The sequence below is a fragment of the Mesorhizobium sp. BR1-1-4 genome (genome assembly GCF_020165375.1).
In the GTDB taxonomy this organism is placed as follows: Bacteria; Pseudomonadota; Alphaproteobacteria; order Rhizobiales; family Rhizobiaceae; genus Mesorhizobium; species Mesorhizobium australicum.
The window spans coordinates 459,865-517,535 of record NZ_JAIUIB010000003.1 but is presented as its reverse complement, the minus strand read 5'-3'; the positions used below and the strand labels follow the sequence as shown (position 1 = coordinate 517,535).

Annotated in this window: 49 protein-coding genes and 1 tRNA gene (1 of these 50 running past the window's edge); 29 read left to right on the top strand and 21 right to left on the bottom strand. The window is 63.1% G+C overall.

The features are described from left to right. Positions 1–88, top strand: partial view of a hypothetical protein gene (locus tag LB571_RS08685; protein WP_224593722.1) — the final stretch only. 125 nt of this gene lie to the left of the window's left edge; only the last 88 of its 213 coding nucleotides appear in the window; its start codon lies off the left edge, out of view; it ends in the stop codon at positions 86–88. 159 nt (positions 89–247) lie between these two features. Here LB571_RS08685 and LB571_RS08680 read toward each other — a convergent pair whose 3' ends face one another. The 3 genes from LB571_RS08680 to LB571_RS08670 form a co-directional block, all read right to left on the bottom strand. Further along, a complete protein-coding gene (locus LB571_RS08680; protein WP_224593719.1) occupies positions 248–883 on the bottom strand; it encodes a recombinase family protein in 636 nt (211 codons plus the stop codon). A 612-nt stretch (positions 884–1,495) separates the two neighbouring features. Further along, on the bottom strand, positions 1,496–2,338 hold the full coding sequence (locus LB571_RS08675; RefSeq protein WP_224593716.1) for a hypothetical protein: 843 nt from the start codon (positions 2,336–2,338) through the stop codon (positions 1,496–1,498). Then, positions 2,331–3,716, bottom strand: coding sequence for an AAA family ATPase (locus LB571_RS08670; protein WP_224593714.1), 1,386 nt, complete (start codon positions 3,714–3,716; stop codon positions 2,331–2,333). Before LB571_RS08670 ends, LB571_RS08675 begins: the two co-directional genes overlap by 8 nt. An 802-nt stretch (positions 3,717–4,518) precedes the next feature. Between LB571_RS08670 and LB571_RS08665 the strand changes: the two genes are divergently transcribed. Further along, on the top strand, positions 4,519–4,953 hold the full coding sequence (locus LB571_RS08665; RefSeq protein ID WP_015319225.1) for a hypothetical protein: 435 nt from the start codon (positions 4,519–4,521) through the stop codon (positions 4,951–4,953). Positions 4,954–4,962: 9 nt separating this feature from the next. Here LB571_RS08665 and LB571_RS08660 read toward each other — a convergent pair whose 3' ends face one another. From LB571_RS08660 to LB571_RS08650, 3 genes are read right to left on the bottom strand one after another with little or no spacing between them, the layout of a single operon-like run. Then, positions 4,963–5,823 carry an alpha/beta hydrolase gene (locus tag LB571_RS08660; RefSeq protein WP_140787222.1) on the bottom strand — a complete coding sequence of 287 codons (861 nt, stop codon included), beginning with the start codon at positions 5,821–5,823 and terminating at the stop codon, positions 4,963–4,965. Between the two features lie 28 nt (positions 5,824–5,851). Next, the gene (gene fhuB / locus LB571_RS08655) at positions 5,852–7,900 is read right to left on the bottom strand and encodes a Fe(3+)-hydroxamate ABC transporter permease FhuB (RefSeq protein ID WP_224593711.1); all 2,049 of its coding nucleotides are present in this window, start codon (positions 7,898–7,900) and stop codon (positions 5,852–5,854) included. Next, positions 7,893–8,819, bottom strand: a complete 927-nt coding sequence (locus LB571_RS08650) for an ABC transporter substrate-binding protein (protein WP_224593708.1) — start codon at positions 8,817–8,819, stop codon at positions 7,893–7,895. The genes fhuB and LB571_RS08650 overlap by 8 nt, the downstream gene beginning before the upstream one ends. Positions 8,820–9,090: 271 nt before the next feature. On the opposite strand from LB571_RS08650, the gene LB571_RS08645 reads away from it, so the two are divergent. Further along, positions 9,091–9,432: a hypothetical protein gene (locus LB571_RS08645; protein ID WP_015319229.1), complete on the top strand. Its 342-nt coding sequence runs from the start codon at positions 9,091–9,093 to the stop codon at positions 9,430–9,432. Between the two features lie 81 nt (positions 9,433–9,513). On the opposite strand, the gene ggt is transcribed toward LB571_RS08645, so the two are convergent. The 3 genes from ggt to LB571_RS08630 form a co-directional block, all read right to left on the bottom strand. Beyond that, the gene (ggt, locus tag LB571_RS08640; protein ID WP_224593704.1) at positions 9,514–11,247 is read right to left on the bottom strand and encodes a gamma-glutamyltransferase; all 1,734 of its coding nucleotides are present in this window, start codon (positions 11,245–11,247) and stop codon (positions 9,514–9,516) included. 215 nt (positions 11,248–11,462) lie between these two features. Further along, positions 11,463–12,755 (bottom strand): L-rhamnose catabolism isomerase, encoded by a 1,293-nt coding sequence (rhaI, locus tag LB571_RS08635; protein WP_224593701.1) that lies wholly within the window; start codon positions 12,753–12,755, stop codon positions 11,463–11,465. Positions 12,756–12,866: 111 nt separating this feature from the next. Next, the gene (locus LB571_RS08630; RefSeq protein WP_224593698.1) at positions 12,867–14,969 is read right to left on the bottom strand and encodes a bifunctional rhamnulose-1-phosphate aldolase/short-chain dehydrogenase; all 2,103 of its coding nucleotides are present in this window, start codon (positions 14,967–14,969) and stop codon (positions 12,867–12,869) included. A 188-nt stretch (positions 14,970–15,157) separates the two neighbouring features. Here LB571_RS08630 and LB571_RS08625 point away from each other — a divergent pair, with 188 nt between their 5' ends. From LB571_RS08625 to LB571_RS08595, 7 genes are all read left to right on the top strand, one after another. Continuing rightward, on the top strand, positions 15,158–15,961 hold the full coding sequence (locus LB571_RS08625) for a DeoR/GlpR family DNA-binding transcription regulator (protein ID WP_140713945.1): 804 nt from the start codon (positions 15,158–15,160) through the stop codon (positions 15,959–15,961). Between the two features lie 54 nt (positions 15,962–16,015). Then, positions 16,016–17,011 carry a rhamnose ABC transporter substrate-binding protein gene (gene rhaS, locus LB571_RS08620; protein WP_015319234.1) on the top strand — a complete coding sequence of 332 codons (996 nt, stop codon included), beginning with the start codon at positions 16,016–16,018 and terminating at the stop codon, positions 17,009–17,011. Between the two features lie 83 nt (positions 17,012–17,094). Further along, positions 17,095–18,636, top strand: coding sequence for a sugar ABC transporter ATP-binding protein (locus tag LB571_RS08615; protein WP_015319235.1), 1,542 nt, complete (start codon positions 17,095–17,097; stop codon positions 18,634–18,636). Beyond that, positions 18,633–19,613: an ABC transporter permease gene (locus tag LB571_RS08610; RefSeq protein WP_015319236.1), complete on the top strand. Its 981-nt coding sequence runs from the start codon at positions 18,633–18,635 to the stop codon at positions 19,611–19,613. The genes LB571_RS08615 and LB571_RS08610 overlap by 4 nt, the downstream gene beginning before the upstream one ends. Then, a complete protein-coding gene (locus LB571_RS08605; protein WP_224593686.1) occupies positions 19,610–20,611 on the top strand; it encodes an ABC transporter permease in 1,002 nt (333 codons plus the stop codon). Before LB571_RS08610 ends, LB571_RS08605 begins: the two co-directional genes overlap by 4 nt. Beyond that, a complete protein-coding gene (gene rhaM, locus LB571_RS08600; protein ID WP_140660704.1) occupies positions 20,611–20,928 on the top strand; it encodes an L-rhamnose mutarotase in 318 nt (105 codons plus the stop codon). Before LB571_RS08605 ends, rhaM begins: the two co-directional genes overlap by 1 nt. Next, positions 20,925–22,301 carry an FGGY-family carbohydrate kinase gene (locus tag LB571_RS08595; RefSeq protein ID WP_140660703.1) on the top strand — a complete coding sequence of 459 codons (1,377 nt, stop codon included), beginning with the start codon at positions 20,925–20,927 and terminating at the stop codon, positions 22,299–22,301. The genes rhaM and LB571_RS08595 overlap by 4 nt, the downstream gene beginning before the upstream one ends. On the opposite strand, the gene LB571_RS08590 is transcribed toward LB571_RS08595, so the two are convergent. The 3 genes from LB571_RS08590 to galE all read right to left on the bottom strand — a co-directional run bounded on the left by LB571_RS08590 (position 22,302) and on the right by galE (position 26,494). Beyond that, positions 22,302–24,128 carry an alanine racemase gene (locus LB571_RS08590; RefSeq protein WP_224593683.1) on the bottom strand — a complete coding sequence of 609 codons (1,827 nt, stop codon included), beginning with the start codon at positions 24,126–24,128 and terminating at the stop codon, positions 22,302–22,304. 1 nt (position 24,129) lies between these two features. Beyond that, a complete protein-coding gene (locus LB571_RS08585) occupies positions 24,130–25,380 on the bottom strand; it encodes a D-amino acid dehydrogenase (protein WP_224524594.1) in 1,251 nt (416 codons plus the stop codon). Between the two features lie 118 nt (positions 25,381–25,498). Further along, positions 25,499–26,494, bottom strand: coding sequence for a UDP-glucose 4-epimerase GalE (galE, locus tag LB571_RS08580; RefSeq protein ID WP_140614724.1), 996 nt, complete (start codon positions 26,492–26,494; stop codon positions 25,499–25,501). Positions 26,495–26,773: 279 nt separating this feature from the next. Between galE and hemA the strand changes: the two genes are divergently transcribed. Continuing rightward, on the top strand, positions 26,774–28,051 hold the full coding sequence (hemA, locus tag LB571_RS08575) for a 5-aminolevulinate synthase (protein WP_224588059.1): 1,278 nt from the start codon (positions 26,774–26,776) through the stop codon (positions 28,049–28,051). A 65-nt stretch (positions 28,052–28,116) separates the two neighbouring features. Here the strand turns inward: hemA and LB571_RS08570 are convergent, their stop codons facing one another. Both LB571_RS08570 and mscL read right to left on the bottom strand, forming a co-directional pair. Beyond that, complete coding sequence (locus tag LB571_RS08570; RefSeq protein ID WP_141906087.1) at positions 28,117–29,283, bottom strand: pyridoxal phosphate-dependent aminotransferase; 1,167 nt, start codon at positions 29,281–29,283, stop codon at positions 28,117–28,119. A gap of 109 nt (positions 29,284–29,392) precedes the next feature. Beyond that, positions 29,393–29,815 carry a large conductance mechanosensitive channel protein MscL gene (gene mscL, locus LB571_RS08565; RefSeq protein WP_015319245.1) on the bottom strand — a complete coding sequence of 141 codons (423 nt, stop codon included), beginning with the start codon at positions 29,813–29,815 and terminating at the stop codon, positions 29,393–29,395. Between the two features lie 241 nt (positions 29,816–30,056). On the opposite strand from mscL, the gene LB571_RS08560 reads away from it, so the two are divergent. Next, positions 30,057–33,566: a NahK/ErcS family hybrid sensor histidine kinase/response regulator gene (locus LB571_RS08560; protein WP_224593679.1), complete on the top strand. Its 3,510-nt coding sequence runs from the start codon at positions 30,057–30,059 to the stop codon at positions 33,564–33,566. 133 nt (positions 33,567–33,699) lie between these two features. Here LB571_RS08560 and LB571_RS08555 read toward each other — a convergent pair whose 3' ends face one another. Beyond that, positions 33,700–34,359, bottom strand: coding sequence for a response regulator transcription factor (locus LB571_RS08555; RefSeq protein ID WP_224593676.1), 660 nt, complete (start codon positions 34,357–34,359; stop codon positions 33,700–33,702). A gap of 122 nt (positions 34,360–34,481) precedes the next feature. Then, the gene (locus tag LB571_RS08550) at positions 34,482–34,916 is read right to left on the bottom strand and encodes a hypothetical protein (RefSeq protein WP_015319249.1); all 435 of its coding nucleotides are present in this window, start codon (positions 34,914–34,916) and stop codon (positions 34,482–34,484) included. A gap of 107 nt (positions 34,917–35,023) precedes the next feature. Between LB571_RS08550 and LB571_RS08545 the strand changes: the two genes are divergently transcribed. Together LB571_RS08545 and LB571_RS08540 are read left to right on the top strand one after the other, a co-directional pair. Beyond that, positions 35,024–35,374 carry a DUF952 domain-containing protein gene (locus LB571_RS08545; RefSeq protein ID WP_224593672.1) on the top strand — a complete coding sequence of 117 codons (351 nt, stop codon included), beginning with the start codon at positions 35,024–35,026 and terminating at the stop codon, positions 35,372–35,374. Further along, positions 35,371–36,450 (top strand): quinone-dependent dihydroorotate dehydrogenase, encoded by a 1,080-nt coding sequence (locus LB571_RS08540; RefSeq protein WP_224593668.1) that lies wholly within the window; start codon positions 35,371–35,373, stop codon positions 36,448–36,450. Before LB571_RS08545 ends, LB571_RS08540 begins: the two co-directional genes overlap by 4 nt. On the opposite strand, the gene LB571_RS08535 is transcribed toward LB571_RS08540, so the two are convergent. Further along, positions 36,443–37,783 (bottom strand): MATE family efflux transporter, encoded by a 1,341-nt coding sequence (locus LB571_RS08535; RefSeq protein ID WP_224593666.1) that lies wholly within the window; start codon positions 37,781–37,783, stop codon positions 36,443–36,445. The two genes, LB571_RS08540 and LB571_RS08535, sit on opposite strands and share 8 nt — an antisense overlap. A gap of 132 nt (positions 37,784–37,915) precedes the next feature. Between LB571_RS08535 and LB571_RS08530 the strand changes: the two genes are divergently transcribed. Next, on the top strand, positions 37,916–38,818 hold the full coding sequence (locus LB571_RS08530; protein WP_224593661.1) for a histone deacetylase: 903 nt from the start codon (positions 37,916–37,918) through the stop codon (positions 38,816–38,818). A gap of 3 nt (positions 38,819–38,821) precedes the next feature. Here the strand turns inward: LB571_RS08530 and LB571_RS08525 are convergent, their stop codons facing one another. Then, complete coding sequence (locus LB571_RS08525; protein ID WP_140614732.1) at positions 38,822–39,085, bottom strand: DUF6460 domain-containing protein; 264 nt, start codon at positions 39,083–39,085, stop codon at positions 38,822–38,824. A 475-nt stretch (positions 39,086–39,560) separates the two neighbouring features. Here LB571_RS08525 and LB571_RS08520 point away from each other — a divergent pair, with 475 nt between their 5' ends. The 9 genes from LB571_RS08520 to LB571_RS08480 all read left to right on the top strand — a co-directional run bounded on the left by LB571_RS08520 (position 39,561) and on the right by LB571_RS08480 (position 48,257). Next, entirely contained in the window at positions 39,561–40,178 is a 618-nt protein-coding gene (locus LB571_RS08520; RefSeq protein ID WP_224593657.1) for an outer membrane protein, read from the top strand. Positions 40,179–40,340: 162 nt separating this feature from the next. Next, positions 40,341–40,724 (top strand): hypothetical protein, encoded by a 384-nt coding sequence (locus tag LB571_RS08515; RefSeq protein ID WP_224593654.1) that lies wholly within the window; start codon positions 40,341–40,343, stop codon positions 40,722–40,724. Positions 40,725–40,770: 46 nt separating this feature from the next. After that, a complete protein-coding gene (locus LB571_RS08510) occupies positions 40,771–41,445 on the top strand; it encodes a response regulator transcription factor (protein WP_224593653.1) in 675 nt (224 codons plus the stop codon). Beyond that, positions 41,442–42,872: an ATP-binding protein gene (locus LB571_RS08505; RefSeq protein ID WP_224593650.1), complete on the top strand. Its 1,431-nt coding sequence runs from the start codon at positions 41,442–41,444 to the stop codon at positions 42,870–42,872. Before LB571_RS08510 ends, LB571_RS08505 begins: the two co-directional genes overlap by 4 nt. A gap of 113 nt (positions 42,873–42,985) precedes the next feature. Then, complete coding sequence (locus LB571_RS08500) at positions 42,986–44,014, top strand: glycosyltransferase family 2 protein (protein WP_224593647.1); 1,029 nt, start codon at positions 42,986–42,988, stop codon at positions 44,012–44,014. A gap of 32 nt (positions 44,015–44,046) precedes the next feature. After that, positions 44,047–44,505 (top strand): GtrA family protein, encoded by a 459-nt coding sequence (locus LB571_RS08495; protein WP_224593644.1) that lies wholly within the window; start codon positions 44,047–44,049, stop codon positions 44,503–44,505. After that, positions 44,502–45,992, top strand: coding sequence for a hypothetical protein (locus LB571_RS08490; RefSeq protein ID WP_224524566.1), 1,491 nt, complete (start codon positions 44,502–44,504; stop codon positions 45,990–45,992). The genes LB571_RS08495 and LB571_RS08490 overlap by 4 nt, the downstream gene beginning before the upstream one ends. A gap of 207 nt (positions 45,993–46,199) precedes the next feature. Then, positions 46,200–48,131 carry an acyltransferase family protein gene (locus tag LB571_RS08485; RefSeq protein ID WP_140660689.1) on the top strand — a complete coding sequence of 644 codons (1,932 nt, stop codon included), beginning with the start codon at positions 46,200–46,202 and terminating at the stop codon, positions 48,129–48,131. 52 nt (positions 48,132–48,183) lie between these two features. Further along, positions 48,184–48,257 (top strand) — tRNA-Gly (locus LB571_RS08480). A 67-nt stretch (positions 48,258–48,324) separates the two neighbouring features. Here LB571_RS08480 and LB571_RS08475 read toward each other — a convergent pair. After that, positions 48,325–49,086 (bottom strand): Stf0 family sulfotransferase, encoded by a 762-nt coding sequence (locus tag LB571_RS08475; protein WP_140614736.1) that lies wholly within the window; start codon positions 49,084–49,086, stop codon positions 48,325–48,327. A gap of 364 nt (positions 49,087–49,450) precedes the next feature. Here LB571_RS08475 and LB571_RS08470 point away from each other — a divergent pair, with 364 nt between their 5' ends. Continuing rightward, complete coding sequence (locus tag LB571_RS08470; protein ID WP_181171003.1) at positions 49,451–49,717, top strand: hypothetical protein; 267 nt, start codon at positions 49,451–49,453, stop codon at positions 49,715–49,717. 85 nt (positions 49,718–49,802) lie between these two features. Here LB571_RS08470 and LB571_RS08465 read toward each other — a convergent pair whose 3' ends face one another. Further along, positions 49,803–50,792: a LysR family transcriptional regulator gene (locus LB571_RS08465; RefSeq protein ID WP_140722844.1), complete on the bottom strand. Its 990-nt coding sequence runs from the start codon at positions 50,790–50,792 to the stop codon at positions 49,803–49,805. 291 nt (positions 50,793–51,083) lie between these two features. Here LB571_RS08465 and chvE point away from each other — a divergent pair, with 291 nt between their 5' ends. From chvE to araD1, 4 genes are all read left to right on the top strand, one after another. Then, entirely contained in the window at positions 51,084–52,154 is a 1,071-nt protein-coding gene (gene chvE, locus LB571_RS08460; RefSeq protein WP_015319282.1) for a multiple monosaccharide ABC transporter substrate-binding protein, read from the top strand. 162 nt (positions 52,155–52,316) lie between these two features. Beyond that, a complete protein-coding gene (gene mmsA, locus LB571_RS08455; RefSeq protein ID WP_140660687.1) occupies positions 52,317–53,849 on the top strand; it encodes a multiple monosaccharide ABC transporter ATP-binding protein in 1,533 nt (510 codons plus the stop codon). Then, entirely contained in the window at positions 53,846–55,138 is a 1,293-nt protein-coding gene (gene mmsB / locus LB571_RS08450) for a multiple monosaccharide ABC transporter permease (RefSeq protein ID WP_015319284.1), read from the top strand. Before mmsA ends, mmsB begins: the two co-directional genes overlap by 4 nt. A gap of 203 nt (positions 55,139–55,341) precedes the next feature. Continuing rightward, complete coding sequence (gene araD1 / locus LB571_RS08445) at positions 55,342–56,334, top strand: AraD1 family protein (RefSeq protein ID WP_015319285.1); 993 nt, start codon at positions 55,342–55,344, stop codon at positions 56,332–56,334. A 209-nt stretch (positions 56,335–56,543) separates the two neighbouring features. Here araD1 and LB571_RS08440 read toward each other — a convergent pair whose 3' ends face one another. After that, a complete protein-coding gene (locus LB571_RS08440) occupies positions 56,544–57,638 on the bottom strand; it encodes a 2'-deoxycytidine 5'-triphosphate deaminase (RefSeq protein WP_140713983.1) in 1,095 nt (364 codons plus the stop codon). Positions 57,639–57,671: the final 33 nt, after the last annotated feature.

Sequence of the window (57,671 nt, the reverse complement as noted above, 5' to 3'; positions counted from 1 at the left end):
CACTTGGGCGATTGCCTATTGGCCTGTTACATTAATTGTGCTCGGCTTAGGATTTTGGGCGTCAGACTGGTGGTTGAGGCAGCGGTAGCGGTGCCCAAATCAGCCGACGGGGAGCGTCTTGGAGCCAGCCAAACGAAGCAGTCCGCCTAGCGCCCCGTAATCTTCCGTCCGACCGCCACCGCTCCGCACACAGCATATAGGACCATGAAGCTCATCGCGAGCCAGTAAACCATTTCCGTGTCTCCTCTCACATGCCCCAAGCCGCGAGCGCTTTCTCGGCCGCCGCAGGGTCTTCCTTGATCCGCAGCACAGTCTGGCGTGTGAGCCCTGACGCTTTTGCAACGGCAGACGTGCCTTGCCCCTGCGCAAGCAGGTCAGCGACGGCGCGGAGCGCGGCCCTGTCATAGCTCGGCTTGCGCCCCCTGTAGCGGTCCTCCTGTGCCCTAGCGGCCTCGATGCCGGCCCGCTGGGCCTCTTTCGTGGCTTCGGCCTGTGCTTGGGCAGTTGCTGCCATAAACGCTATGAGCGCGTCCCGAACGGCCTGCTGCATGGGGTCTTTGGTAGCTCCGTCGAAGGTCATGTTGTTAATGACGGTCCGAACCACCACGCCCCTCCGCATGAACTCCCGTATGGTGTCGCAAACGTCTTGGTAGTTACGGCCGAGCCGGTCCACCCAGCGCACCACCAGCGTATCCCCTCTCCGCAGCATGTCCCGAAGCCTTCGACCCTCCGGCCGCTCGGCAAGCATGGTGCTCACTCCGGAGACGCCGTGGTCGGCCACTACGTCGTCAATGGTGAACCCAGCCGCCTCCGCATGGGTCCGCTGGTGGTCGAGCGTCTGGTCAACGGTTGAGACGCGGGCGTAGAAAATGGTCTTGGACATAGGGTTCCTCGGTGTCCGTTAGCGTGATGTACGCTGACTAGACTGTCCGTTGATGGAAGTCAACCCTAGCGGACACCATTGCAGACAGCGGCCCGCCTGTACGCTGGGCTATACCCTTTCGGACGGCTGTCCTTGCAGATGAGAAGCCGCCCAATGGATGGGAAGAATTATCGTCATCTCGCGGTGGAGCCGCTGGCGTGCCTCTTTGGGTGGTGCTCGGCGCGGGTTTGATGTTCGCTCGGTATCTGTATGAGGAACTTGCCTTGCGCTCGCCGAAAGACAACAGCGTCGCGTTCTGCTCCGTTGTAGATACCGAGAAGGTTGATGACCACAAAGCATAGCCGAAGCACCGCCCGGGGGGGTATCGCGCTGCCACAACTGTCAAGTTCGACCCCTCGGATTTTTCGGTGAGTTTGAGACGGCTCCATTTGACGCCTGCCTGCATGACAGCGGGAATATAGGTGGAGCGCCAGATGCCCGTCGCGACAAAAAGCTTTGGAGGCGGACGGGACAGGCCGGCTACCTCACGACAACACCTAATAATAGTGGCAGGGCGCCGCTGAACTGACAGCACGGCATTGGCACAATACGTGGGCCGTGAGAGCCCATTCTTCAGGCGCCCCACGCGGCGAGAGCAGCGAAAATTGCGTCGTCAGCAAGCTCATTTGGGTCTGCCGCCGCGTAGAGAACGGCCTCGACATGCTCGTGGCGGAAGGCTGCGGGCAGCACCCCAGACAGCCGCAGTAGGTAAGTGAACATCGCAATAAAATCATGAAAATTGATATATTTTCTAGGATCACCCGTCATACCCGCCCGGATATTCAAAACTTCGTGCAATAGCTGTTCGGCAGATCGCCCCACATCGTGGCCGTTCTTCATTTTGAACTTCAAAGCAAATTCTTCCCTGCTGATCGTAACCGCACCGGCTTTCCGTATCAGCAGAGCCGAAGCATCTATCGGTTTCGCCGCCGGATATAGACGATACCGCATTACCCTGAACGCCGCAGCAAAAAGGCACGCCTCGGTCAGCAAGTCCCAGTCGAAAGAATCGGCCGGTGCATTGAGCGCCCGCCTCGCCACGTCCTCGATCAATTCCTGCCGAACGTACCCCGCATGGGCGCTGGCATAGGTAGTTAGGTAAAGGGGCGCTACCTTAGTCACGAATGGGTGGACCGGCTCACAATCAGCATCTATCAGGCAGGCAGCGTACTGATCGGCGGGCACAGCCCCGCTAAGAACGCTGGAAAAGGCAACCGCCCGCGCACGATTGCCGCCACAAAACGGAGAGCTCTCTATCCGTCGTCCCGCGAAGTCGATCTCGGAGATCTCGCGCACTACTAGGCGGGGGGCGCGGCGACGAAAGAAGCTCTCTAGCAGCGCCTGATCCCTTGTTCCCTCAACAAAAAGGGTCCGGACCTCCGGGTCGAGTTCTATCAGCGTGACCCATTCACTCACCAGTCGGCGCGGTAGAGCCACGAGCGTCCAACCCTATTGCCGAGCCCCGATGGCGAGACAAAATCTCTATCGAATGAGTAGCCATTACAAACTGCGTTCGGGCGCCGCGGACCAAATTCGACATCGACCCAACAAGATTTCGCTGCCACTTGGAATTTAGCGACAACTCTGGCTCATCCACCAAGAATAGACTGTTGGTCCCTCTAGACAATACCGCAGCACAGAATAGGAAAACTAGCTGACGCTCGCCGGACGACAAACTGTCCAGTTCCAAGTCCCTTTTCCCATCCGAGAATCGAACCCCTTCGAGCACGTTCACGAACACTTGCTTGTCCCGGAGGTAGCTATTCATCTCCGTCTCAAAAGTGGAGATGACGCTGTGTACTTCACGGAGTGCATGCATGCGCGTTTCAACGGAAGACAGAAATGGGCCCAATACGCTAGAAATTGCCAGAAACTTTCCGCGAGGGGCATTGAGGACCAACTCTCGGATTTCAGCAAAAGGATACTCCGTCATTAGCCCATGAGACATGTAACTTGTGGTTTGCTTTTCTAGCGCGGCAATTGTGGAGAGCACGTCCTCTTGTCTTGGCGCTTCCAGGCTTCCTTTTGGGGTGCCCAACGTCCGCATCAACTGCAGAAGTGCAAGGGACACATCCGATTCGCCGCTGGACCCCTGTCGTGCAGCCCTGTCACGGAGCCATTCATACATCGTAGCAACAATGTACTCTATGGGGAGCGCAGCATCGGGGCGTTTATACTGGAGCGTGGGATCCCCTACTGTGCGAGAGGCGTACCACATTTCCTCATCATATTCGTTGGGCCAGAGCCGGGATTGCTGGAGAAAGCCGCTGGTCGTTTGAACACGGCGGCTATCGTGCAAAAACAACATGTCCAGGCCGACCTTCGAAAGTACTTCGGTTATCAGGCTAACATTTGGATTTTGATCGAGTCTGACGGCCAGGTCGGGGCCGGCAATGACACTCAGGAACATCTCGTGCGGCCCGCTCACGCGAAAGTCGTAATCGCCAATCAGCCCATTTTTCTTCTGAATGTCGATGATCGTATTGTCGCGCAGGTGACACGTGAACCGCCTGAAAGGAGTTGCCGATAGGAGGGACCGTAGGCCCGCATCGTCCTCCGGCGAAAGGGCCGCATAGATTAACTTTAAGAGAGTCGTCTTGCCAGTCCCGTTGCCTCCATAGAACAGCGCAATATCTCGATCCTGCGGCGACTGATTGGAGAGGTCTAGGCTGGGATAGCTGTAGCGCCCGAACAGGCCATCTATGGAGATATTGTCGATAGCTGGCCACGGCCTAAGGGCCGGAGGCGGCCGCCGCCTTAGTCGAAGGCGCAGGGGAGAAGAGGTTTCGGTCATCTAGGTCTCCGTGCTCGGTGGCAACGTTTTACACTAAACGCCTTTGGCAGCCTATCGTGATGTTTTGTAGGAGCGGGCTGCGCCTGTTGGGTCATTTAAAATACCCTGCTGGAGTGGAGCCTGCTCCCGAAGCAATTGGTGGTGCGGGTCCACGGTCACTTGGCAACACGTATTCTCTATTCTATCGTGAATTTCGCGGTACGCGTTTAAACCGCTAGAGGTCCACAACGATGGAATTTGGCCGCAACGCAGGTTCGGGCTAAGTGACTGTAGAATATAAGAGAAATCAGGCTTCGCCTTCGGTTCGATTTTGATCTTCCAAGCCGCCTCTGGGCACCATCATTTTAAAAATCCAAGCGCTTATGGCGTGACCACCTGATCGCTATCAATCGCATGCGCCTGTTGCAGGCGCGTTCGCGTGTCGTCGCTTAGGTTTTCTTGTCGCCATCGGGATTTGGTGCCGGTGCCTCTCGCACGTCTCGTGGTGGCGGATCGACATGCTCAGGCTCTGGCGGTGCTTCCTTGTCCGGCCGACGGACGGGTGGCTGCGGGCCGGGCTTCGGCCGTGGTTCTTGGATCTTGGCTGGCATATCCAGTTAACCGCAACCACAGGCTCTTGTTCCCTTGTGTCTTAAAGAACCGGGAGGCCGAAGCCTTCTGTCGGCTTGGTGCGGGTGCCCGCCCTGTCACAAAGATCGATGGACGGAACGACTTTGCCTTCGCCGGGCTTGTGGAGGATTCAATTTGCTTGGTGATCCCACAACCCTAGGGCAAACTCCCTGCCGGGGCTGCAGGAGGTGAAATGAGAGCACGCGCAGCAACGCTTGGGGATCTCGAGGATGTCTTCCATGGCCTGTCGAAGCGGATGTCGGACGAGTACGCGGCGGCCGGCAAGGACAGCAAGATCGCCTACGACAATCTGATGATGAATTTGAAGGAAGGCCGCGCGCACGCGCTTGTCGAGGGCGAGAAGGCCGTGGCGATCATTGCCTGGCATGAAAACAGCGACGCCGCCGATACGCTGTTCGCCGCGCGGGAGGATTTCTTCCGCGGCTCGACCGTCCGTTTCTGCAAGCGGCATATCAGGCATATCCAGGCGCTTGCCGGCAACCTTCCAATCCACTCGCGCAGTTGGCTCCAAGGGCCCGACGTCGCCAGGTGGTTCGGCATTATCGGCTATGTCGAGCGCGGCCAGGAAAACGGCGCAAAACTGTTCGAACTGCCGCCTGCGCGCTGAATAGAAATTCTACCGCACCGCGAACGCCGCCTGCACCGCCCGGTTGACCGTCACCGGCAGGATCGACATGTGGTTTTCGCCGGCATGGAGTTCGAAGCTTGCCCGCAGGCCCGGGAGCGCGTCGAGGCGTTCCGCCATCGCCCTGGCGAATCCGTCGGTAAGGATGAGCTTTTTCTGCGCCAGGCGCTTTTCCTCGTCTTCCGCGCCGACCTGGAACGGCGCCAGCTTTTCGGTCTCATACTCTCCGGCCGACAGGATTACGTCGGCTTTCAGGCCGTCGGGAACAGCGGCTTCGAACCTTTCGAGAAAGCGGTCGATAACGCGATCTTCCCAATAGATGGCAGGGCTGGCCGCAATGAAGGTGCTGAATGAGAGCGGGCGGGTGAACAGGGCGTAGAGCGCGAACAGGCCACCGAAAGAGTGGCCGTACAGTGCCTGGCGGCTCTCATCGATCCTGGTCCGGCTGGCGACCCACGGCTTCAGCTCGGCTTCGATGAAGGCCAGAAAATCCCCCGCCCCGCCGGTCCTGACTTCCGGCGTGCCCTCGTGGAAGGGCGGATAGGTCCTGCCCGGCGGGGGCCCCAGATCCCATGAGCGGCGCAGCGAGTCATAGGCGCCCTCGACGGGGTAGCCGATGGCGACGATGACGCCCCAGCCGACATTGGTGCCGGCGGGATAGAGGGCCTGCGCGCGCATCGCGTCGACCGCCGTGCCGATAACGGCGTTGCCGTCGGTCATGTAGAGCACCGGCCAGCCGGCCTCGGGCATTGGCCCCGACGGCACATGGATGAAGACCCGCCAGGGATCGCCTCCGCTTTTGCCAACGAAGTCGTGGACGGTGGTGTCGGCAATCAAGGCTGGCGTCGCCATCGGCTTGGATATCTCCACGGGACAAGGCTCAGCGGCGGCGCAAGAGCCACATCAGGACGGGGCCGCCGATCAGCGTCGCGACGAGGCCGGCCGGAATCTGGCGCGGGAAGATGGCGGTGCGGCCGATCCAGTCGGCGCAGACCATGATCAGCGCGCCGGCAAGCATCGCGCCGATCGCTTGCGACAGCGCACGCGACAGGCCAAGGCGCCACGCCAGGTGCGGCGCCATAAGGCCGATGAAGGTCAGCGGCCCGACGACCAGGGTCGAGGCGGCGGTGAGCGCTGCCACCATCAAAAGCACCAGCAGCCGTGTTGCCTTGAGGTTGACTCCGAGGCTTTGCACCGCGGCGGAGCCGAGCGGCAGCATGTCCAGCCAGCGCAGGAAGAACGGTGCGAGCAGGAACAGGCAAAAGGCAAACGTCGAGGTCAGAAGTGCCGAGCCGGCGTCGACGCCGTAGGTCGAGCCGGTGAGCCAATTGAGCAAAAGCATGGCGCGCGGATCGCCCGTGGCGGTGAGCACCAGGATCAGCGCGTCGAACAGGGCCGTCAAGGCGACACCGGCAAGCAGCAGCCGCTCTGGCGCATAGGCGGTACGGCGGCCGATCGCCAGCGTCACCAGAAGGGCGGCGAAGGCGCCGATCGTGGCGGCCAGGGTCTGTACCGGGCGGCTGGCATCGGCGAGCGCGAACAGCGCCACCATCATGCCGAGCACAGCACCGGCGCTGATGCCGAGCACTTCGGGGCTGGCCATCGGATTGCCGGTCAGCCGCTGCATCATCAGCCCGGCCAGCGCCAGCATGGCGCCGGCGGCAAGTGCCGCGGACACTCGAGGCAGCCGCCAGGCCAGCAAGGGCCGCAGCTGATCGCCGGACGCGAATGTCCAACCATCGGTGCCCGGCGCGTAGAGCAGCGCCAGCACGAGCAGCAAAAGCAGGAGGCCGCCGATCGCCGCCAGCACAAGGCCGGGCCTTTTCGTTCTGGGCAAGCGCTCGGCGGCGAGTGCCGGTGCTTCCGCGCCAAGCGCGAGGCGCGGCAGAAGCCAAAGAAGCAGAGGCGCGCCGAGAAGCGCCGTCATCGCGCCGGTCGGCAGCAGGTCGCCCTGTGGCCCGGTCGCGACCTGCACTCCCTGGTCCGCCGCCCACAGCAGTGCCGCGCCGATCAGCGGCGCCATCACCAGTTGCTGGCCGAGCCGGCGGGCGCCGCCGATGCGCGCGAGCGTGGCGGCGGCAAGGCCGACGAAGCCGATGACGCCGACGGCGGCAACGACGAAGGCGATCAGGGCGACCGCCGCCGCCAGTCCGGCGAAGCGATAGGCACCGAGCGGGACGCCGAGGCTGCGCGCGCCTTCGTCGTCGAGGCCAAGCAGGGTCAGCGGCCGCACCATGAGGCCGATCGCCAGCGCGGCACCGCCAAGGCGCGGCAAGAGCCACCGCGTCACCGACCAGTCCTGCTGGCCGAGCGAACCGGCGCCCCAGAGGAACAGGCTGGCCAGCCATTCATGCCGAAGCACCACAAACGCAGCACCGATGGCGCCGGCATAAAGGCTGACGACCAGCCCGGCCAACACGACCGAAAGCGGCGACAGGCCCTTGTGCCAGGAGAGCGCCAGGACCGCCGCAAGGGCAGTGAAGGCGCCGGCAAGCGCCACCCATTCGCGGCCGAAGGCAAGCAGCGACGGCGCCAGAAGCGTCGCCAGCGCCAGCGCCAGATAGGCGCCGGCCGAGACGCCGACGGTTTCGGGCGAGGCGAGCGGATTGCGCAAAACCTGCTGCAGCACCGTCCCGGCCAGTCCGAGGGCCGCACCGCAGAGAAGGCTGACGGCGAGCCGGGGCAGGAAGGCGTAGTGGACGAGCACCTGCCTGATATCCTCGATATCGGGGCTTGCGAGCGCCCCCAGCCAGAGTGCCGGCGGCAATTGCACGCTCATGTTGGAGAGGGTCGCGGCGCCGGCCGCGCAGAGAAGCACGACGCAAAGCAGGATCGCGCCCAGGGGATATCCGCCTGGTATGCGAGGCGACGGGGTGCGACCGCGGACGAGGACGGCATTGTCGGGCAAGATCGCTTCCTGCTCAACCACGGGCGGTCTCCGCCGTCAGCGCCGCGGCCAGCAGGCGGGCAAAACGGCTCGCCGAGGGCAGCGTGCCGAACATCAGCACCGCAGGCAGGCGCATAATCGAGCGCTTGCGCACGAACGGCATGGCATTCCAGACCGGGCTCTCGGTCAGCGTTCCGCCCGCCCCTTCGGGCAAGGGTTCGAGATAGGCAAGGCGCGCATCATCAGACGTTGCCAGCCCGTCGATGCCGACGGTTGCAAATCCCCAGTAATTAGTCTCTCCGGCCCAGGCGTTGCGGATGCCGATGCGGTCGAACACCGCCTGAAACAGGCTTTTTTCGCCATAGACGCGCACATTGCGCGGATCGAGGAAGCTGACGACATAGATCGGCCGCGCCGAAAGCGGTTCCAGCTGCTGCTTGATGGTCGAAAAATGCGCCTCCGTCGCCGCTATCAGCGCCTCGCCCTCCCTTTCCTTGCCGACAAGCCTGGCCAATTGCCGGGTCGCCTCGATGGCGCGCTGATAGGGCTGACCGCCCGGCGTATAGATGCCGATCGTCGTCACCGGTGCCACGCGCTCGAGCAGCGGCTTGATGCCGTCGAGATAAGGGATGGAGAGGATGATGTCGGGACGAAGCTGTTGCAGGAATTCGAGATTGGGCTCCAGGATCGTGCCGATGTCGGCGACTTGGGGCGGCAGCGGCGGCTCGAGCACCCACCTTTCCCAGACCTCACGGTCGGCGATAGCGACCGGCGTGATGCCGAGCATGAGCAAGGTCTCCGCCAAGCCGTCATCGAGGCAGACGATGCGCGGCGGGCTGGCCGCGGCTGGCGTCACGACGCCGGTGAACGGCAGAGTGAACAGCGCGAGCGCGTGGCGACGCGTGATCCGGACGCGCGGACGATTGACCTCTCCTGGCCGGGGTTGATGATCTGTATTCAACTTGGCTTGCCTGTTGCCCGGGGCCCTGGTCTCCGGCGACCAATCCGAGTTGACTATTAAACAGGATATTCTTAGTCAAGTTTTAAGACGAGGCCGGCGGCGACAAACCCCAAGAAGGCAGGTGACGCGATCCGGCAACAGCTCCTAAAATCCGTCAGCAAACTATCCCCGAAAAGGGGCCGGAGGCGGTGCCGGGCGCATCCGCCACAGCGTGATCGGGTTGCGCTCGGCAGGCGTTGATGGTTTGTTGCCGGTCAGCGGAGATCAAGTGATGCGAGAATCCATGGGTCAAGACGAATACGGGTCGGCGAACCCCTTCGATCCGGACGACCTGCCGAATTTGAACGCGATCGGACCAGGGATCGGCAATAACGACTTCGAGAAGTACGCGGTCGCCGTGATCATCGTGTTCGGCGCCCTGATCATCGGCGGCTTGATGGCCGCGTCGATGACTTTCGGCCACCGCAACGGGTTCCTGTTCGCGCTGGGCGGTGCCACGTCGGCCTGGATATCGGGAAACGCGCTGCTGCTCGACCGGCCACGCATCTATGCGCTGTTCGTCGGCATCGCCGCCTTGATGCTGATCGCGTCGACCATCACGCTGGTGACCTGACGGCTCCCGGGCCATGAGGCGGAGGCCGGTCCCGAAAGGCGGAATCCGGCCTCATCCGGAAAGCAACCGTCTTGCGGCCTGTCAATATCCGAGCGCCTCGCCCGATGCCGCGCGGCTGTCGATGGCGCCATTGTAGCGGGCGCCGCCGCCCTTCTCGATTTCCACCAGGCTCTTGCCGCCGACGAGAATGCCCGCCGCCTGGCCCCAGCCCTGGTCACTGAGATCGAGGTGATAGCCCATCCCGGCCAGCAGTCTTTCTGTATCCGGCGAAAGGCCCAACGGCTCGATATAGACGGTATCGGGCAGCCATTGGTGATGAATGCGCGGCGCGTCGATAGCCTCCTGGATGTTCATGCCGTGGTCGATCACGTTGACGATGGCTTCCAGCGTGATGGTGATGATGCGCGAGCCGCCTGGGCTGCCGATGACCATGAACGGCTTGCCATCCTTGGCCACCACGGTCGGGCTCATCGAGGACAGCGGCGTCTTCTTCGGCTGGATGGCATTGGCTTCGCCCTGGACGAGGCCATAGAGGTTGGGCACGCCGGGTTTCTGGGTGAAGTCGTCCATCTCGTTGTTGAGCAGGATGCCGGTGCCGTCGGCGACGACGCCGGCACCGAACGAACCGTTCAGCGTGTAGGTGACCGCGACCGCGTTGCCGTCCTTGTCGATGATCGAATAATGCGTCGTCTCCTTCGACTCGCCGAAGCCCTTCGGCATCAGATCCTGCGACACGCCGGCGCGGAACGGATCGATCTTGTCGCGGATGTCCTTGGCATAGGCTTTGTCCAGCAGCCTGGAGACGGGGTTGTCGACGAAATCGGGATCGCCGAGCGCGGAGTTGCGGTCGACATAGGCGTGGCGCATCGCCTCGACCATGACGTGGACGGTCTCGGCCGAGCCGGCGCCGAGATAGGACAGCGGATAGCCTTCCAGCACGTTGAGGATTTCGCAGATGATGACGCCGCCTGAGCTCGGCGGCGGCGAAGAGATGATCTCGTAGCCGCGATAGGAGCAGGTGACGGGCTTCAACTCGCGCACCGCGTATTGTTCGAAATCACCCTTGGCCAGGATACCGCCCTTGGCGCCGCTCGCCTTGACGATGGCGTCGGCGATGGCGCCCTTGTAAAAGGCATCGGGACCTCTCTCGGAAATGGCCGAGAGCGACGCGGCAAGGTCGGGCTGAACCAGCTTCTCGCCGACGCCATAGGGCTTGCCATCGGTTTTGAGGAAGGCCGCCGCCGCCGCTGGGTCCTTCGCCAACCTTTCGGCGCTGCCAGCGAACGAAGCCGCATCGCCCTGGTTGAGGACGAACCCATCTCTGGCATAGGCGATCGCCGGCGCCATCAGGTCCTGCCTGGACAAGGTGCCATATTTCTGGCGCGCCATCTCGAAACCAGCCACCGAGCCTGGTACGCCGACCGCGAGATAGCCGTCCAGGCTAGCGCCCTTCACCGGGTTGCCGTCCTTGTCGAGATACATGGTCTTGGTCGCGGCAAGCGGCGCCCGCTCGCGGAAATCGAGGAAGGTCGATTTGCCGTCCTTGAAGCGGATGGTCATGAAGCCACCGCCGCCGATATTACCGGCATTGGGATAGACGACGGCCAAGGCATAGCCGACGGCGACCGCCGCATCGACGGCATTGCCGCCCTTTTTCAACACCTCGACGCCGACTTCGGAAGCCAGATGCTGGGCCGTGACGACCATGCCGTTCTCGCCCTTGGCCGGTGCCGGCGACGCGGCGAAAGCCGATGGCGAAAAGGCGAAGGCGATGGAAAGACCGAGGGCGATCAATGTCCTACGGGTGAGATGCATGGCGGGTTCTCCAAGTGGTGCTTGCCTAGAAGAGCTACTTGGAGCGATCGAGTCCATCTTCAATAAAGACATTCACGGGTTGGTGACTGCTCGCTTGTGGTGGAGATGCAGGGCAGAGGAGGCGTGAAGGATCGCCAACTTTCGGACGTCGGCGCGACAGCGTCCCCTCTGTCCTGCCGGACATCTCCCCCGCAAAGGGGAAGATCGGCTCTACCTCAAACGATCCCGCCGGAACCACCTGCGACGGCTGGCCGCTCCGCCGCGACCTTGGCGCGATAGCCCGCCGCCCGGTATGCGGCGACAGGATCGATGGCGCCACCTGTCTTCAGCCGTGCCATGGCAAGGATCGGCTCGACATCGGTTCGGTAGGCCGCCTTCAGCGTCTGCGTCGCCATCAGCGCGTCATTGCCGTCCTGGAACCCTTCAAGCGCCTTTCGGTCGACCAGCAGCGCCTGCGCGTAGGCGCGCTGCACCTCGACCGCCGACAGCATCAGGCTTTCGATCGGATCGGTGACGTTGTGGCTCTGGTCGAGCATATGGGCGGGGTCGAACCCCTCGGGGCCTGACAGCTCGGCATCGACCAATTCGTTGAAAACCAGGAACAGCCGATAGGGGTCGATCGACCCGGCATCGAGGTCGTCGTCGCCATATTTCGAATCGTTGAAGTGGAAGCCGCCGAGTTTTTTGAACTGAATCAGCCGTGAGACGATCATCTCGATGTTGACGTTGGGCGCATGATGGCCGAGGTCGACCAGGCAGAAGGCCTTGTCGCCGAGCTCCCTTGATATGATGTAGTTGGTGCCCCAGTCCTGCACGACGGTGGAGTAAAAGGCAGGTTCATACATCTTGTGTTCGGTGAACAGCTTCCAGTCGTCCGGCAGCCCGGCATAGATCTCCTTCATCGCGTCGAGATAGCGCTCGAACGCCTTGGCGAAATTGACCTGGCCGGGGAAGTTGGAGCCGTCGCCGATCCACACCGTCAGCGCCTTCGACCCAAGCGTCTTGCCGATCTCGATGCATTCCAGATTGTGCTCGACCGCCTGACGACGCGTGTCGGCGTCGGCATGCGACAGCGAACCGAATTTGTAGGAAAGCGTCTGGTCCTTCGCGTCGGAAAAGGTGTTGGAGTTCATCGCATCGAAGCCAAGCCCGAAGCGGGAGGCCGCCTGCTTCAGCCGGTTCGGATCGGCCTTGTCCCAAGGAATGTGCAGCGACACGGTCGGCGTCGCCTGCGTCAACTGCTGGATGACGGCGCAATCCTCGATCTTGTCGAAGATGTCGCGCGGCTCACCGGCGCCGGGAAAGCGGGCGAAGCGGGTGCCGCCGGTGCCGACGCCCCAGGACGGGATCGCGACCGCGAAGTTTTCCACCTTGTCGCGGACAGAGTCGATGGCGATGCCGCGTCGGTCGAGGCGCTCGCCGAGCGAGGCATAGTCACGCTCGAGGTCAATCTTGCGCGCGGCGTTACTGCTGGCGACGATGTCGGCGGAGATGATGGATTCGGACACTGCTGTTCCTCCCAGAATGCATTCGGTCGGCGGCGCCCCTCATCCGCCAGCCGGAAACTTCTCCCCGTATAGCGACGGGAGAGAAGGGCCAGCGTGAGCGCCGGCGAGCGGCTACCGCGTAAAGCTTTGTGCGTTGCCGGCGTCGACGTTGATGATGTTGCCGGTCGACTTGGCCGACATTTCGGAGGCGAGGAAATAGATCGCCTCCGCGATGTCTTCCGGGAAGACGGAGCGCTTCAGCATCGAACGCGAGCGGTAGTGCTCTTCCAGATCGTCGGTCGACATCTTGTAGGCGGCGGCACGCTGTTCCTTCCACTCGCCGGTCCAGATCTTCGAGCCGCGCAGCACCGCATCCGGGTTGACGACATTGACCCTGATCTGCGCTTCCGCGCCCTCCAGCGCCAGGCAGCGGGCGAGATGAATTTCGGCCGCCTTGGCGGTGCAATAGGCGGCGGCGTTGGGCGATGCCGCCAGGCCATTCTTGGAGGCGACAAAGACGACGTTGCCGCCGATCTTCTGTACCCGGAACAGCCGGAATGCTTCCCTGGAGACCAGGAAATAGCCTGTGGACAGGATGTCCATGTTCTTGTTCCACAGCGCCAGGGTCGTCTCCTCGATCGGCGCCGACGATGCCAAGCCGGCATTCGAGACCAGAATGTCGATGCCGCCGAACTCGACGGCCGTCTCGGCGAAGCCGGCGACGACCTGGTCCTCCGAGGTGACGTTGATGAGAACTGGGCGGACGAAATCCCTGCCATAGGCTTTTGCCAGTTCCTCGTTGGCGCCGGCGAGTGCCGCCTCGTCGATATCGGCCAGCACGACGCAGGCGCCTTCGCGCAGCAGGCGGTTGGCCGTGGCGCGGCCGATGCCGCCGGCGCCGCCGGTGACCAGTGCGACCTGGCCGGCGAGAGACTTCGGCTTCGGCATGCGCTGCAGCTTCAAATCCTCGAGCAGCCAATACTCGATGTCAAAAGCCTCCTGCGCTGGCAGGCCAACATAGGACGAGACGGTGGAAGCGCCGCGCATGACGTTGATGGCGTTGACGTAGAACTCGCCCGAGATACGCGCTGTCGCCTTGTCGCCGGCGAAGGTGAACATGCCGACGCCGGGCATCAGATAGACCACCGCGTTGGGGTCGCGGATGGCAGGCGAATCCGCATGCTTGCAGCTGTCGTAATAGGCTTGGTAGCCGACACGATATTCGGCAATGTCGTCGGCGAGTCGCGCGATGACGGCATCGACGTCGGGCTTTGCGGGATCGAATTCGATCACCAGCGGGCGGATCTTGGTGCGCAGGAAGTGGTCCGGGCACGAGGTGCCGAGGGCTGCCAGCGGGCGCAAATTCTTGGAGTTGACGAATTCGAGCACGGCGGGCGAGTCATCGAAATGGCCGAGCTTGTGGCTCTTTTCCGAGATCAGGCCGCGAATCCTGGGCATCAGCTTGGCGGCAATCGCTCGGCGGGCAGCGGCATCGAGCGACTTCACCACCTCCCCACCGAAGATCGCCACGCCTTCGGAGCGGCGCTCGAACCACTCTATCGCCTGGTTGATCACCGAAATCGTCGTTTCGTAGCACTCCTTCGGCGTATCGCCCCAGGTGAACAGGCCGTGGCTTTCGAGGATGACGCCCTTGGCGGTGGGGTGTTCGACGCAGAATTTCTCCAGCCACAGGCCGAGTTCGAAGCCCGGCCGCTTCCACGGCAGCCAGCCAATGGCATCGCCGAATATCTCGTTCGTCAGCACCCTGGAATCCTTGGCGGCGGCGATGGCGATGATGGCATCGGGATGCATGTGGTCGACAAAAGGCTTCGGCACATAGGCGTGCAGCGGCGTGTCGATCGAGGCCGCGCGCGGATTGAGGTTGAAGGTGCAGTGGGGAAGATAGCCCACCATCTCGTCCTCGTGCTCGACGCCGCGATAAAGCCCCTTCAGCGCCCGCAGCTTGTCCATGTAAAGGGTGGCGAAGCCGTCAAGCTTGATCGAGGCGCTGTCGCCGCCCGACCCCTTCACCCACAGCACTTCCACATCCTGGCCGGTGAGCGGATCCTTCTGCCATATCTTCGAGGAGGTGTTGCCGCCGCCATAATTGGTGACGCGCTTGTCGGAGCCGAGCGTGTTCGAGCGATAGACCAGCAGCTCGGGCTCGCTCATCCCCTTCGCCTTCGCATCGTCCCACAGATTGGCGAGGCGCGAGCCGGAGCGCTTGTCGAGCATAGGTAATCCTCCCTTTGGAGCGCGCACCATGCGCTCCTTTTTCGCTCGGGAATGTCTACGCAAGAGACGAGCTTGTCAATCACAAACGATCAATATCAATCATATTGCACTGCACAATGAAATTATATGATCGGAAATGATTGACACTGCTCGGATTGGGTGCCTAGATGCTGAGGCAGGGAGGAACCATGCACGAAAAAGAGCGCCACAGGATCATTCTGTCCGCCGTCCAGGAAAAACCTGTGGTGACGGTGCAGGAAATGGTCGACCTGACGGAATCGTCCGAGGCGACGATCCGGCGCGACATCGCGGCTCTCCATGTCCAAAAGCGCCTGCGCCGTGTACGCGGTGGTGCCGAGGCGATCTCGCCGCCGCAGTTCATCGGGCTGGCCGGCCGCCCCTTTTCCGTCAACGAAACCCTCAACGCGGCGCAGAAGCGGGCGATCGCTCGTGAAGCGGTCGAGTTGTGCAAGGACGGCGAGCCGATCATCATCAATGGCGGTACCACCACCTTCCAGATGGTGCATTTCCTGACCGGCTTCCGCATGCCGATCTTCACCAATTCGTTCCCGATCGCCGAGCACCTGCTCAAGCACTCCAAGAACACGGTCATGCTGTCGGGCGGCACCATCTATCGCGAGCAGAACATCATCCTGTCGCCCTTCGACAATGACGTGACGCGCAATTTCTACGCACGCCGCATGTTCATGGGCGCTCAGGGACTGGGGCCGCTCGGCCTGATGGAAGGCGATCCACTGCTGATCCAGGCGGAGCAGAAGCTGATCGACCAGGCCGACGAGTTGGTGGTGCTGGTCGATTCCTCGAAATTCCGCAAACGCTCCAGCCTGATCCTGTGCGGTCTTTCGCGCATTGCCACCGTCATCACCGACGACGGCATCGAGGACCGCGAGGCAAAGATGCTGGAAGCCGCGGGGGTGACGTTGATCGTCGCCCGCAAGTCGACAAAAGAAGAATCTTCACTGCAGGCCTGAGACACCTCACGCCCGCAGCGGCGATGGAATGCAACGCTCAAGGGAGGAAATTCGATGAGCTTCTTGAAGAAACTGATGGTGACGGCGGCCTTCTCGGCCGCCATGTTCGTGAATGCCGCCTACGCGGAAAACGTCAAGATCGCGCTGGTGGTGAAGTCCCTCGGCAACGGCTTCTTCGATGCCGCCAACAAGGGCGCGCAAGAGGCGGCTAAGGAACTCGGCGACGTCGACATCATCTACACCGGCCCGACCAAGGCGACCGCCGAGGCGCAGATCGAAGTGGTCAATTCGCTGATCGCGCAGAAGGTCAACGCCATCGCGATTTCGGCCAATGACGCGGACGCGCTGGTGCCGGTGCTGAAGAAGGCGATGGAACGCGGCATCACCGTCATCTCCTGGGATTCGGGCGTCGCCAAGGAAGGCCGTCAGCTTCACCTCAATCCGTCCGACACCGGCCTGATCGGCGAGACCATCATCAAGCTCGCCGCCGACTATCTGCCGGAAGGCGGCGATGTCGCCATCCTGTCGGCTTCCTCGACCGCGACCAACCAGAATTCCTGGATCGAAGCGGCCAAGAAGGTGCTGCCGGAGAAGTTCCCCAAGATCAAGCTCGTCGCCACAGTCTATGGCGATGACGATTCGGCCAAGAGCACGGACGAAGCCAAGGGCCTGTTGAAGTCCTATCCGAACCTCAAGGCGATCATCGCGCCGACCACCGTCGGCGTCGTCGCCGCCGCCCAGGTCGTCACCGACGAGAACCTGATCGGCAAGGTCAATGTCACCGGCCTGGCGCTGCCGTCCGAGTTCAAGAAGTTCATCGACAACGGCGCCAGCCAGGCCGTTGCGCTGTGGAACCCGATCGACCTCGGCTACTCCGCCGTCTACCTCGCCCACGACCTGGCGGTGAAGAAGGAAGAGGCCAAGCCGGGTGCGACGCTGTCGATCGGCCGCGTCGGCAAGGTCACGCTCGACGACACCAACTCGGCCGCGATGGCTCCGCCCTTCCAGTTCGACAAGAGCAACATCGAGAAGTTCTCCAAGATCTATTGATCTCGGAGCTTTCAAGTTGCCGCGGCGGGACTCACGTCCCCCCGCGACTTCAAACGGACCTAGTTTCAGGGCTTGATACGGATATGGACACGACGGCCCGACATAGCGAGACCGACGAGCGGCTTCCCGCCTCCGCTCCCCGCCTGGCGCTGTCCGGCATCTCCAAGAGCTTCCCCGGTGTCCGTGCCCTGCACAATGTCAGCCTGTCGCTCTATCCCGGCCAGGTGACCGCCCTGATCGGCGAGAACGGCGCCGGCAAGTCGACGCTGGTCAAGATCATGACCGGCATCTACCAGCCCGATGCCGGCACGATCAGCATCGACGGCCAGGCCGTCGCACTGCCCAGCGCGCACGCCGCCTTCGGCCATGGCGTCACCGCCATCCATCAGGAAACCGTGCTGTTCGACGATCTCAGCGTCGCCGAAAACATCTTCCTCGGCCATGCGCCGCGCACGCGCTTCGGCACCATCGACTGGCGCACGATGCGCAAGAATGCGCACGAAGTGCTCGACACCATGCATGCCGGCCATATCGATGCCGATGCGCGGCTCAGGGATCTCGGCATCGCCAACAAACATCTTGTCGCCGTCGCACGCGCCATGTCGATCGACTCCCAGATCGTCATCATGGACGAGCCGACCGCAGCCCTTTCGATGAAGGAGATCGAGGAGCTTTTCCTTTTGATCGAATTCCTCAAGGAGCAGGGCAAGGCGATCCTGTTCATCAGCCACAAGTTCGACGAGATCTATCGCATTGCCGATCGCTACACGGTGTTCCGCGACGGCGAGATGGTCGGCGAAGGCCTGATCAGGGATGCCGGCCAGAGCCAGATCGTGCGCATGATGGTCGGCCGTTCGGTCGACCACATCTTTCCGCAGCGCAAGGCCGAGATCGGCGCGCCGGTGCTTTCCGTTTCCGGCCTGTCGCATCCGACCGAGTTCAGGGATATCGGCTTCGAACTGCACAAGGGCGAGATTCTTGGCTTCTATGGCCTGGTCGGCGCCGGGCGCAGCGAGGTGATGCAGGCGATTTCAGGCATTACCCGCATAAGCGCCGGCACGATCACGCTGGATGGCAAGGCGATCGCGCCGAAATCGGCCGCGGATTCGATCGAGGCCGGCATCGTCTACGTCCCGGAAGAACGCGGCAAGCAGGGCGTGGTTATCGGCCTGCCGATCTTCCAGAATGTTTCGCTGCCATCGCTCGCCCGCACCTCCAAATCAGGCATGCTGCGGCTGGCGGAGGAGTTTTCGCTGGCCCGTTCCTACACGGAACGGCTCGACCTCAGGGCCTCCTCGCTCAGCCAGGATGTCGGCACGCTATCGGGCGGCAACCAGCAGAAGGTGGTCATCGCCAAATGGCTGGCGACCGCGCCCAAGGTGATCATCCTGGACGAGCCGACCAAGGGCATCGATATCGGCTCCAAGGCCGCCGTGCACGGCTTCATGGCCGAACTGGTGGCGCAGGGCTTGTCGGTAATCATGGTGTCGTCCGAACTGCCTGAAATTCTCGGCATGTCCGATCGCGTCGTCGTCATGCGCGAGGGCCTTGTCGCGGCGGTCTACGACAACAAGGGACTGGATGCCGAGACGCTGGTCAGGACAGCAGCAGGGATCGCGGCATGAAAGCTTTCCTCAAATACCGCGAAATCTGGCTGCTCGCGGCCATCGTCGCCTTGATCGGGCTGATCTCGACGCGCTTCCCCGCCTTTGCCGACCCCGGCAATCTGCGCCAGGTGTTCAACGACACCTCGATCCTGATGATCCTGGCGCTCGGCCAGATGGTCGTCATCCTGACGCGCTCGATCGACCTGTCGATGGCGTCGAACCTCTGTTTCACCGGAATGGTGGTGGCGATGCTGAACGCCGCGCACCCGGCGATCCCGATCCCGCTGCTGATCGTCATCGCGCTCGCAGTCGGGCTGGTGCTCGGCGCCATCAACGGCCTTTTGGTGTGGCGTCTGAACATCCCCTCGATCGTGGTGACGCTGGGCACGCTCACCATCTATCGCGGCGCCACTTTCGTCCTGTCCGGCGGCGCCTGGGTCAATGCCGACAGGATGAGTCCGGATTTCATCGGCTTCCAGCGCGCTGCTTTCCTCGGCATTCCGGTTCTGTCCTGGATCGCCATCCTGGTGATCGCGCTGTTCTTCGTGCTGATGACGCGCACCGCGCTCGGCCGCTCGATCTATGCCATCGGCGTCAATCCGACGGCGTCCGTCTATACCGGCATCGATGTCGGGCGGACCAAATTCATCGTCTTCTGCATCTCCGGCATGATCGGTGGCCTCTGCGGTTATCTCTGGATCTCGCGCTATGTGATCGCCTCGGTCGAGGTCGCCAATGGCTATGAGTTGAACATCATCGCCGCCTGCGTCATCGGCGGCATCTCGATCGCCGGCGGCATCGGCTCGGTCGGCGGCGCAGTGCTCGGCGCGCTGTTCCTCGGCATCATCTCCAACGCTTTGCCGGTCATCAACATCTCGCCCTTCTGGCAGATGGCGATTTCGGGCAGCGCCATCATCCTGGCGGTCGTGCTCAACGCGCGCGGCGAACGCCAGCAGGGCCGCATCATCCTCAAGAAAGTGGAAGCGGTGACATGACCGACGTCCCCGCCCCGCGCCACATTCCCGACCGGCTCGACAAGCCGCTCTCTTCGGCGATCTTTTCGTGGGAAGCGCTGCTGGTCGTGGTGGCCATCGCCATCTTTGCCATCAACAGTTTCGCCTCACCCTATTTCCTCGATCCGTATTCGCTGTCCGATCTCACCTTCAATTTCACCGAGAAGGGCCTGATCGCGTTCGCCATGGCGCTGCTGATCATTTCGGGCGAGATCGACCTGTCGGTGGCCGCCATCATCGCGCTCGCCTCGACCATGATGGGCATGGCGGTGCAGGCCGGCGCCGACACGCCGACGCTGGTGGCGATCGGCGTCGTCGTCGGGCTCGGCTGCGGCGCCTTCAACGGACTGCTGGTCACGCGCCTCGGCTTGCCTTCCATCGTCGTCACCATCGGCACGATGAGCCTGTTTCGCGGCATCGCCTTCATCACTCTCGGCGACCAGGCCTACAAGGGCTATCCCGAAAGCTTCGCCTTCTTCGGCCAGGGTTATGTCTGGTGGGTGGTGTCGTTCGAACTGGTGCTCTTCCTCATCGCGGCCGTCATCTACTGGTTCCTGCTGCACCGGACTAGCTTCGGCCGCCGGGTCTTCGCGATCGGCAACAATCCGGTCGCGGCGCAGTTTTCCGGCGTGCGCGTCGGCCGTATAAAATTCATCCTGTTTTGCCTGACCGGCCTGATGTCGGGCATCGCCTCGGTGCTGATCACGTCTCGGCTCGGCTCGACGCGTCCGTCGATCGCACAGGGCTATGAGCTGGAGGTCATCACCATGGTGGTGCTCGGCGGCGTCAGCATCCTCGGCGGCGCCGGCAGCATCGTCGGCGTGGTGCTTGCCGCCCTGATCATGGGGCTGGTGACCTTCGGCCTCGGCCTGCTCAACGTGCCCGGCATCGTCATGTCGATCTTCATCGGCCTGCTGCTGATCACCGTCATCGCGCTGCCGATCGTCTGGCGGCGGCTGCGCGGGGGACGCCTGGCCTGATGCCCGAGAAATACGCATTCAAGATGATGCTCAAACCCGGCATGAAGGCCGAGTACAAAAAGCGCCACGATGAAATCTGGCCGTCGCTGGTCGCGTTGCTGAAGCAGGCCGGCATCTCCGACTACTCCATCCATCTCGACGAAGAGACGAACATCCTGTTCGGCGTGCTGTGGCGGCGCGATGATCACGGCATGGACGATCTGCCTAAGCATCCGGTGATGCAGCGCTGGTGGGCTGAAATGGCCGACATCATGGAGGCGAAACCGGATAACGAGCCGGTGGCGGTGCCGCTGGAAATGATGTTCCATATGGAATGAGCGCGGTCCGCCACATCGCCGTCATCGACATCGGCAAGACCAATGCCAAGGTGGCGCTGGTCGATCTCGCCACATTGAGGGAGGTGACGCTGCGCCGGGTGGCGAACGCGCCGGTGCGACAAGCGCCCTACCCGCATCACGATGTCGACGCGCTGTGGGCGTTCATCCTCGACAGCCTTGCCGACCTCAATCGCGAACAGCGCATCGACGCAGTTTCGATCACCACGCATGGCGCGACCGGCGTGCTGGTCGATGCCACGGGCGAGCTGGTGCTGCCTGTCCTCGATTATGAATACGATGGGCCCGATGAGCTGGCGTCCGACTATGACGCGATCCGCCCGCCCTTCTCCGAGACCGGCACGCCGCGCCTGCCGCTCGGCCTCAATCTCGGCGCGCAATTCTTCTGGCAGCAGCAAAGTTTCCCGACGGAGTTCGCCAGGGCAGCCGCGATGCTGATGTACCCGCAATACTGGGCGCTGCGCCTGACCGGCGTGGCCGCCAACGAGGTCACCTCGCTCGGCTGCCACACCGATTTGTGGAACCCCTGGACGGGGGATTTTTCGGCGCTGGTCGATCGCCTGGGCTGGCGCGAGCTGATGGCGCCGGTGCGGCCGGCCAGGGACCGGCTTGGCTCGATCCTGCCCGCGCTTGCGGAGCGGACCGGGCTCGATCCACAAACCCCGGTCTTTTGCGGCCTGCACGATTCCAACGCCTCGCTGCTGCCCCACCTCCTGTCAGATGCGCCGCCCTTCTGCGTGGTCTCGACCGGCACCTGGGTGGTGTCGATGGCGGTCGGCGTCAAGACGGTGGCGCTCGATCCGGCAAGGGATACGCTGGTCAATGTCAATGCGCTCGGCGACCCCGTGCCCTCGGCGCGGTTCATGGGTGGCCGCGAATTCTCGCTGCTGACCGAGGGCTCGGCGCAGAGCTGGAGCGACAGCGATGTCACCGCGGTGCTGGCGCGCAAGACATTGCTTTTGCCTTCGATCCAGCAAGGCTCGGGGCCGTTTCCGCATCACACCGCCGCATGGCGCAAGGGCGAGGCGATCCCTCCCGGCCAACGCTTTGCCGCCATCTCCTTCTACCTGGCGCTGATGACGGCGACCTGCCTCGACCTCGTCGGCGGCGATGGCCCGACGACCGTCGAGGGGCCTTTCGCGCGCAATCAATTGTTCACGCGGATGCTCGCCGCGAGCACTGGCCGCGCCGTCATCGCATCGGAAGCCGCTACCGGCACCAGCATCGGGGCCGCCCTGCTTGCATCGGACCAGCGCGCGGCGCATGGCAAAGGTCAAACACTGGAGCCGCCGGCCGATCCGGCCTGGGCGGAATATATCAGCGCGTGGCGGGCGGCCGTCGAGGCTATTGGCTGATCAGAGAATTCGCTTACCGAAGGCCGACATGACGAAGTTGACCGCGTCGCTACCGATCCTGGGCTCCAGATCGGTACTCAGGCCGGAGACATCCATCGACAGCAGCCCGCCGGAAAGCGCGATCGCCTCCATCGCCTGATGCGTCTCGCGGACGGTGAGGCCGCCGGAGCCAGCCGCCCAGCCGGCGAATTCGGTCGCCGTGGGCGAATAACTGACATGAAACCCTTGCGTGCCCGAGGTGGCGATACGGATTGCCTCGTGCATCAGGTCGCGCATGCCCATGGCGTCGATATCGGTCATCGTGAAGGCCGAGACGCGCGAATCCTTCAGGACCCGCACTTCCGCAGGGTCGGCATGGCGCAGTCCGATGATGACGACGTTTTCCGGCGACAGCTGCGGCTGCAGCGCGCCGGCCTTGTGGTCGAGGCCAAGCGAGCGCGCCAGTACCGACGCCTCCGGCAGGTCGATGCCATCTTCGTCCTCCGGCATCAGCGCGGCGATGGAATCGATCCAGATCAGGCCGAAGGAGTGGGTCGCGCGGGCCGTTGCGGTCAGCGCCTTGTGCGCGATGCGACGATCGGCGCCGGCGGCGAACCGGATCAGGCCCGAGGGCGGTCGATCGACATCGGCCAGTTCGACGACGTCGAAATTCATCGCCTCCAGCCGGGCGCCGGTTGCTTCGCGCGCGAGGATGCGAGCCGCTTCCGCTTCGGCCGAGATCGACACCATCTTGCGGCCGGAGAAATCCGCGACATCGTGCATCGGTGCTTTTTCGACATATTCCGAGGTCATCGCCAGAAGCATGGCGCCGTAGCTCATGCGGAAGGCGACGCGGTCACCAACGGCGAGCGGCGGGTCGGCATCCTGCACATCGAGCAGCAGATGGTCACTGGAGGCGCCGAGCACCCTTATCCCCTTGGCGATCGGCGTCAGTCCCTCGACCAGTACGTCCTCGCGGCCGATATTGGCGATGGCGCGCAGCCTGTCGCCTTCGTCGGGAAAGACCGGCTGGTTGCCGAAGGCGTCGTAGCCGGAGGTGCCGATCGGCCGCGACGGCTTGAGCTTGACCTCGATGACGTCGCTGGTCAGCCGGCAGGCATCGGGTTCGAGTTCCGCCCATGGGACATCGCGGAAGGTCTCGACACCGCCCTGCAGGATCGCCTCGCCGATGCGCAAATTGTTGATGCCGGCCGGCAATTTGCCTTCAAGCAGCAGCGGCAGCGACGACGACGCGCCGCCGGAGATGAAGTCCAGGCTTTTCCCGGACAGGCGTTCGGTCTTGTAGGCATGAGCGACGAGCTGGCCGAGATTTTCCTCCGTCGGCATGATGGCGCCGAAGCAACCGAGATTGGTGCCGATGCCGGCGATGCGCACGCCCTTCATGTCGAGAATCCGCTCGACGGTGGGGATGAGGTCGTTCGGCCAGATGCCTTCGCGGAGGTCGCCGAGATCGATCATCAGCATGATGTCGTGGACGCGGCCCATACGCTCGGCGGTGCGCGAGATCTCGCGGATGATCGTCAGCTCCGACTGCAGGCTGACGTCGACGGTGCGCACCACCTCCTCGACGCGCGCCATCGGCGGGCTGCGCAACAGCATGATCGGCGCGCTGATACCGCTGTCGCGCAGCCGGCGGATGTTTTCGAAACGCGACTCGGCGATCCCGGAGACGCCGCCGCGCAGCATGGCGCGCGCCACCTGCGGCATGCCGCAAGTGCCCTTGGTGACGCCGAAAACCTTGATGCCCGAAAGCGCGCAGCGGTCCACAACGGTGCGGGCGTTGCGCTCGATGCGGCCAAGGTCGATGGCGACTTGCGGTCCCGACATCCTATCCCCTGTAGACCAGGCCTTGCGGGTCGATCTCCGGCTTGCGGCCGGCGATGAGGTCGGCGAGAAATTTTCCCGAGCCGCACGCCATGGTCCAGCCGACATGGCCGTGGCCGGTGTCGAGGTAAAGGTTGCGGTATTTCGCCTGGCCGATGACCGGCACCGAGTTCGGCATCATCGGCCGCAAACCTGCCCATAGCTCGGCCTTCCTCTCGTCGAAAGCACCGGGGAACAGGTCCTTGCCGGTTCTGAACATGGTGGCGAAGTCGCTGGGTTTGTGGGTGCGGTCGAAGCCGGTGAATTCGGCGGTCGAAGCCAACCGCAATCGATTGCCGAGGCGCGAATAGGCCATCAGCTGATCCTCGTCGGCGCCGCCCATGGTCGGGCCTTTGCTCTCATCCTCCAGCGGAATCGTCGCGGTATAGCCCTTCACCGGATAGACCGGCAGGTCGATGCCGTAGCGCCGGCCGAGCAGGCCGCTCTCCGGCCCCATCGATATGACCACCGCATCGCCGGCGATCGGTCCGGACGAGGTCATCACGGCGCGCACCCGGTCGCCTTCGATGTCGAGGCCCTCGACCGTCGTCCCATAAAGGAATCTCACGCCAAGCTTTTCGGCGGCATAGGCAGCGAGGTTTTCCACGAACTGCCGGGAATCACCGGTCTGGTCGATCGGCGAGTAGACACCGCCGGCGATCTTTTCCTTCACCCCGGCAAGACCTGGTTCAAGCTCGACCAGCCGGTCGCGGCCGACGATCTCGATGGGCAGGCCATGCTCGGCCAGATAGCGGTAATTGTCGGTGCCGGTGTCGAGACTGTGCTGCGAGCGGAAGAAGTAGAGGATGCCCTTCTTGCGCTCGTCATAGTGGATGCCGGTATCGGCGGATATGGCGTTGATGCAGTCGCGCGAATAGAGCGCCAGCCGCAGCTTGACCTGGCTGTTTGCCCGCAGGCGGGCCACCGTGCACTGGCGAAGGAAGCGCAGGCTCCAGGCGAGGAAATAGGGATCGAAGCGCAGCCGCACCTTGATGCCGAGATCATGATTGTAGAGCCCGCGCAGGAACGTCTTGAGTGCCGCGGGCGAGGCCCAGGCGGTGGCGTCACCTGGAGACACCAGCCCGGCATTCGACTGGCTGGTGCCTCGCGCCGGCGCCGCATGACGCTCGATCACGGTGACCTCGTGGCCGTCGGCGGCCAGATAGTAGGCTGCCGCCGTACCGACGACGCCGGCACCAAGCACCGTTATCTTCATGCCATCCCCCAAAGCTCATTGCGGCACCGCGCCTCCACGCTGTGTCGCGAACACTTGCATAGCGCGTCGCCGCGCGCCTTGCGAGCCCTGGGCTTGTGAGCCCCTGGGGAAAGCGCGCTCAGCCCCGCGCGGAGTTCTTGCTGGTCAGGATGCGTTCCCAGGACAGCGCGTCGTTGACGATCTGGTCGAGATCGTCGCGTTGCGGGGTCCAGCCCAGTTCGGACCGGGCGAGATCGGAATTCGCAACCACCGCCGCGGCATCCCCGGGACGCCGGTCGCCCATCCTGACCTCGAAATCATGGCCGAAGGCACGCCGCACGCTTTCGATCACCTCGAGCACCGAATAACCGTGGCTGTAGCCGCAATTGGCGACGAGGCTGGCGCCCCCGGCGCGCAGCCGCTGCAAAGCCAGGCGATGCGCGGCGGCCAGATCGCTGACGTGGATATAGTCGCGCATGCAGGTGCCGTCCGGCGTCGGATAGTCGGTACCGAAGACCTGCATGAAGGGTCGCTTGCCGAGCGCGGTCTCGCAGGCGACCTTGATCAGATGGGTGGCGCCCGGAGTGGACTGGCCGGTGCGGCCCTTCGGGTCGGCGCCGGCGACGTTGAAATAGCGCAGCGCCGTGTAGCGGATGTCGTGCGCAAGGGCCGCGTCGCGCAGCATCCACTCGCTCATCAGCTTGGACAGGCCATAGGGCGATTCCGGCGCCAGGCGGGCATCCTCGCGCACCGGCTCCAGCCCGGCGCCGCCATAGACGGCGGCTGTCGAGGAGAAGATGAAATTCGGCACGCCTTCGCGGACCGCTGTTTCGATCAGCGTGCGGGTCTTCGAGGTGTTGTTCTCGTAGTAGGCGAGCGGATCGGCTACCGATTCCGGCACCACGATGGAGCCGGCGAAATGGATGATGGCGTCGACATGATTGTCCCGGATGATCCCGCCGACCAATTCCTTGTCGGAGACATCGCCGACAATCAGCTTTGCCTCCGGCGCCACTGCCCATTCGAAGCCGGTGGAAAGGCGGTCGAGAACGACCACGCTTTCGCCTGCATCCAGCAATTCCCAGACCATATGGCTGCCGATATAGCCGGCGCCGCCTGTCACCAAAACCGTCATCCCAAGTCCTCGCTTACCCAAGATTTATCGGAAACTGTCTCAACAACCGCCTTACTGGAAAGCCCCGCGCATGACCATTAGAACGAGAGGTAACCGGCGTTCACTTGATGTGGCATCATGCGGAAACAAAAGTGATCCACTGAGCGTGTGGTGAAGCGGAATAGGCCACGATCCGCCAACGTTAGGAACAGGTGCGGGGCGTGGCATTTTGACCAAAATGGCCCGGTGGACGGCCAAAAGGCCAATGATTATGATGCCGCGCAAAATTGGGAAGTCGACATGAACTATCAGCGGTTTTTCGAGGAAGCGATCGATCAGCTCCATGCCGAGCGTCGCTACCGCGTCTTCGCCGACCTGGAGCGTATCGCGGGCAAGTTTCCGCGCGCCGTCTGGCGTTCCAACGGCCGCGCCGAGGAAATCACCGTCTGGTGTTCCAACGACTATCTCGGCATGGGCCAGCATCCTGACGTGATCGCCGCATTCCAGAACGCGGCCGGCAAGATGGGATCGGGCGCCGGCGGCACCCGCAACATTTCCGGCACGTCCAACCCGCTGGTCGAGCTCGAGCATGAGCTGGCCGACCTGCACGGCAAGGAAGCCGCCTTGGTATTCACCTCCGGCTTCGTCTCCAACGAGGCCTCGATCTCGACCATAGCGCGGCTTTTGCCCAATTGCCTGATCATCTCGGACGAACTGAACCATGCCTCGATGATCGAAGGCGTGCGGCGCTCGGGCGCCGAGAAAAAGATCTTCCGCCACAATGACGTCGCGCATCTGGAAAGCCTGCTGCAGACCGCGGGGCGCGAACGCGCCAAGCTGATCGTCTTCGAAAGCGTCTATTCGATGGATGGCGACATCGCGCCGATCAAGGAGATCGTCGAACTCGCCGAACGCTACAACGCCATGACCTATATCGACGAGGTCCACGCCGTCGGCATGTACGGACGGCGCGGCGGCGGCATCACCGAGCGCGAAGGCCTGGCCGACCGCATCGATATCATCGAAGGCACGCTGGCCAAGGCGTTCGGCACGCTGGGCGGCTACATTACCGGCACCAGCGCCGTCATCGACGCGGTGCGCTCCTACGCGCCGGGCTTCATCTTCACCACCGCGCTGCCGCCGGCGATCGCCGCGGCCGCCACCACCTCGATCCGTCACCTGAAGCGCTCGCAGGCCGAGCGCGACGCCCAGCAGCAGCAGGCGAGCCGAACCAAGCAGATCCTGTCGGCGGCCGGTCTGCCGGTGATGGAATCGCCGACACATATCGTGCCGGTACTGGTTGGCGATCCTGAACTCTGCAAGATGGCGAGCGACCGCCTGCTCGGCGTCCACGGCATCTACATCCAGCCGATCAACTACCCGACGGTGCCACGCGGTACCGAACGGTTGCGCATCACGCCGACGCCGTTCCATTCCGATGCGCTGATCGCCGAACTGCAGGACGCGTTGGTGGAAACCTGGGACGCGCTCGGCATCCCCTTCGGTTCGGCGGGACGGCCCTCAGTGACCAAGAGCGACCGCATCATTCCACTGCTGGTGCCCAAGTCGGGCGGCTGAAGCCCGTTTGAAACTCTACTCCGACGGCCAGCTGACGCGGCTTTCAATTCGGGCTTCGTCAGAGTTCAGACAGTCTTCATCCACCTTGCCAGCCGGTTTGCCGCATCCTCGAGCTGGTCGAGCCGGCGGTGGAAGCACAGCCGCAGGAACGCTTCGCCACCGGGCCCGAAGGCGGTGCCGGGCGCCAGGCCGACATTGGCCTTGTCGACGATTTCGAAAGCGGCTGCCCGCGAGTCCGTGATGCCGTCGACGGTGAAGAACAGGTAAAATGCGCCCTGCGGCACGGTGAAGCGCGCCTTGCCGGTTTCGCCCAGAATGCCGCAGACCAGGTCGCGCGCTTGCCTCGCCCGCTCCACCTGTTCGGCGACGAAGGCATCGCCCTCGTCGAGCGCCGCGACCGCGCCGCGCTGCATGAACTGGGCCACGCCCGAGTTCGAATACTGGATCAGGTTCTCGAACACCTGCTGCAGGCTTGGATGCGTCTTGATCCAGCCGACGCGCCAGCCGGTCATCGCCCAGTTCTTGGAGAAGCTGTTGACGAACAGGATGCGGTCTTCCGCCTCCGCGATGTCGAGGAAGGACGGCGCGCGGCCGTGACCATAGTGGAACAGCGAATAGATCTCGTCGGCGATGATCCACAGGCCCTTGGCGCGGGCGAGATCGAGGATCGCCCGCAAGGTCTCGTGATCGGCGGTCCAGCCGGTCGGATTGGACGGCGTGTTGATGAACAACGCCTTCGTGCGCGGTGTGACCGCCGCCGCTATTTTCTCGACGTCGCATGACCAGCCATTTCCGGAATGGTCGAGCGTGACCGGCACCGGCACGGCACCCGCGATGGCGGCGGCGGCGTCGAAATTCGGCCATGCTGGCGACAGGTAGATCACCTCGTCGCCGGCTCCCGCAAGCGCGTCGAGCGCCAGCTGGATGGCATGCATGCCGGAGCCGGTGACGATGAATTGCTCCTCGGCGAAGGTCTTGGCGAAGTGCCTTTCGTAGTAGCGTGCCAGCGCCTGCCTGAGATCGGGAATGCCCCTCTGCCAGGTGTAGAACGTCTCACCGCCGGCCAACGCCTTCGACGCCGCATCCGTGATGAAGGACGGCGTCGGCAGGTCGCCCTCGCCGGCCCAAAGCGGGATCAGGCCTTCGCGCAATCTGCCATAGTTGACGACGGCGACGATACCGCTTTCGGGCGCGGCCAGGGCCTCGGGGCGCAGGGTCTGGATCAAGGTCATGGGCAGGTCCATTGTCTCGGGGCGTTCGCAGGTGCTGTTTACCAGATGCGAAAACAGAAAACCCCGGCCGCGAACGACCGGGGTTTTGGTCCAGAAGAACCCTATCCGTCTATCGCCTGGCCAGCAGATCGCGGATTTCGGTCAAAAGCTGCACATCGGCCGGCGGTGGCGCGGCCGCTGGAGCCGGCTTTTCCCTTTCCAGGCGCCTGCGCATGTTGTTCACGGCCTTGACCATGAGGAAGATGATGAAGGCTAGGATGATGAAATTCAGCACCACGGTGATGAAGCTGCCATAGGCAAAAACAGCACCTTGCTTTTTGGCTTCCGCCAGCGAGGTGGCGTTGACGGCCGAGGAAAGCCCAAAGAAGTAGTTGTTGAAGTCCAAGCCGCCGAAGATCGCTCCGACAATCGGCATGATGATGTCGTTGACCAGGGAATCGACGATCTTGCCGAAGGCAGCGCCGATGATGACGCCGACGGCCAAGTCCATCACATTGCCCTTGGAAATGAATTCCTGGAATTCTTTCAGCATTCGACCCTCCTTATCATGGCGGGCCGCGCAGCCGTCCCATCCCGGAAGCACCGCCCCGGCGACACCATAACAAAAACCTCAAGTTGCAACATGGGCAAAAAGGAGAAAACCACCGGTTTCGCCTTACCCTGCGTTACCTCTTTGAAATCAGGTGCCCAAAGCCGTGATGGACTTGGCGCCCAAGCTGTGATTGCGTCTGACCCGGCCAGGTGAAAATCGGCACAGGGAGGATCTTGCCGGCGTGCAGGGCTTGTTCATCGTCATCATCGCGATCGCCTATGTGACGCTGCTGTTCGCCATCGCCAGCCTGGGCGACCGCCGCTCGGCCTTGTCAGGGCCCAGCAGGGCGCGACCTTTCATCTATGCGCTCAGCCTTGCCATTTACTGCACGTCCTGGACCTTCTTCGGCTCGGTCGGCCTTTCCTCCGAACGCGGCCTCGAGTTCCTCGGCATCTATACCGGCCCGGTGCTGGTGTTCGTGTTCGGCTTTCCCTTGCTCAACCGCATCGTGCGGCTGGCCAAGACCGAGAAGATCACTTCGGTCGCCGACTTCCTCGGCGCCCGCTACGGCAAGAGCTTCACCGTGGCAGCCATCGCCACGCTGATCGCCACGATCGGCGCCGTGCCCTATATCGCGCTGCAATTGAAGGCGATCTCCGGCTCGGTCAGCCTGATGGTCGAGCATTATACGGGCTCGCCGCCGTCCTTCGATCCGTTCGTCAGCGACATCTCGCTGGTCGTCGCCATGCTGCTTGCGCTGTTCGCGGTCCTGTTCGGCACGCGCCACGCCGATGCCACCGAACACCAGGATGGGCTGGTGCTGGCGGTGGCGGTGGAGACCGTGGTCAAGCTCGCCGCCTTCCTGGCCATCGGCCTGATGGTCACCTTCCTGATCTTCGGCGGCCCCGGCGACATGTTCGACCGGCTGGCCGAGAATGGCCAGGTGCGGCAGGCAATGGGCTATTCGACATCGCTGGCCACCTGGCTGGTGCTGACGTGCCTGAGCGGCTTTGCCATCATCCTTTTGCCGCGGCAGTTCTACGTCACCATCGTCGAGAACCGCAGCGAGGCCGAACTGCGCACCGCGACCTGGGTGTTCCCGCTGTATCTCGTGGCGATCAACCTGTTCGTGCTGCCGATCGCCTTTGCCGGCCTGACGCTGGTCGGCGCGAGGACGAGCAGCGACCTTTACGTGCTGTCGCTGCCGCTGTTCAGCGGCCACGATTTCCTGGCCATGGCCGCCTTCATCGGCGGCTTGTCGGCGGCAACCGCCATGGTCATCGTGGAGAGCGTGGCGCTGTCGATCATGATCTCCAACGACCTGATCATCCCGCTGTTCGTGCGCCGGCTGTTGCGGACGACCACCTCGGAGAACGAGGATTGGTCGACGCTCATCCTCAATGTGCGGCGGGCGTCGATCTTCATCCTTTTGTTCATCGCCTTTCTCTATTATCGCGAGAGCACCAACAGCGCCCGGCTGTCCTCGATCGGCCTGATGTCCTTCGCCGCGATCGCGCAGTTCGCCCCTGCCCTGATCGGTGGGCTGATCTGGCGCGGCGCCAATGGCCGGGGTGCGGCACTCGGCATGGTCGCCGGCATCCTGGTCTGGGGCTATACGCTGCTGGTGCCGTCGCTCGTCGCGCCCGATACAGGCGTCATCGTCCACGGACTGTTCGGCTTCGAGGCACTGCGGCCGCAGGCACTGTTCGGCACTGTCGCCGAGCCGCTGAACCACGGCGTGCTGTGGAGCCTGTCGGTCAACGCGCTGTTTTTCGTCTTCGGCTCACTGTCGCGCGCGTCGGTACCGCTGGAGCGCATCCAGGCATCGATCTTCGTGCCGCGCGAAGCCGGACCGATGCCGAGCCTGCGCCGCTTCCGCACCGCCATCACCGTCAACGACCTCAAGGATACGATCGCACGCTATCTCGGCGTCGAACGAACCGAGCGGTCGTTTCAATCCTTCGAGAAGAGCAATGGTACCTCGCTGCATGGCAACGAGCAGGCCAGCATGGACGTCATCCGCTTTTCCGAGCAGCTTTTGGCCAGCGCCGTCGGCTCCTCCTCGGCACGGTTGATCCTGTCGCTGCTGTTCCGGCGCCACGACCGCGAATCCCGCGACGCCTTCCGCCTGCTCGACGACGCCACGGAAGCGCTGCAGCACAACCGCGACCTGCTGCAGATCGCGCTGGACCAGATGGAGCAAGGCATTACCGTCTTCGACCGCGATTTCCGGCTGATCTGCTGGAACCGCCAATACCGGGCGCTGTTCGACCTGCCCGACGAGATGGGCCAGGTCGGCGTTTCGCTCGACCAGATCCTTCGCCATCTGGCCGAACGCGGCGACATTCCCGCCGACCAGCGCGTGACGATGCTCAACCGGCTGACCAGCTTCGTCAGCCCCTGGCAGACGGAGCTGAAGACCAGCGGCCGCATCCTCGAACTGCGCTCCAACCCGATGCCTGACGGCGGCATCGTCGCCACCTATGCCGACATTTCCGGCCGCGTCGAACAGGATCTCGCGCTGAAAAGCGCCAATGAATCACTGGAGCAGCGCGTCAGGACCCGCACCATCGAACTGACTGGGGTCAACGAGGAATTGACCCGGGTCAACGAGGAACTGGCGCAGGCCCAGATGCTCGCCGAGGAGGCCAATCTCGGCAAGACGCGCTTCCTTGCCGCCGCCGGTCACGACATCCTGCAGCCCTTGAACGCCGCCCGGCTCTATTGCTCGTCGCTGATCGAGAAGGCCGGCAAGGGTCCGGCCGGCAAGGCGGCCATCAACATCGAATCCTCGCTGGAATCGGTCGAGACCATTCTCGGCGCCGTGCTCGACATTTCGCGCCTCGATGCCGGCGCCATGAAGCCGGACGATACCGCCTTCAACCTCGACGGCCTGCTCAGCCAGATCGGCAATGATTTTCGACCGATGGCCGCGGCAAAGAAGCTCGAGCTGACCATCATTGCGTCCTCACTGACCGTGATGACGGACCGCAACCTGTTGCGCCGCCTGATCCAGAACCTGGTTTCCAATGCCATCAAGTACACCCGCCAGGGGCGCATCCTGGTCGGCGTGCGGCGGCGCGGCGAACTGGCGGAGATCCAGATCATCGACACCGGCATTGGCATCGCCGGTGACAAGCTGAACACCGTCTTCCATGAGTTTACCCGACTGGACGAAGGCGCACGCGAAGCAGAAGGTCTTGGTCTTGGCCTGTCCATCGTCGACCGCATCGCCAGGGTGTTGCGGCTTGAGATCCGTATCTTCTCCAACCCGGGCAAGGGCACGCGCTTTTCCGTCATCCTGCCGGTGGCGGCCGCGCAGGTGCCGCGACGCGAGGTCGAGACCAGGGCGCCGGCCCGCGCGGCGGCTTCGCTCTCCGGCCTGCATGTGCTGTGCATCGACAATGACATCCGTATCCTCGAGGGTATGCGGCTGCTGCTCGAGGGCTGGGGCTGCAATGTCGCCACGGTGACCGGCTCGGAGGATCTGGAGAGGGCCGCGATCGACCGTCCGGACATCGTGCTTGCCGACTACCATCTCGACCGCGAAACCGGTCTCGATATCATTATCAGGCTGCGAGCGGCCCACGGCGACGACCTGCCGGCCGTGCTGGTCACGGCCGACCGTTCCAACGAGGTACGAGCAGCCGCGGCAGGCCTCGACATCCCGATGATCAACAAGCCGTTGAAGCCGGCGGTGCTGCGTTCGATGATGGCCAGGTTCAGGCCGATGGTGCGGGCGGCGGAGTGACGTCCAAGCGCCTGAATCAGGCCCGGTGCTCCAGGGTTTCGAGATAGGCGCAGAACATGTCGGGGAGCGCATCGGAATGGCCGATGCGGCGAGCCGAAGGTCAAAGTTCCGACTGAGCCGAGGCAGCCGGCACTCAACCCGCCGGCTGCAGCGGGTCACTGCCTATCTTGGACAGCAGGATCACCGCCTGGGTGCGACTGTCGACGCCGAGCTTTTGCAATATGGCCGAGACGTGCGCCTTGATCGTCGCCTCGGAGACGCCGAGTTCATAAGCGATCTGCTTGTTGAGCAGGCCCTCGGCCAGCATGCCGAGCACCCGGGTCTGCTGCGGGGTCAACGTCTGCAATCGTTTGATCAGGTCCGATATTTCAGGATCGCGTTCGACGCCGAGATCGACGCCGACAGGTGCCGCGATATCGCCGGCAAGCACCGACTGCACGGCGCCGCGGATTTCCTCCATGCTGGCCGACTTGGAGATGAAACCGGAGGCGCCGAGATCGAGCGCGCGCCGTATGGTCGCCGGGTCGTCATGCGCCGACACCACGATCAGCGGCACCGCAGGATGGATACCGCGCAACGAGATCAGGCCGGAGAGGCCGCTGGCGCCGGGCATCGACAGGTCGAGCAGCACCAGATCGACATCTTCATTGGCCACGACCAATGCCTTGGCGCTTTCGAAATCACCTGCCTCATGGATGGCGGCGACATTGCCGATGCCGGCAAGCGCTTCGCGCAGCGCGCCGCGAAACAGCGGATGATCGTCGGCGATGACGAAAGAATAGCCTGACGGCAAATGTCCCTCCCCGAATCCCCGATTTACTGCTTTTTGCGGGATCAGTTGGACGATTATGAGGGGCTGCGCACTGTTTTCAAGCGGCAAAGCCAGCGCGCCGCGTTTTCCCTTGTCTATGGCGCTCAGGTCTTCTGCGAGTTGGGCCGGGCGCCGTCGCCGCTGTCCTTGTCCATATCCTTGACGATGCCCATGAAGCTCTTCAGGAAGCGCTCCATGTAGCTCATCGTCGTGTTGAAATCCTCCTCGCTCGGCAGTTTCGATTCGAGACGGGCGGAGAGCGAATTCTCCAGCTTGGTGACGCGCTCGTCCATCGCCTTCATCGAGGCCTGCAAGCGATCGACCTCGTCCTGGTAGGCGGCGCGTTCATCGGCCGCCATCTTGCAGACGAGCTGGCCCGAACGCTCCTCGCAGATCGACATCGCGCCGGTCTGCGTATCCATGCGGATATAGCCGGTGGCCGACTTTTCCAGCCGGTAGCGGTCCGTTTCTTCCGAATAAGCTGAAGCCGCGACCAGCGAAACGAGCGCGGCGGGGATCAAAATGTGCTGCAGACGCATGTTGTCCTCCATGGCCAAGGCCTCAAATATCGCATGTTTGCGCCGGAAATGGGGAAGACCCTTGGCGTGGCCTTCCCCGCGCGACTGGTTCGGATTATAGCGCAACCATGTCACAGATTATCTACAAGATAACTCCGCAAGCGCCTTGGCGCGAGGCAGAAGCCAAAGGCGGCTTCGCCGGAGCGCCGATCGACACCGCCGACGGCTTCATCCATTTTTCGACGGCGGCGCAGGCCAGGGAAACCGCGGCAAAGCATTTCCAGGGCCAGACCGACCTTCTGCTGGTCGCCGTCGACGGAGCCCGCCTGGGTGATGCGCTGAAATACGAAATCTCGCGCGGCGGCGCGCTGTTTCCGCACCTCTACGGCGTGCTCGACCTGAAAGCGGTGCTCTGGGTCAAGCCGCTGCCGCTTGGGGCCGACGGTACCCACCAGTTCCCGGCCCTGGAGGGGCAATGAGCGTGCTCGACCGGATCGGCCAGAAACTGCTGTTCACCTTCGATCCGGAAACCGCGCATGGCCTGTCGATCGCGGCACTGCGCTGCGGCCTGCCGGGCGGCGCGCGGACGGTACGCGATACGAGGCTGAAGGTCAGCCTTTGCGGTCTCGATTTCCCGAACCCACTTGGCATGGCGGCTGGCTACGACAAGAACGCCGAAGTACCCGACGCGCTGCTTGGCCTCGGCTTTGGCTTTGCCGAAGTCGGCACGGTGACGCCGCTGCCGCAGGCCGGCAACCCGAAGCCACGCATCTTCCGGCTGACATCGGATGAAGCTGTCATCAACCGGCTGGGCTTCAACAATGAGGGCCATGCGGCCGCCGAAAAAAGGCTTGTGGCGCGCTTGGGGCGCGACGGCATCGTCGGCGTCAACATTGGTGCCAACAAGGACAGCGCCGACCGCGTCGGCGACTATGAGAGCGGCGTTTCCCGCTTTGCTCCTTATGCCAGCTATCTCACCGTCAACATTTCCTCGCCCAACACACCAGGCCTGCGCACCATGCAGGCGCGCGAGCAGCTCGGCGAATTATTGTCCCGCGTCATGGCCGCGCGCACTGCAGCGTCCGCGCAGCCGCCGATTTTCCTCAAGATCGCGCCGGATCTGGTGAAGGCCGAACTGGAGGATATCGCCGCCGAGGTCATCGAAAAGCAGATCGACGGCATCATCGTTTCCAACACAACCATTTCCCGCCCGGCGCTGCGCAGCGACGATGCCGCGCGGGAGACAGGTGGGCTTTCGGGAAAGCCGCTATTCGAGCGCTCGACCATCGTGCTGGCCAGGATGCGCAAGCTGCTCGGGCCCGAAATGGCCGTCATCGGTGTCGGCGGTGTCAACTCAACGGAGACGGCGCTGGAGAAGATCCGCGCCGGCGCCGATCTCGTCCAGCTCTACACCGGCATGATCTATGGCGGACCGGCGCTGCCGGGCCGGATCGTCGCCGGGATGGTACGTTTTGCCGAGACGAAAAAACTCAGGTCGATGCGCGAGTTGCGCGACAGCCATCTCGACCGATGGGCGTCGAAGCCGCTCAGCTGAACGCGGTTTGCATCCGCAGCCGCAGAATTGTCAGCAGGCTCAATCCACGCACCAGCAGAAAGACGTGCAGCGCCGCCCACAGGCCGTGATTGCCGAAGGCGGGCGCCAGCGTGATCAGCGCGGCGGCAAAGGCGAGGAATGACAAGAGCATCATGTTGCGCATGTCGCGCGACCAGGTGGCGCCGATGAAGACACCATCCATCTGGAAGGCAAGCACACCGCTCAGCGCGGTGAACGCGGCCCAAGGCAGGTAGGTGTCGGCCACGGCGCGGACCTCCTGCGACGTCGTTACGACGGCGATCAGGTTGGTGCCGGCGATGAGCAGCGCCAGCGTCGCGGCACCGGCCAGACCAAGGCCCCAGAACAGGGTCAGCCGCACCGCCTGCCGGAAGGGCTGTTCGGCACGCGCGCCGACAGCGCGGCCGGCGAGTTGTTCGGCGGCAGTGGCGAAACCGTCGAGGAAATAGCCGGCGACGAGAAAGAAGTTCATCAGCACCGCATTGGCGGCCAGCGTCACCGTGCCGAACTGCGCGCCCTGGCGGGTGAACAGCGCGAAGGCGGCGAGCAGCGAGAACGAGCGGATCATGATGTCGCGGTTGAGCGACAGCATGCGCAGGAAGGCGCCCATATCGAGCAGGCGCTGCCGAGGCAGGGGCGGGGTGGATCGGAACCGGCGAACCACGATCGCGAGACCAAGCAGCATGGCGAGGAATTCGCCGGTGACGGTTGCCCAGGCGACGCCGGAAACACCCCAGCCGAGCTCAAGGCCGAGCAGGAAGCACAGCGCGATGTTGGTGCCGTTCAGCACCAGTTGGAGGATCAACCCGAGCCCGCCCTCGCCGCGCCCCAGCACGTAGCCGAGGATGGCGTAGTTGATCAGCGAGAACGGGGCGGCAAGCAGCCTGATCCTGATGTAGACACCCATCGCGTCGCTGACGCGTGGCCCGGCGTCCATGAACCACCGGCCGCCAACGGCGATGAGTGGTGAAAGCGCTGCCAGCACGACACCGGCAACGACCGCGATCAGCACGGCGCGCCAGAACACCGCCTGTTCCTCCAGCGCGTCTCCACGCCCGAAAGCCTGGGCGACGAGGCCGGTGGTACCCGAGCGCAGAAAATTGAAGGTGGTGAAGACGACGTCGAAAGCCAGCGCGCCGGCGGCCAGGCCGCCAAGCAAGGCGGCGTCACCGAACTGGCCGACAACAGCTGTATCGACGAGGCCAAGCAGCGGCGTCGTCAGATAGGCGAGCGTCATCGGCACGGCGATGGCAAGCACCGACCGGTTGGTGACGGAAAATACTTTGGCGTCGGCTAGGATGGCGCCCTTGTCCAAAGGATTGCTGCCTTGCTGATTTGCGGCTTGATCGGGGAACCGATGTGCCCCATTTTCCGGCCACCGCGCAATCGCCCTTCCGCGGCGGCCAACCGAAATCCCGCTCTGGCGCGAAACCGTCCCATCCAGTTCATGCCCCTGCAGATCGTCCACCATCCCGACTACGACGCCGGCTTCGCGACCAGTCATCGCTTTCCGATGAGCAAATATCCGCTGCTGATGGAGGCCTTGCGAGCACGCGGCCTGGCCGGAGCCGGGACGCTCAACACAGCCGAACCCGCGCCTGCGTCGTGGCTTAAGCTCGCCCATGCGACAGATTATGTCGAGCAGGTCATCGGTTGTTCGGTCCCTGAAAAAATCGAGCGCGAGATCGGCTTTCCGGTCGGCCCGCGCGTCTCGTTGCGCGCGCAGCTTGCCGCCGGTGGCACGGTGGCGGCGGCGCGGCTTGCCTTGCGTCACGGCATCGCCTGCAACACCGCCGGCGGCAGTCATCACGCGCGGCGCGCGCAAGGCGCCGGCTTCTGCACTTTCAACGACGTCGCCGTCGCCTCGCTGGTGCTGCTTGAGGAGGGCGCGGCACACAGTATCCTGGTGGTCGATCTCGACGTGCACCAGGGCGACGGCACGGCGGATATTCTGGGCGACGAGCCGCGCACCTTTACCTTCTCCATGCATGGCGAACGCAACTACCCCGCGCGCAAGATCGCCTCCGACCTCGACGTCGCCCTGCCCGACGGCACGGGCGACGCCGCCTATGTCGAAAGGCTCGATACCATCCTGCCGGAGCTGTCGGCCAGGGCGCGTTGGGACATCGTCTTCTACAATGCCGGCGTCGACGTCCATGCCGAGGACCGGCTCGGCAGGCTGTCGCTTTCCGACAAAGGCCTGCGCGCCCGCGACAAGATGGTCATCGGCCATTTCCGGGCGCTCGGCATTCCCGTCTGCGGTGTCATCGGCGGCGGCTATTCCACCGATGTGCCGGCACTTGCCGCGCGCCACGCCATCCTGTTCGAGGTCGCATCGGGCTATGCCTGAAGGTCACTTCCGGTAGTTGGCGATCCTGAGCAGGATGAAGGCTGGCACCACGATTGCGGCACCGAGCAGGATGTAGCCGAGGAAACGGTCGATGGCGTGGAAGCCGAGATTCCATAGATCAATGAAGAACTTCTGGATGCCGTAGAACACGTCCATCGGCGACCAACCGAAAGCGTTCATGACCAGGCCGACGAGAAAGGATACCACCAGCAGCTTCAGAACAATCCTGAGCGGCGAGTCGCCGAGAAAGCGCGTCAGTGCGGACAAGGCCGTCTCCCGATTGAGATGCCCCGACTCATGGGCACCCGCGCAGAGATACGTGCTTGGCGGCCATCCATCAAGCCGGCAGGGGCCGGCGCGGGGGAATTGATACGCCGCGATCAGATGTTGGGCGCCATCGGGAGTCCGGACCGCTCAAGCATCAGGCCGTGCGGCTTCCGGAAGGCTGAAATTCTTAAATATGAGTAAACAATTTCATTTTAATTTGTTGAAAATAAAGCACAAAATCGTCATTCTCCAGTTTTGCGCAATGTGCGTGCAATTTTCGCTTGCGAGATATCGGGCGTCTTTCAGGTGACGGACCACGGCGCTCTGCCCCGCCACAGCCGGTTAAACCCGGTCCCCGCAACCGCGCAGCCATCCCTGAAAGACGCTGATCGGAGCCTGACCGCCGAAGGGTCGGGGTCCTCAACAGTTAACCAGCGTGTCGGACACCGATGCGCGTTCGTGTTGGAGTAATGTTGTGCCCCCTCAAGCAAAGATCGTCCTGACGGCGAGTGCCCTCGCCCTATGTCTTCTCCGGCCAGCGACGGCCGCCGACCTTTCCCCCACCTATAATGATCCCCCCGCCTTCCAGTGGAGCGGCGCCTATGTCGGCATCCACGGCGGTACTGCGTTCACGGGTATGCCGAACCCGTTCGCCGGTCGAAACGGCTTCAGCGGCGGCGTCCAGGCCGGCTACAACCAGCAGATGGGCCCGGCGGTTCTCGGCGCCGAGATCGAAGGTTCCTATCTAGGCGGCGCCGAACACGATGTCCGGGGCGGCAAGATCAAGGAAAAATGGCGCGGGGCGGCCAAGGCGAAGGCCGGCTTGAGTTTCGACCAGACGCTGCTGTTCGGAACCGGCGGCGTGGCCATGACTAGGTTCGACAAGGGTGACGGCGTCAGGAGCAGCGACGGCTGGAAGATCGGTTACCTCGTCGGCGCCGGCATCGAGCAGGGCTTCGCCGGCGGCCTCTCGGCCAAGGTCGAGTACGACTATGTCCGCACCCCCGGCGTGGAAACGACATCGGCGCTTGGCGGATCCAAGGAAACGATCGGCAGCCATGAGTTGAAAGCCGGCATCAACTACCGGTTCTAAACGGCAAGTGACCGACCTCGATCGCGCGATGGCCGCAACGGCATCGCGCGATTTTGTCCGGACGTCTCCTCGATGCAAGGAGCATTCGATCCTTGTCGCAATGTCGATGTAATCTTCGCAATCTAGGTCCCCTCGCGTGAATTTTCACCACGGGAATCAGCAATGTCCACGCATCGCCCCCTACGGACGACCAAGCTATTGTTCATTGCGATCGCACTCGCTTTGGCGGGCTGCGCCTCCGACATCATGAAGAACTATGTGGGACAACCGGTCGAATCGGTCGTTCTGGATTACGGTCCGCCAACGGCGGTCGTCGACCTCGGCCAGGGAGAGCGCGCCTATCAGTGGCGCCAGGTCTCGACGTCAGCGGTTTCCGGAACATCCAGCGGCGAGGTTCGCCACACAAAACACGGAACCATCTATGAAGAGACCGACACGCCCGGCTATATCGAGCGTCAGGAATGCTTCTACACATTTTACGCCCGCGCTTCCGGCGACCGCTGGTTCATCACCAATTTCCGCCGGCCAAAGCTGGAATGCGAATGAACGGCGGCGCTGCAAATCCTGTGGCGGCGGCTAAAGGAGAACGCCGATGCGCGTCCTGCTGATCGAGGACGAACCGGAAATGGCGTCCGTGCTGAAGGCCGCTCTGGAGCGTCTGGACATCATCGTCGATCATGCCGCGACCTTGGCCGACGCCGAGGCGGTGGCTCGTCTGGGCCATCACGACGCCGTGGTGTTGGACCGCCGGCTGCCGGATGGTGACGGCCTCAGCCTGATCCCGCGCCTGCGTGCCTTGCATCTGGATGTGCCTGTCATCGCGCTGACGGCGATGAGCGGGTTGGACGACCGGGTTGCCGGGCTTGATGCCGGCGCCGACGATTACATGGTCAAGCCCTTCGCCACGGTGGAACTCGTCGCGCGGCTCCATGCCCTGCACCGGCGCTCGTTCACCTCGCGCGCCAACCGGACGACGGTTGGCCGCCTCACCTATGATTTCCGCCATCGCGAGGCGCTGGTCGCGGATCAGACGCTCGATTTGCCACGGCGTGAAAGGCTGGTGCTTGAAACGCTCATCCGCCGGCCGGGCCGGACCATCATGCGCGGCGCACTCGAGGAGGCCGTCTACGCCCTGGACGACGAGATCGGCTCGAATGCGCTCGACGCGCATGTCTCGCGGCTGCGCCGCAAACTCGAAGATGTCGCCGCCGGCATCGAGATCCGGGCGATCCGCAACCTTGGTTACCTCCTGCGGGCGGCGTCGTGAAAAAGGTGCGCCCGCGCTCGCTGCAATGGATCCTGGTCCGCCGGCTGATCCTGCTGCAGGCCGCGACGCTGCTCCTCTTCATCGTGTTGTGCTCGGCAGCGCTTTGGATCGCCAATCCGAGCCTGCTCATCGACAACGAGGCTGCCGTCGCGGCCGTCAAGGATGCCGTCGACCGCGACAAGGACGGCGGCCTGATTGTGCGCGAAACGGACGATCTTGCCGCGTTTCGCCGGAGCTTCCCCAATGTCTGGTACATCGTTCGCGACGATCGGGGACAGAGCGTCCGTTCCGGCACGATACCGGATGTCTACACCAAAGACTTCGGCGGCCTGCTCGGCGAGGCAGACCACGCCACGATCGGATTCTCCGACAAGGACACGCGGCCGGAAGCCTATATCGAAAACACTTCGACCCGGGCCGGCGCGGTCCAGATCATCGCCGCGACGCAGTCCTCGCGCCAGGAGACCGACGGGCTCGAGATCAACATTTCGGCCACGGTGGAGGTCGCCCGGTATCCGGACGGCAGCAGGAACTGGGAGCGCGCGCTGCCGGCGCTTGCGCTCGTCATCGCGATCCTGCTGTTGCCCATCGTCCTCGTCATGGGCGCGATCACGCTGGTGACGACACCGGCCGTCGTGCGCCGCTCCTTTGCCGGCCTGGTCGAAACCGTCCGCCAGGCTGCCCGCCTCGACATCGGCACCCGCGCGATGCAGTTGCCGGTCAAGCACGTGCCGCAGGAAATCGCGCCGCTGGTGCATGCCTTCAACGATGCTTTGGCCCGCCTCGCGCAGGGGTACGACCGGCACAACCGTTTCCTCACCGACGCGGCCCACGAATTGCGCACGCCGATCGCCATCCTGCGCACACGCGCCGAGTTGCTGCGGCAGGAGCCGCAAAGCGCGCGGCTGCTGCATGACATCGAGCGCTTGTCGCACCTCGCGCAGCAACTGCTCGACCATCAATTGCTCGACCGCCCATCGGACCAGCGCGAGATCGTCGATCTCGACGATCTGGTCAGACGGGTGGCGGCCGACTTCGCGCCGCTCGCCATCGAGGCCGGCTACGACCTTGCCTTCGAGCCTTCGCCCAACAAGACACGCGTCGAAGTCAACGTGCTGCAGATCGAGCGGGCGCTCGCCAACCTAGTGCGCAATGCCATCGAGCATGGCGGCGGCGGCGGCACCATCACGCTTGCGATCGACAGGACTGGCGGCATCGAAGTGCGCGACGAAGGCCCGGGCATCCCCGTGGAAGAGCGGGAGAATGTCTTCGAGCCCTTCTATCGCCTGCAGCCGCAGTCGCGCGGGGCGGGGTTGGGGCTGAACCTCGCCCGGCAGATCGCTCTGCTGCACGAGGGAACAATCCGGATCCTGGCGGGCTCATGGCGCGGTGCCCGCATCCGCATGGAACTACCGGTTCGCTCGTGACACGTGCCATCGGCGCCCCAAAAGCGTGGCGGCCGCGCGACCCCCGGCTTACCTGTTTTCTGTTTTCTAACCAATTGCCGCTATTGCCATTCCAAAGCGGGAGCCAGGCTTTGGTGGGAACGGGAAAAATCGGCGCGCACCGCGCACCCATGTTGTCGGTGGTCGTGCCTTGCTACAATGAGCGCGACGGCGTGGCGGAGCTTCATCGACGCGTCAGCGCGGCATGCCTCGAGCAAAGCCTCTCCTACGAGGTCGTGCTCGTCATCGATGGAGCGACCGACGGAACCCGTGAGGCCGTTTTCGAACTGGCCGAAAAGGACGACCATGTGGTCGCCATCGACCTTGCCCGCAACTACGGCCATCAGATCGCCTTGAGCGCTGGGCTGGAATTCTGCCGCGGCCAACGCATTCTCATCCTCGACGCCGACCTTCAGGATCCGCCCGAACTATTGAGCGCAATGATGGCGAAAATGGATGAAGGCTTCGACGTGGTCTACGGCCAAAGGGTAAAACGGGAGGGCGAAAGCTGGTTCAAGCTGGCCTCCGCCTCGATGTTCTACCGCCTGCTCGGCCGGATGGTCGATGTCGAGATCGCGCCGGACTCCGGAGATTTCCGGCTGATGAGCCGGCGCGCGCTGGACCATCTGATCGCGATGCCCGAACGCTACAGGTTCATTCGCGGCATGGTGAGCTGGATCGGGCTGAGGCAGGCCGCCTTTCCCTATGAACGGCAGCGGCGCTTTGCCGGCGCAACGCACTACCCGCTGAAGAAGATGGTTCTTCTGGCGGTCGACGCTATGACCAGCTTTTCGATCGTGCCTTTGCGCTTCGCTTCGCTGCTGGGCATGATGTTCGGCCTGCTCGGCCTGGTCGTGCTTGGCTATACGCTGTTCGAATGGTCTATCGGCAATGTTCTGCCGGGCTGGACGAGCCTTGCCGCGATCATGCTTATCCTGGGCAGCGTCCAGCTTCTGGTGCTGGGCATTTTCGGCGAGTATCTCGGCCGCATGTACATGGAGACGAAGCGGCGACCGCTTTATTTCGTCAACGAGATCGTTTCACGAAGCCAGGCGGCGGCCGAGGACCAGGACCTGCCGGTCCACCGCCTCCAGGAAATAGTGAAACGGGCGGCGCGTCGTTGAGGTAAGGGTCGACCGTGGGTAACGGGAACGCCATGGGCAGGATATGGTCGACTGTTCCGGCCGGCTTTTCGCGGATGCTGCGGTTTGGCGCGGTCGGGCTGCTCAACACAGCACTGGGCTATTGTCTTATCCTGGCTGGGCTGAAGCTGGGCCTTGGCGACATCGCCGCCAACATGACCGGCTATGCCGGCGGTCTTGTCCTTGGCTTCTTCCTCAACCGCCGCTGGACCTTCGGCCGTGCAGGCGGTTTTCGCTCCGGCACGGCGGTGCGGTATGCGCTTGCCTTCGTTGTGGCTTATACCGCAAATCTGACGATAGTGGTCGCCGCCATGTCCGCCGGCGTCGTCGAAAATCCGTTTGTCCACCTGGCGGGAAACTGCCTCTACTCGGTCCTCTTCTATCTCGGCTCGGTCCGTTTCGTCTTCGTCGGCGCGGCAAAGGACACTGTCTTGGTCGCGATCGACATGAAATCCCCTGGAGCGGCGACATGAACAAGGTCGAGGCAATCGTTCCGGTGTTCTCGCCGCTCGAGGACGCACAGCGCGCCAGGCTGATATTCTGCCTGATCGGCGCCGGTGTCATGGCGACGGTTCTGGCAACCTTTGCCAGCGCAACCCTGCAGGACCCCGACAGCTGGTGGCATGTCAAAGTGGGGCTGGATTTCCTGGCAAACGGAACGCTTCCGACCGTCGACACCTATTCCTACACCTTTGCCGGCCAACCGTGGATCGCCAAGGAATGGCTAGGGCAGGTTCTGCTGGCCCTTGCCTACAGCGCGGGTGGCTGGAACGGCGTGGTCACGCTGATCATCGGCACGATCTGTCTCGCGGTCTTCCTGTCGGGATGGTTCCTCAGCGCGCACCTGAAACCGGTCCTGGCCGTAGCGCTGGCATTCGTCGCGGCGTTCCTGATCAGCCCGATCTATACGGCGCGCCCGCACGTCTTCACCTTGCCGATCATCGTCGTCTGGACGACGATGCTGTTTCGTGCCGCGCAGGACGAGAAGGCGCCGCCGCTCTGGCTGCTCGGCCTGGTCGTATTGTGGGCGAACCTGCATGCCACGTTCACCCTGAGCTTCATCATCGCCGCCTTCGCCGGCCTCGATCTCCTGGCGCGCACCGGCCTGTCGAAACCCGCACTATTGGCGAAGTGGGTGGCGTTTGGCCTGCTCTGTCCGTTGGTCAGCCTGATACACCCTTATGGCGTGCAGGCCATCCTGGCCACGCTCACCGTCGCCTATGGCAATGAGGCGGTGCCGCTGATCCTGGAGTGGCGGCCGTTCAATGCCCAGGAACAGGTCCTCCAGGAAGCCGCGATACTGCTGGCCTTTTTCGGGCTTCTGACATCGAGGCTACGGATCGGCTGGGCCAAGGCGTTGTTCATCGTCTTCACCTTGCACGTCTACCTTTCGCATCTGCGGTTCGTCTATCTGTTCTTCCTGCTTGTTCCCCTGGTGGTCGCGGTCGAGGTCGCGCGCCAATATCCCGCCCTGTCCGCAGGCGCCTGGCTGAAAGAAGAGCGCGACGGACTGGAAAAATTCTTCGCCAGCCGGTTCCATCTGCTCTGCGGCGCGACGGCGGTGTCGCTGGTCGTTGCGATGCTTGCGCTCAACAATGCCTACCAGGTCGCGCCGAGCCCGAAGACATCAGCCGGCGGCGCCCTTGCGTTCGCCAGGGATCACCACCTCGCAGGCAATGTGCTGAATTCCTACAATTTCGGCGGCACACTGATTTTCCACGACATCAAGACCTATGTCGACGGCAGGACGGACCAACTGTTCCTGGGCGGGTTCACGAAAGCGGATGAGGCGACGGGGCAGACGGGCGGAAAACCACTGCTCGAGGCGCAGTTGAAGAAATACGCCATCGGCTGGGCACTGCTTACAGCCGCGGATACCCGCATCCCCTTCTTCGCCGAGTTGGGCTGGAAGCGGGCCTATGCCGATGACTATGCCGTGATCTACCTGCCGGCAACCTGATCGGGTGCTTCCAAACCGGCTTCGCCGGCGTTCAAGGCATGGCGTTCCGGCTTGACACTCATGTTGCAGTGCAGCAAAATCGTTTCGCAGAGGAGAGCCTGTGAACCCCACGGCGTCACGATTTTTCGCACAACCAAGGCATCGTCGCATGAGCGGCGTGGCATGCTTCGCACGAGATCGGCGGGCCGCGAGCCGCGGACTGTCCGAATGAACTACAGGCGCGACATCGACGGCCTGCGGGCCGTTGCCGTGCTGCCCGTGGTGCTCTTTCATTTTGGCGTGTCCGCCATCCCAGGGGGATTCACCGGCGTCGATATTTTCTTTGTCATATCGGGCTATCTGATCAGCGGCAGCTTGCTGGATGATCTCGAGCGCGGCCAGTTTTCGATAGGCCGCTTCTACTGGCGCCGCGCACGGCGCATCCTGCCGGCGCTGACCTTCGTCATCCTGCTTGCAAGCATCGCGGCATGGTTCATCCTCCTGCCGTCGGACCTGCACGAGTTCAGCCTCAGCGTGATCGCTGCCTCGACCTTCTGGTCGAACATCTATTTCTGGAAGACGACGAACTATTTTTCGATCGACGCCGAACTGCGGCCGCTGCTGCACACATGGTCGCTTTCGGTCGAGGAACAGTACTACATCTTCGCGCCGATCCTGGTTTATCTGATCTATCGCTATGCCTCGAAGCGCTGGCTGACGATACTTCTGCCCATCACCATCGGCAGTTTTGCCCTGGCGGTGATGGCGACCACGCTGGCGCCGACCGCCGGCTTCTACCTGCTGCCGACACGCATCTGGGAACTGGCGCTGGGCGCCATGCTGATGCTGAAAAGGCCGCCGCCACTTGCCAGCCGGCCGGCGACGGAACTGATCGGCTTGGCCGGCTTTGCACTGCTCGGCTTCGGCTTCCTGACGATCTCGGAGAGCGACCCGTTTCCGGGCTATAACGCCCTGTTTCCCTGCGTCGGAACGGCCCTGCTGATCTATGCGGGCCAGAACCATGCGAACCGACCCGTGCCCCTCGCCACGCGTGTGCTTCAGTTCGCCCCGATGGTCTGGATCGGCCTCATCTCCTATTCGCTCTACCTTGTTCACTGGCCGATCAACTCCTTCGTCCACTACCTCTCGCTGAAGGCCATCTCGGTGCCGATGATCGTCGCGATGACGGTGGCCAGCGTCGCCCTGGCGACCTTCTCGTGGAAATATGTCGAGCAGCCTTTCCGGCGGAAGCGGGCCTTCACCGCCCCGTTGCCGATCTTCGCCTTTTCGGCGACGGCGATCGCCCTGCTGTGTGTCGGCGGTCTGGCCGGTGTGCTGGGCAAGGGCTTTCCGCAGCGGTTCCCGGATTTCTCGACGCAACGGATCCTGGTGGGCGACTGGCGCAACGGTGTCTGCTTCAATGAGGGTGCGAGCCGGATCGAGGATTGGAACCTTGCCGACTGCACGCGCACGCACGGCTTTGCCACCAATGTGCTGCTGTGGGGCGATTCCTTCGCGGCTCACTACGTATCGGGCCTGGAAGCCAACGCGCAGAAAATCCAGGCCAACGTCGTCCAATATACCTATGCCGGCTGCCCACCCAACCTGAGCTATTTTTCCTATGCCCGGCCGGCCTGCACCCGCTTCAACGAACGGGCGCTGTCGATCATCCGCGATGCCAACATCCAGGCGGTGATCCTGAGCGGTCGATGGACCGACTACCAGGCCAGGGGCTTCGACGGCCTGCAGACGACGATCGACCGGCTGCGCGACATGGGTGTCAAGGTCTATGTCATCGGCCAGTCTCCGGAGTTCATCGCCGACGTCCAGAAGATCGCTTTCTTTGCAAAACACGAGGGCGCCGCGAATACATCCTGGCCGATGGCCATGGATCCCGACATCAACAAGCAGGTGCAACTCTTCGCCAACGGCGCGACCTTCATCGACCCGCTCACCTATCTGTGCGACGCCACCGGTTGCTCCTATGCGGATGCCGGCAGCAAGCAATTTCTCTATTTCGACTATGGCCATTTCTCTTCCGCCGGCGCGACGCTGGCCATCTCGAAATACTGGCCGAGCTTCGCCGCCGGCGGCGAAGTCGCAAAGGCCAGGGAACCAACGCCGACCGTCACCGGTGAGCTGGCGAAGCCCGCCTTGTGAGACCGGTTTGCGATTGCCCGAGGCCATGCCGTCATGATAACGAGGCTGCAGCGCGGGTATGATGTAATGGTAGCCTGTCAGCTTCCCAAGCTGAACGCGCGGGTTCGATTCCCGCTACCCGCTCCAGCTTGATGCGAAAAGCCGATTGCCTAGCCCGGCCCCTGTCCGATTGGCAGCACTATCGGGATTCCCCCTAGGCCTGTCCGGTTAGCATCTGCTTCTTGAGGAGGAACCGGGCGAGATTGTTGATGTTCCGCGGCGCCACCTTCCTGGGCAGATGCGCCAGGAGGTCTTCCGATTTGACGTCGTTGCGGAACCGCTCCGCCCAGTCTTCGGTGAGATCGTCCCGCTGCAGGCGTAAATTCGTTTCGAACTCTCCGTCCGGCATTTCAACCGACAACTGCCGGGCCACCGACGCAACGTACGGCCGAGGATCGTCCAACAAATCCTCATAAAAAAAGTGATCGTATGCCAGGTCGGCCAGCCGCAGGTAAGCTTCCCAGAAGGCATAGCTCTGCTCGATCAGGAAATAGGCCTGGCAGATGCCGGCGAAGTCGTATCGCGGAACCAGATCGGCGCCGTCCATCGTACTTTTCCAGTGCCCCGACGCCTTTGCCCGGCAATAGGAAATCGCCTGGCGAAGGCGGTCCCGCCGCTCCAACAGGACCAAGCCCATGGCATGGCGCCGGCTGCATTCAGCGAGGAAGTCAACTCCATATCTGGCCTGCGACCAGTGAAGATGCCGCGGAAACAGTTTCACGGCGAACGTGCCGTTTGCGGTTCCGCCGCGATCGATCACGGCGGACATCAGGTCATCGAAGGATTTCGGCTTGCACCCCAGATTGGCCGTATCGAGCCACTCGGCCGACTTGCCCAACAATCCCGTGCTGTTCGTGAGACTGCCAAGCCATTCGGAGCCGCTGCGGGCTTCGGTCAGTATGGCGACGCCCTTCATGCGTGCCGCTTCTCCGCGGCACGCATGATCTTGATTGCAGAATGCCGTTCTTCTTGATGGTCCCTCGGCATGGTCAAAGCTCCGCTTTAAACAGGCTTCAACGGACAAAGGCTCATATGGTTCCGCCGATTCGGCGGCAGCTAGGCAAAAGTGCGAGTCCCAAACACGTTACAGTTGGGTAATCAACGCCGGACTTGAATAGCCTGAACACAGGTGCCGGCCACCTGCGGTGGCCGGCTTATGCGTCAGCAAGAAGAGATTACAGCCATACGCGGAGCCAGACGCGCTCGCGCCAGCAGCGGGTACGGCGGCGGCCATGGCGCCAGTAGCTGCGGCAAACTCGTCTCCAGCCGCGGCGACGCCCGTGGCGACGACGCCAGTAGCCATCGTGGCCATGATGGCGGCGAAAATGCCAGTCGCGATGCGAGACCTGCTCTACCTCGACCGCTTCATCCCCTTCGAAGACAGCCGGATCCGGCTTGTCCAGTTCATCGAGAATTCCGTTTCCCTGGGGAACACCGGCTACCGCGCGGCCGGGTCCGGCCACGCTCGCAAACGCCGCTGCCCCCGCGAGGCCAAGCATTCCAGTAAGAAACAACCGACGTTCCATAAAAACCTCCCGAGTTGTTAATCGTCGACACCTCGTTTCCTCGCCCGCAACGGGCTCCAGCGCGCATGCCGAACAGTTTGAACGCGCGGCAGCGGTTCTCGTTCCATCACCCCACTTCGCGCAGGATGAAATCATGCAGCATTTTGGCAGCCGGCGACAGTACGCGATTCCTGACGGTGATCAGGCTGTAAGGCCTGACCTCGATGTCGAATTCGGTTTGGACGACATCGATGGCGCCGGCAAGCCCGTCCGGGTTCTGGATGAACTTCGCCACCTGCACCGAGACCGGCGCGATGGCATCGGATTGCGCGACCATGACCAGCGTGAGCAGCAGCGAACTGGTGTTCAAGATCCGGTCCGGCAGCGCGATGTTGCGGTTCAGGAAGTTGCTCTCCATCGCCTGACGCAAGGGCGAACCGCCCGACTGGAACACCCAGTCATAGGCAGCGGTGTCTTCCAGCCGCACCACATTGCCTCCGGCGAGCGGGTGGCCGCGGCGCACGATCAGGCAGGCCTTCTCGACGCCGATCACACGGGATTCGAACAGTCGTGGATTGAGGTCGTCGGGAATGCGGGCGATGATGAAGTCGTGGCGCGAGCCGATCAGCTCGCGGGCGAGCACGTTCGACGTCTCGACCTGCATGGTGATCTCGATGCGCGGGTAGATGCGGCGGATTTCACGGATCGCCGGCACCGCCAATTCGATCGCCGGCGCGGTCACGGCGCCGAGGAACACCGAACCGCCCTTGCCAGCCTTGAGCTCGGCAATCTCGCGGTCGGCTTCGCGCATCTCGAGCAGGATCGAGCGGGCCCGCCTGGCAAGCGCCTGGCCATAGGGAGTGAGGGTCACTCCGCGCGGCAGCCGTTCGCACAGCTTCACGTCGAGCACCGCCTCCATCTCGGCAATCATGCGCGAAGCGGCCGGCTGGGAGATGTTCATGACCTGGGCCGCGGCGCTCACCCGTCCGTGATCGTCGAGGGCGGCGATCATGCGCATGTGGCGCAAGCTCAAACCACTGCGCAGGAGTGTCTCACCGTCTCCCGGGAGCTTCTCGTAACTTACTGGAATCGCATCGGGATCGCGCAATGCCGCCATGATCTCCAGCTTTCTCGCCGATTGCTTTCCGGATGCTAGATCATACCGGTTTCGATATAGCAACCACCAAAGATCGCATTTGACAGTTATGGCAAAGGGACCCACCCTTCGCGCGTTCCGGGACGCAAGGGTCGGTGGCGATCAAAATCGTATCGATTGAAACTGCGTCGCGGAGCCGATTGGGAGGATACCGGAGATCGATAATGCCGACAGCGGCGCGTTTGCGCTCCTGTCTGGCTGCGCGGCCCGCGAAGCCCCGAGGTGTCGCGTCCATCAACCAGGGAGAGTAATGTGAAGATTATCAAGACGCTGGCCGCCGTGGCGGCCCTTGGCATCGCTGCCATGACCTATCAGGCGCACGCGGCCGACAAGGGTCTTGTCGGCGTGCTGATGCCGACCAAGACCTCGCAACGCTGGATCAATGACGGCGACGCCGTCAAATCCCAGCTCGAGGCGCTCGGCTACACTGTCGACCTGCAATACGCGCAGGACGACATCCCCAACCAGCTCAGCCAGCTGGAAAACGAAATCACCAAGGGTCCGAAGGCGCTGATCATCGCCTCGATCGACGGCACCACCCTGTCGGATGCGCTGCAGAAGGCCAACGACGCGGGCGTCGTCGTCGTCGCTTATGACCGCCTGATCAAGAAGACCAAGAATGTCGACTATTACACCACCTTCGACAATTTCGGCGTCGGCGTGATCCAGGCAAATTCCCTGGTCAAGGGCCTCAAGGAGCGTTTCCCGAACACCAAGCCGTGGAACGTCGAACTGTTCGGCGGCTCGCCCGACGACAACAACGCCTTCTTCTTCTACAATGGCGCGATCTCCGTCCTGCAGCCGCTGATCGACGACGGCTCGATCAAGATCAAGTCCGGCCAGACCGGCATGGACAAGGTCGGCACGCTGCGCTGGCTCGCCGCCACCGCCCAGGCGCGCATGGACAACCTTCTGTCGGCCAACTACTCGGACGGCAGCCGCGTCGATGGCGTTCTGTCACCCTATGACGGCCTGTCGCGCGGCATCACCGCCTCGCTGCGCGCTGTCGGTTACGGCACCGACGCACAGCCCTGGCCGATCGTGACCGGTCAGGACGCCGAGACCGCCTCGGTCAAGCTGATCATCTCGGGCGAGCAGTACTCGACCGTGTTCAAGGACACCCGCGAACTGGCCAAGGCCACGGTGCAGCTGGTCGACAAGGTGCTCTCCGGCGGCAAGCCGGAAGGCCTCGACGAAAAGACCTACAACAACGACGTCAAGGTGGTTCCCTCGATCCTGCTGACGCCGCATGAGGTCGACAAGTCGAACTACCAGGCCCTGGTCGTCGACTCCGGCTACATCAAGGCCGAAGACCTGAAGTAATCCCGGTTACAAAGGCAGGGGTCCTGCGCGACGCAGGGCCCCTTTTCGTTCACAAGCGGCCCCGGTATTGTCTCTGCCGGCCTAGAGCCATTCCCGGAAATTGCGCAGCGGTTTTCCGTCAGGAATCGCCTAAGAAAGAAAGTCTAGGAGGAGCTTGCCCTGATGACCTCGACGATTTTGGAGATGCGCGACATCACCAAGACGTTCCCCGGCGTGAAGGCGCTGTCGAACGTCAACCTCCACGTCGAGGAAGGCGAAATCCATGCCGTGGTCGGCGAGAACGGCGCCGGAAAATCGACACTGATGAAGGTGCTTTCGGGCGTCTATCCCTCCGGCACCTATGATGGCCAGATCATCTTTCAGGGCCAGGAATGCCAGTTCAAAGGCATTCATGACAGCGAACACAAGGGCATCGTCATCATCCACCAGGAGCTCGCGCTGGTGCCGATGCTGTCGATCGCCGAAAACATTTTCCTCGGCAACGAGCAAGCCAGATACGGCGTCATCGACTGGGACGCCAACGAGGCGCGCACGGCCGAGCTTTTGAAGAAAGTCGGGCTCAAGGAAGACCCCAAGACGCTGATCACCCATATCGGCGTCGGCAAGCAGCAGCTGGTCGAGATCGCCAAGGCGCTCAGCAAGGAAGTGAAGCTGCTGATCCTCGACGAGCCGACAGCATCGCTCAGCGAGAAGGACAGCCAGGCGCTGCTCGATCTATTGCTCGAGTTCAAGCGGCAGGGCATGACCTCGATCCTGATCTCCCACAAGCTCAACGAGGTGAACCGCGTCGCCGACAAGGTGACGGTGATCCGCGACGGGCGCACGATCGAGACATTGCCGAGGAAGGACATCAGCGAGGACCGCATCATCACCTCGATGGTCGGCCGATCCCTCGACGATCGCTACCCGCCGCGCGAACCTAGCATCGGCGACGTCATTTTCGAGGTCAAGGACTGGTCCGTCTACCACCCGATCCATGCCGAACGGCAAGTGATCAAGAGCATCGACCTCAAGGTGCGCAAGGGCGAAGTTGTCGGCATAGCGGGACTGATGGGCGCCGGTCGCACCGAATTCGCCATGAGCCTGTTCGGCCGCTCCTATGGCCGGCGCATCAGCGGCGAGGTGCTGCTCAACGGCAAGCCCGTGGACCTTTCCACAGTGGGCAAGGCCGTGCAGAACGGCATCGCCTATGTCACCGAGGACCGCAAGACCTACGGGCTGAACCTCATCGACCATATCAAGCACAATGTGACGCTGGCCAACCTCGGCGGCGTTTCCAGTGGCGGCGTGATCGACGATATGCGCGAAATGAGCGTCGCCAACGACTATCGCAAGAAGACCAATATCCGTGCCTCCAGCGTCTATCAGCTGACCGGCAATCTGTCGGGCGGCAACCAGCAGAAGGTGGTGCTTTCGAAATGGCTGTTCGCCGACCCGGAAGTTCTGATCCTCGATGAGCCGACGCGCGGCATCGACGTCGGCGCCAAGTACGAAATCTATACAATCATCGCTCGCCTCGCCGCCGAGGGCAAAGCAATCATCGTCATCTCGTCTGAAATGCCGGAATTGCTCGGCATCACCGACAGAATCTATGTCATGAACGAAGGGCGCATCGTCGGCGAAATGGCGGCAAGCGACGCCAGCCAGGAAAAAATCATGCGCGCCATTGTTCGCGGAGAAGGAAAAGCATCATGAGCACAGACAGCGCTCCCGCACCCCAAAGCGGCACCGCCGAGGACGTCAAGCAGGGTCCTCGCGTCGCCGTCTCGGCGCTGACGACGAACCTGCGCGAATACGGCCTGATCATCGCGCTGATCGTCATCATGCTGTTCTTCCAGTACACGACGTCGGGAACGCTGTTCAAACCGGTCAACCTCAGCAACCTGGTGCAGCAGAACTCGTTCATCATCGTGATGGCGCTCGGCATGCTGCTGGTCATCGTCGCCGGCTATATCGATCTCAGCGTAGGATCGGTCGCCGGCTTCATCGGCGCGCTTGCCGCCATGATGATGGTCATCTGGCCGCTCGGCATATTCAGCAATCCGCTCGTTGTCTCGATCGTCTGCCTCATCGTCGGCGGGTTGATCGGTGGCGCGCAAGGGTACTGGATCGCCTATCACCGCATACCAAGCTTCATCGTGACGCTCGCCGGCATGCTGATCTTCCGCGGCATCTGCCAGGCGCTGCTTGGCGGCGGCTCCTCGGTTGGCCCGCTTCCCGACAGTTTCAAGGCGCTGAGTTCCGGTTTCATCCCCGATGTGATCGGCCCGCTGACCCTGATCCCGCCGACGGTGAACGCGGCCGGCAAGACCGTTTTGGGCAGTGGCCTGACGCTTCACATGACGACAGTCGTGCTGGGCCTGATCGCGGTGCTCGCCTACGCCTATTTCGGCTTCAGGACGCGACGCAAGCGCGAACTCCACGGTTATGAGGCCGAGCCTTTCACCCTGTTCGTCATCAAGACCCTGGTCGGCAGCGCACTGGCGCTCTTCCTGGTCTTCCAGTTCGCGACCTATCGGGGCCTGCCGATCGTGCTGCTGGTGATGGGCGTGCTGATCTCGCTGTTCGTCTTCGTCACCAAGCGCATGACCATCGGCCGCCGCATCTACGCCATGGGAGGCAACGCCAAGGCGGCGCAACTGTCGGGCATCAACACCGAAAGGCTGACGCTCTGGGTGTTCGTCAATATGGGCGTTCTGTCGGCGCTCGGCGGGCTGATCATCGCCGCACGTCTCGGCCAGGCCGTGCCGGCGGCCGGCCTCGGCAGCGAGCTCGACGTGATCGCGGCCGTCTTCATCGGCGGCGCCTCGGCGATGGGCGGCGTCGGCCAGGTCATCGGCGCGGTGGTCGGCGGCTTCATCATGGGCGTGATGAACAACGGCATGTCGATCATGGGCGTCAATGTCGACTGGCAGCAGGTGGTCAAGGGCCTGGTGCTGCTCGGGGCCGTGATCTTCGATGTCTACAACAAGAACAAGGCTTGAGGGCCGGGGGCGAGGACTAGGAGGCATACGGGTTCTAGATCGCGAGGCTGCCGGCAGCCCGTCGGCACCAAGAAGTCCGGGGAAGGACCAGGCTCGCGAACGCAATCCGGACGAAGCGTTTCAACCGTGGCGCGTTTCCGCGCCGCGCCGGTTAGGATTTGCCCATCGGCAGCCGGATACAGATAAATGAGAGAGGACTGATCATGCTGATCTCGCAGATTCTCGACGACGCCGAGACGATCCGTGTCGTTGCCCGCAGCGGCGGGAAGACCCGGATCATCAACGGGGCGCGCAGCGTCTATTCGCTGGCGATGGAGGCTGCCCGCACCGGCGTCGGCCTGGCCGCCCTGATCGAACGCAAGGGGCTTGGCGAGACGATCGATCTCGACGCCGCCTACAAGCGGGGGCGCCTGCTGTCGCCGATCAACCACCCCGACCCGGCGCATCTGCACTTGACCGGCACCGGGCTGACGCATCTGGGGTCGGCCGCGACGCGCGATTCCATGCACAAGAAGCTCAGCACCGACGGCGAGGAGCAACTCACCGATTCCATGAAGATGTTCCGCATGGGACTGGAAGGCGGCAAGCCCGCGAAAGGCCAGGTCGGCGTGCAGCCGGAATGGTTCTACAAGGGGAACGGCACCATGGCAGTCGCGCCTGGCGCGGCGCTCATGTCACCGGCCTTTGCCAAGGATGCCGGCGAGGAACCAGAGGTCGCCGGGATCTATGTCATCGGCGATGACGGGGCGCCATTCCGCGTCGGCTTCACCTTGTCGAACGAATTCTCGGACCATGTGACCGAGCGCGTCAACTATCTCTTCCTAGCCCATTCCAAGCTGCGCAATGCCTCCTTCGGCCCGGAGATCCTGATCGGAGACCTGCCTTCGGACATCCGCGGCACGTCGCGTATCCTGCGCGACGGCAAGGCATTGTGGGAGAAACCCTTCCTGTCGGGTGAAACGAACATGTCCCACACCATCGCCAATCTCGAACACCACCACTTCAAATATTCGGCCTTCCGCCAGCCTGGCGACGTGCATGTGCATATGTTCGGCACCGCGACGCTATCCTTCGCCGACGGCATCAAGACGGAGGCCGGCGACGTGTTCGAGATCGAGGCCGGGGACTTCGGACTGCCGCTGCGCAACCCGCTCGAGATCGAAAAGCCGGTGAAGGTGTCGGTGAAGGCGCTTTGAAGCCATGAGCGCGTGATTCCCCTCTCGTGGGGAATGGCTGGCAAGCCAGAGCGGGGCGCTGTCCCGCCGATCTAGCAATAGGTTCCAGTCACGCCTTCGGCTCTCAACAGATCGCGGGATGAATGAGGGCAGCAACCCTTCGCGTCCGCTCTGCCCTGCCGGGCTTCTCTTCCACAAGGCCCCTCGTGGGGGGATCGGCAGCTTCGACCTTAGCGCACGGCGCGGAAATGCTTCGACAGCTTCAGGCCCTGCGCCTGGTAGTTCGAGCCGAGATCGGTGCCGTAGAGCGCCTGAGGTCGCTTCAGCATATGCTCGTAGACCAGCCGGCCGACGATCTGGCCGTGGTCGAGAATGAACGGCACTTCATGGCTGCGCACTTCGAGCACCGCCCGGCTGCCGGTGCCGCCGGCCGCCGAATGGCCGAAACCCGGATCGAAAAAGCCGGCATAATGGACACGAAACTCGCCGACCAGCGGATCGAACGGCGTCATCTCGGCGGCGTAGAGCGGCGGCACATGCACCGCCTCCTGGCTGACGAGGATGTAGAACTCGTCGGGATCGAGCACCAGTTCGCCGGCGCGGCTCTTGTGGATCGGCTCCCAGAAGTCGAGGACATCCTGCGCGGCGCGCTTGTCGACATCGACGAGGCCGGTGTGGTGCTTGCCGCGATAGCCGACCAACCCATCCTTGTCGCCATTGAGGTCGATCGACAGCGCGATGCCGCCGCCGGAAATGTTCGGCGGCTCCGTGGCGACCAGCATCTCGGCACGATGCAGCTCATGCAACTCGGCTTCCGAAAGCAGCGCGTTGCCGGTGCGAAAGCGGATTTGAGACAGGCGCGAACCCGTGCGCGCGATGATCGGAAAGGTGCGCGGGCTGACCTCGAGATAGAGCGGACCGTTGTAGCCGGCGGCGATCTTATCGAACTCATGGCCCCGATCGGTCATGACGCGGGTGAAGATGTCGAGCCGCCCGGTCGAGCTCTTCGGATTGGCCGAGGCCGAAATGTCAGCCGGCAGGGCCAGACTTTCGAGCAGCGGCACAATATAGACGCAGCCGGTTTCGAGGACCGCGCCTTCGGTCAGACTGATCTCGTGCAGTTGCAGCCGATCGAGCTTTTCCGACACCTTGTGGTTGGGACCGGGCAGGAACGAGGCGCGAACCCGCCAGGCCTTTTCGCCCAATCTGAGATCAAGGCTCGCCGGCTGGATCTGGTCGGCATCAAGCGCGCGCGGCGACTTCAGCGCGCCGGACCGGAACAGCGCCGATATGTCCTGATCGGGAAGAATGCCTGTCTGCCGCAAAGTCTGGCTCCGCCCCAAGACTGGTCTCTTTCG

Bases quoted from the DNA above. Each gene is read 5' to 3' on its own strand.
- LB571_RS08680 (WP_224593719.1), bottom strand. From the start codon at position 883: ATGTCCAAGACCATTTTCTACGCCCGCGTCTCAACCGTTGACCAGACG.
- LB571_RS08670 (WP_224593714.1), bottom strand. From the start codon at position 3,716: ATGACCGAAACCTCTTCTCCCCTGCGCCTTCGACTAAGGCGGCGGCCG.
- LB571_RS08665 (WP_015319225.1), top strand. From the start codon at position 4,519: ATGAGAGCACGCGCAGCAACGCTTGGGGATCTCGAGGATGTCTTCCAT.
- LB571_RS08660 (WP_140787222.1), bottom strand. From the start codon at position 5,823: ATGGCGACGCCAGCCTTGATTGCCGACACCACCGTCCACGACTTCGTT.
- LB571_RS08645 (WP_015319229.1), top strand. From the start codon at position 9,091: ATGCGAGAATCCATGGGTCAAGACGAATACGGGTCGGCGAACCCCTTC.
- ggt (WP_224593704.1), bottom strand. From the start codon at position 11,247: ATGCATCTCACCCGTAGGACATTGATCGCCCTCGGTCTTTCCATCGCC.
- LB571_RS08630 (WP_224593698.1), bottom strand. From the start codon at position 14,969: ATGCTCGACAAGCGCTCCGGCTCGCGCCTCGCCAATCTGTGGGACGAT.
- LB571_RS08625 (WP_140713945.1), top strand. From the start codon at position 15,158: ATGCACGAAAAAGAGCGCCACAGGATCATTCTGTCCGCCGTCCAGGAA.
- rhaS (WP_015319234.1), top strand. From the start codon at position 16,016: ATGAGCTTCTTGAAGAAACTGATGGTGACGGCGGCCTTCTCGGCCGCC.
- LB571_RS08615 (WP_015319235.1), top strand. From the start codon at position 17,095: ATGGACACGACGGCCCGACATAGCGAGACCGACGAGCGGCTTCCCGCC.
- LB571_RS08610 (WP_015319236.1), top strand. From the start codon at position 18,633: ATGAAAGCTTTCCTCAAATACCGCGAAATCTGGCTGCTCGCGGCCATC.
- LB571_RS08605 (WP_224593686.1), top strand. From the start codon at position 19,610: ATGACCGACGTCCCCGCCCCGCGCCACATTCCCGACCGGCTCGACAAG.
- rhaM (WP_140660704.1), top strand. From the start codon at position 20,611: ATGCCCGAGAAATACGCATTCAAGATGATGCTCAAACCCGGCATGAAG.
- LB571_RS08595 (WP_140660703.1), top strand. From the start codon at position 20,925: ATGAGCGCGGTCCGCCACATCGCCGTCATCGACATCGGCAAGACCAAT.
- LB571_RS08590 (WP_224593683.1), bottom strand. From the start codon at position 24,128: ATGTCGGGACCGCAAGTCGCCATCGACCTTGGCCGCATCGAGCGCAAC.
- LB571_RS08585 (WP_224524594.1), bottom strand. From the start codon at position 25,380: ATGAAGATAACGGTGCTTGGTGCCGGCGTCGTCGGTACGGCGGCAGCC.
- galE (WP_140614724.1), bottom strand. From the start codon at position 26,494: ATGACGGTTTTGGTGACAGGCGGCGCCGGCTATATCGGCAGCCATATG.
- hemA (WP_224588059.1), top strand. From the start codon at position 26,774: ATGAACTATCAGCGGTTTTTCGAGGAAGCGATCGATCAGCTCCATGCC.
- LB571_RS08570 (WP_141906087.1), bottom strand. From the start codon at position 29,283: ATGACCTTGATCCAGACCCTGCGCCCCGAGGCCCTGGCCGCGCCCGAA.
- mscL (WP_015319245.1), bottom strand. From the start codon at position 29,815: ATGCTGAAAGAATTCCAGGAATTCATTTCCAAGGGCAATGTGATGGAC.
- LB571_RS08550 (WP_015319249.1), bottom strand. From the start codon at position 34,916: ATGCGTCTGCAGCACATTTTGATCCCCGCCGCGCTCGTTTCGCTGGTC.
- LB571_RS08545 (WP_224593672.1), top strand. From the start codon at position 35,024: ATGTCACAGATTATCTACAAGATAACTCCGCAAGCGCCTTGGCGCGAG.
- LB571_RS08540 (WP_224593668.1), top strand. From the start codon at position 35,371: ATGAGCGTGCTCGACCGGATCGGCCAGAAACTGCTGTTCACCTTCGAT.
- LB571_RS08530 (WP_224593661.1), top strand. From the start codon at position 37,916: ATGCCCCTGCAGATCGTCCACCATCCCGACTACGACGCCGGCTTCGCG.
- LB571_RS08515 (WP_224593654.1), top strand. From the start codon at position 40,341: ATGTCCACGCATCGCCCCCTACGGACGACCAAGCTATTGTTCATTGCG.
- LB571_RS08510 (WP_224593653.1), top strand. From the start codon at position 40,771: ATGCGCGTCCTGCTGATCGAGGACGAACCGGAAATGGCGTCCGTGCTG.
- LB571_RS08495 (WP_224593644.1), top strand. From the start codon at position 44,047: ATGGGCAGGATATGGTCGACTGTTCCGGCCGGCTTTTCGCGGATGCTG.
- LB571_RS08490 (WP_224524566.1), top strand. From the start codon at position 44,502: ATGAACAAGGTCGAGGCAATCGTTCCGGTGTTCTCGCCGCTCGAGGAC.
- LB571_RS08485 (WP_140660689.1), top strand. From the start codon at position 46,200: ATGAACTACAGGCGCGACATCGACGGCCTGCGGGCCGTTGCCGTGCTG.
- LB571_RS08475 (WP_140614736.1), bottom strand. From the start codon at position 49,086: ATGAAGGGCGTCGCCATACTGACCGAAGCCCGCAGCGGCTCCGAATGG.
- LB571_RS08465 (WP_140722844.1), bottom strand. From the start codon at position 50,792: ATGGCGGCATTGCGCGATCCCGATGCGATTCCAGTAAGTTACGAGAAG.
- mmsA (WP_140660687.1), top strand. From the start codon at position 52,317: ATGACCTCGACGATTTTGGAGATGCGCGACATCACCAAGACGTTCCCC.
- mmsB (WP_015319284.1), top strand. From the start codon at position 53,846: ATGAGCACAGACAGCGCTCCCGCACCCCAAAGCGGCACCGCCGAGGAC.
- araD1 (WP_015319285.1), top strand. From the start codon at position 55,342: ATGCTGATCTCGCAGATTCTCGACGACGCCGAGACGATCCGTGTCGTT.